Here is a 57,671-nt window from a genome sequence, read left to right on the forward strand (position 1 = left end):
CTTAAGCGGCGCGACAAGCTGCCTCCGTTTCGTGTAACGGGTAGCTAACCAGTTACAACTTCAAGATACAAGCGGCGCGATTTATCGCGCGGGTTTTTCCTGCACAGCGCACGAAATTGCGCGATAAATCGCGCCGCTACGCCCATTAAATATCCTGCACTGACCAGATCGCCGGGTTGCCAATTCGGGCGCGCAAGGCATCAAGAAACAGGGTGACGCGGGCCGGGGGATGACGTAACGCGCGTAGCGCGTAGATCCCGGTTGCCGCCTGCGGCTGTGCCGACCACTCAGGAAAAATCTGCTGCAAAACCCCGGCCTTGATATCCTCCCCCACCACCCAGTCGGGGAGATAAGCGATCCCTAGTCCCTCCACCGCCGCCAGCCGCATCCCTTCAAAATCATCACAGCCAAAAACCGGTGCGGTGTTGGATGCCCGTGTCGGATGCCCCAGCACCGCAGACCAACACAACAGATCGGAGCCATGCAATTTGTCGATCAGCCGATGCGTGTTCAGATCGGCCAGTGAGGCAGGCATGCCCTGCTGCGCCAGATACGCCGGACTGGCGCACAGCACGCGGGTCTGGACAGCAATGCGGCTGCCAATCAGGGTACTGTCCGCCATATCCCCGATGCGGATCACCAGATCCAGACGTTCCGCTACCGGGTCGGCCAGACGTTCGGTCAGATCCAGCTCCAGCCGTAAATCCGGGTGCTGACGGGCCAGTTCCCCCATCACCGGCAGCACGTAGCGCTTGCCAAAGGTCGGGTAGCAGGCCACGCGCAAAATCCCGGTGACTTCCCCTTTCATCGACGCCAGCTCCTGCTGCGCATCCACCAGCGAATCCAGAATCTGTCTGGCACGGATCAACAAGGCTTCACCGGCATCCGTCAGGGTGAGATGGCGGGTGGAGCGCAGAAACAACGGCGTATCAAGATGCGCTTCCAGTGCATCAATCTGACGACCAATCGACGAGGGGGTGCGGCCACGCCGCCGACCAGCAGCGGAAAAACTACTCTCGCGTGCGACGTCAACGAAGACGCCAAGGAACTCGGCAAATTTCTCTGATTGCATCTGTGCATTTCTTGCATAGCTGTTGTGGGGAAAGGCCATCTTATCAGCGAAGCTCGCCGGGCTTAACCTTCTTCTCAACGCAAATCAACAACATCATCCATCTGAGGAAGAAGACCATGCAAAACCCAACTTATGATTCACTTTACCTGTTCATCAATGGCAAGTGGCTGAACGCCGACGACCGCGATACCGCCGCCGTGGTAAACCCGGCGACTGGCAACGTACTTGGCCGCCTGCCGCTGGCGACCGAAGCTGACCTGGCGCTGGCGCTGGATGTTGCGCGTGACAGCTTTGACGTCTGGCGTCACACCGTCCCCGCTGAACGGGCGCGCATTATGAAGCGTGCAGCGGAACTGATGCGTGAACGCGCTGAGCATATCGCCACGCAGATGACCCTCGAAGAGGGCAAGCCGCTGACCGAGAGCCGTGATGAAGTGCTGCGCGCCGCCGAATACTTCGAATGGTTCGCCGAAGAAGCCCGCCGTATTCATGGCCGCGTGGTGCCCGCCAATCGTCCCGGCGTGCAGCAACTGGTGAAACGTCAGGCCATTGGCCCGGTCGCCGCCTTCACCCCGTGGAACTTCCCGGCTATCACCCCGGCACGCAAGTTGTCTGCCGCGCTGGCTGCGGGATGCAGCGTGATTCTGAAACCCGGTGAGGAAAGCCCGGCAACGGCACTGGCGCTGGCGCGCTGTCTCGACGAGGCCGGCCTGCCAAAAGGGGTGCTGCAAATTGTCTTTGGCGTACCGGATAAAGTCTCTTCTCAGCTCATCGCCTCACCGATCATTCGTAAGGTGGCCTTCACCGGTTCGGTTCCGGTCGGTCGTCTGCTGTCAGAACGTGCTGCCGCCGGGGTAAAACCCATCACGCTGGAGCTGGGGGGACACGGTCCGGTGTTGGTGTTTGCCGATGCCGATATCGATGCCGCCGCAACCGGGGGCGCCGCTAACCGCTTCCGTGGCACCGGCCAAATCTGTATCTCTTCCACCCGCTTTCTGATCCAGCGTCCGGTATATGAACGCTTTGTCGCGGCCTTTGTCGCCGCAACCGAGAAGCTGGTAATTGGTGACGGTATGGCGGCAGGAACGCAGGTTGGCCCGCTGGCGAATCAACGTCAGCTGGAGAAGATGGAATTGCTGGTGGCGGATGCCGTCGCCCAGGGGGCAAAAGTACTGATCGGCGGCAAACGTATTGCGGGTCCCGGTTATTTCTTCCAACCCACCGTGCTGGCGGATGTGCCGATGAGCGCCCGCATCATGCATGAAGAACCGTTTGGCCCGATTGCCGTGATGCGCCCCTTCGACGCGCTGGAAGACGGCCTGGCAGAAGCCAATCGCCTGCCCTACGCACTGTCTGCCTATGCCTTTACCCGTGATGCCCGTACCGCCATTGATGTCGGCGATGGCCTCGAAGCCGGGATGATCGGCATCAATCAGTACCGCATCATTGCGACCGAGTTGCCGTTCGGCGGAATGAAGGAGAGCGGCCACGGCTCTGAAGGCGGTACCGAAGGCATTGAACATTACCTGACCAATAAATTTATCAGCCAGATTTAAGGAGATGACCATGAAACCGATTGATTTCACCAGCCCGCGCGCTGCCGCTCGTCCGTTTACCCCGAAACTGGCGGACTTTGTTGAACAGCCGCTGTATTCAGACGTCTGGAAAGATGCGGATCTGGCCCCGCGCGACCGCAGCCTGATCACCATCGCCTGTCTGATTGCACTGAACCACGCCAATGAGCTGCCCGCGCATTTACGCCGTGGTATCGAAAATGGCCTGACCCAAACCGAGTTAAGTGCCGTGATTACCCATATGGCGTTTTATGCCGGTTTCCCGGCCGCCATTACCGCGTCAGCCTATGCCAACGCCACCTTTGCCGATGACCAGAGCAATTGATAATTAAGGAAAAGACCATGAAAGCCATTACATTTGATCAGTTTGGACCGGCCGAGGTGTTAACCCTGACCGAGGTTGCAGAACCGGTTCTGCGCCCACAGGATTTACTGGTGCGCACCCGCGCCGCCGGGGTTAACCGGGCCGATCTCACCCATCGTCGTGGCGGCTATGGCCGCCCTGACTTCGGGGATTCCACCCTGATGGGGCTGGAAATCGCCGGTGATGTGATTGCCGTCGGTGCCGAAGTTTCCGGTTACAAGGTCGGTGACCGCGTAATGGGTATCGTTGGCGGTGGGGCTTACGCCGAAGTGGCGCGCATTGATTACCGCATGGCGATGCCGATCCCTGACAGCCTGAACTACGTCCAGGCGGCAGCCATCACCGAAGTGTTTGTCACCGCCAATGAAGCGCTGGTGAATCTCGGTAAATTGCAGGCAGGCGAGACGGTGTTAATCCATGCAGGGGCGGGTGGCGTAGGCGGTGCGGCGGTACAACTGGCGCATGCCATCGGGGCAACGGTGATCACCACCGCCCAGGCCAGCGCTCATCAGTTGGTACGTCGTATGGGGGCAGATTATGTTATCGATTATGTGCATGAGGATTTCGCCACGGTGGTCGACAGCCTGACGGAGAAACGCGGCGTCGATTTGATCCTCGACTTTATCGGTGCGCCCTACTTCGAACGTAACGTTAATGCGCTCAACTTCGGCGGTCGCCTGGTGCAGATCGGTATTATGGGCGGCATCGAAAATGCCAAAATTCCACTGGATCGGCTGCTGTATCGCCACCTGCAAATTTTCGGCACGGTGATGAAATCGCGCAGTCAGGAGGTAAAACACGCGATGTCACAACGCTTCCGTGAACGCTGGTTATCCGAATTTGGCAAGGAGGGACTGGCACCGATTATCGACAGTGTCTATCCCCTTGCTGAAGCAGCGGCGGCCCATCAGCGCATGGAAGAGGGCCTTAACGTCGGGAAAATCGTGTTGACGGCATAGAAGGTTAATTATCCATTGATGCGCGACTGCACCCCTGGCAGGCGCATCAGTCTTTGCCAGCCCGCTTCGACCGCATCCGGGACATCAACATGACCGAAGAACCCTTTGCCGCGCGGGCCATAGCCGTTTTCATCATCACGCAGACGCTGCACTTCCCCCATCAGCAACGACAGAAAACGTTCCATTGACCATAATCCCTGCGGTGGCGCGCCGATAATACGCAGCATACCGGCATCCATCATCACCTGCGGGGTAAACACCGGCCAGCTGATAAACTCAGGCGCATCGTCACGATCGCGCCACTGCCAGCGGAAGGTTTCCCAGGTACGACGCTGCATCAGCGGATCCTGCACCAGAATCACCCGCTGCGGCTGCCACGCCAGTTTGTCCAATAACTGCTGGCTGAAGGCCGCATTTTCGCCACAGTTGCGCGATTTCTCTTCCAGCAACAGTTGGTCGTCCGGCAACGCGGCAAACAGACGCGCCATATCGCCCAGCATCTCTGCTTCGCTTTTACCCTGAGTCGCGATTTGCCGGTACAACGGATGCGCCGCCATCATTTGCGCCAGCAGTGGCGTGGAGTGACCGATACCCCCGCTGATGAGCAAAGGGAGCTGATATTTTTTGGCCAGTGCGACCACACCTTCAATATTCGGCAGCACCGCATGTCCGGCCAGGATGGCTAAATCGGCCTCCAGCGTCCCCTCCTGCGGAATATGATCCAGCGCCAGCCATGCCGCCAGCGTATTGATATCCTGAATATGTTCACCATTAAGCTTCATGCTGTTCTCCTTAGGTTTTCATCCTGGCTTAAGACCTCGCCGAAGGGAAAAAATTTGCTACACTCGCAGCTTCATCTTCAGGAGAGATCAATGACTTCGCGCTCCGTAACCCTCGATGACGTTGCCCAACTGGCGGGGGTTTCTTACCAGACTGTCTCCCGCGTGCTTAACCGCGCCGCACAGGTTTCTCCCCGCACCCGCGCCAAAGTGGAAGCGGCGATGCAGCAACTCAACTATGTGCCGAACCGGGTGGCGCAGCAACTGGCAGGTAAAGCTACGCGCACGCTGGGGCTGGCAACCAGCGATCTGGCGCTGATGGCGCCGGCGCAGATTGCCTCCGCCATCCAGCAACGCGCGACGGCGCTCGGTTACCATCTGGTGATTGCAATGACCGCAGGCAATGCGCAGGACACGGTTAATGAGCTGCTGGCCCAGCGGGTCGATGCGCTGCTGATCAACCTGCCGCTGGATGCGGCTGAAGCGGAGCAAATCCAGCAGCAGTGTGGCACAAAACCCGCGCTGTTTCTTGATGTGGAACGCCATGCCGGGGTAGCGCAATGTCAGTTCCTGAGCGAGTCCGGTGCGCGCCAGGCGGTGGATCATCTGGTGGCGCTCGGCCATCGCCAGATTGGCGTATTGAATGGCCCGACGAGTTCCGCCTCGGCACGCAGCCGCTTTCTGGCCTGGCAACAGGCGCTGGCATCGCATCAACTGGAAGCCTGTTGCGTGCTGGAGGGGGACTGGAGCGCGGCATCGGGTTATCAGGCCTTACTCAGTTTGTTGCCTCACACGCTGCCGCAGGCGCTGTTGGTGGCGAACGACCAGATGGCGCTGGGCGCGATGCGCGCGCTGCACCAACATGGCGTACGGATTCCCGGCGAAATATCGTTGATTGGCTATGATGACACCGCAGAGAGCGCCTGGTACCAGCCGCCCCTCACCACGGTGCGTCAGGATTTACAGCAGTTGGGCGCGGAAAGTGTGGATCACCTGCTGGCACGGCTCAATGACGTCAGCGCTGAAATGCCATCGCTGGAAACCCAATTGGTGATCCGGGAAACCACCGCTGCACCGCAGCAAAACGGGTTGGATGCGGCAGAGGTGGCGCAGCAGTTGCAGGCGCTGGCCCGGCGGCTAATGCGCAACTAACCCTCACCCCGGCCCTCTCCCGCAAGACGGGAGAGGGAGATGTGCAATATGTTAGTGAGTGCAGTATCGGCAAAAAATTCAGGGGCCAAATGGCCCCTGAATCTTATTGCGGTTTGGGTTCGCCCATCGCTTTGAGCTTTTTCGACAGCTCGCGACGCTCTTTAGAGAGGTCGGCATTTTTGATGATGTATTCGTCAACGCGATCTTCATAATCCACGCGCATGCTGGCGATAATTTCCTGAATCGCCTCAACGCTCATGCCCGGTTTGATGTATTCGCTCAGGTTGTCCAGCAGCAACACACGTTTCTGGTTATCACGGATTTTCTTTTCGTTATCCGTAATTTCGCGCTGTAGTTTGTTTTTACGACGAAACATACGCACAAACTCCAGAACGTCCTGAAATGATTGCTTGGCATTTTCCATGTTGGCACCTTTCTTAGGGCCTGCTTGAGCAGGCGAGATAGTCATAACCTTTAGCTTAGCGGCTTGCCAGCCCTGTAAGCAATTCTCACATCTAAAATCGGACTGGCACTTATCTTAGCGCAAAGAAAGGGCGATTCACATTAAGTCATTGCCCCGGAAAACTATTTACGTAACGCCAGCCTCACCAGGTCGGTCATACGCTCCAGTTGGCGCGCCTGTTCCAGACTCAGCCAGACGTAGCCATAGATCGAGGTGGTTTCCAGTTGCTTGCTGCCAGTGGCAATCAACTGCTCCAGCTCCTGCATGATGCTGCCCAGCTCGTGGCTGTTGGCCGTCACCTGCTCCGTCTCCCCTTTCACCATTAACGCCGCCAGCGCGTTCAGGGTGTTTTCCGTCATTTGCTGCGTGCGGCGCAGGGTCGGTGCGTTGAGCAGCAAATAGTGGCTTTCGCGTGACGCCCACCACGCATCAATTTGCATCTGCATGGTGTTAACCATATTACGGTTAATGGTCTGAATGGCTTCAAACACCGATTTGGGAATGCGTGTCTCTTTACTGGCGGGTTCCAACAAGGCACGCATCTTGATCACATTGGTGAGTAGCTTCTGGAACGGTTTGTTCAGGCGCGGCTTATCCACCAGGTTAGCTGAGAAGCCGGTATGATGAATTTTCGCCATGCTGATAAAGGCGTCCGACAACTGGATGCGCCAGTGGGTATAAGCGCGCTGCGCCCAGATAGCAGTAAACAGCAGCGCCATCAGCGATCCGAGAATCACATCGCCACCACGCCATAACGCGACGGTGAAATCCCCTGCCGGTGCGCCCACCACGACGCTGAGGGTGATACCAATTAACAGCGCCATATACGGATGTTTGCCGAGGGTGAGATAACCACAAATCACCATCACCGCAAAACACCACACCAGCATCACGGGCAAGGATATCAACTCCAGCTTCAGCGCGATCAATCCGGAGATCGCCCCGGCAAAGGTGCCAATGATGCGCTGTACTACGCGCGGAAAGACATTACCCCAGGTCGAGATTGGCCCCATCACCACCACCAGCGTAATCAGTGGCCAGGTGCCTTCCGGAATGTCAGTCAGACGGACAAACAAAAAGCTCAGGACAAAAGCGATAGCGATACGCACGCCGTGTACGGCGCGATAGTGGCGGTAGAACCAGAACTCAATCGACGAAATGGGCTTGTCAGCGCGTAACATGATTATCCGGGTGCGGGAAAATTTTGCGCGCTATGTTAACCTGGCGAAACCAGATCCCTTAACACCTGACACGCGTTTTTCCTGACTTTTTGACCACTGCTTACAAAAATCAACATCAACGCAACATCAAATTTCCCCAATAGAAACATAGATGTAACGCCAGCCCCTTTTTTAGCGGGGCCGAACCGGGATGTACATGTTCAGTAGCCAGTTACCACTTTGCGATCCATCCGAAAGATAGTGTTCATAACAGGGACGATTATCCACCTGCCAGTCACTGCGCGCCTGCAATTGTGCAAAAAATTCATTCCAGGCAGCGAAGAAATCGTTGTTCAGCACTTCCGTGCAGGTGTGGAAATAATGGCCGCCGGCCAGAGTGCCATGCTGAATATCGCCACCCGCTGCCAGCGCATAATCGGCCGGGACGGTCAGCACCGTTTCTACCCTGAGTTCTTCCGGGGGCAGCTCCTGCGGATTGCCATAATAAATGGCCATCCACTCGCCTGACAGGCCGTGACGCGCGGCCCAGACTTTAAGCTGAGCAAAGCCCTGTGGCACCGTCTCCTGCCACGGACCTTGCAGATGATAACCGACCCAGTGTTGCGCCGGACGTTCAACGACAGATGTTTTCATGATTGACCTCGATATCAGCGACACTCTACGGCACTGATACCGAAGTTAGTTCATGCTTACAGTTTTTGCTTCAGGTAATCTTCAATGCGCGTCACGATACCCGCTTTATTGACCGCGTTGAGCGCGTAAAGCGGATAGCTCGCCAGCTGTTTATCTTTGTCCATCACCTGAATCTCGCCGATCTGTTCATTGGCCTTTAACGGCGCTTCCAGATCCTTACGATCGATAACGTATTTGGCTTTAACGTTTTGCACTTCGCCGCGCGGCAGTGACAGGTAGATATCCTGGGTGGTACCTACATCAACCTGATGCGGATTGCCGTACCAGACGTTTTCCGTGCCGATTTTCTTCCCGGCATGGAACAACTGGACGGTGTCGAAGTTATTTTGTCCCCAGACCAGCAGCTTACGCGCCTGTTCTTCACGCCCTTTGGAGCTTTTGCCGCCCATGATCACCGCAATCAGCCGATGCTGACCAACGATGTTTGACGCGATGATGTTAAAACCGGCGGTTTCGGTGTGGCCGGTTTTCAGGCCATCGACGTGCAGGCTGTTATCCCACAGTAATCCGTTGCGGTTGTTCTGCGTAATACCGTTCCAGGTGAGGGTTTTCTCGCTGTACATGGCATAGAAATCGGGTTCGCCACTGATGATGGCGCGTGACAGTACCGCCAGGTCGCGCGCGGTGGTGTGCTGACCGGGTGCATCCAGACCGTGGACGGTTTCAAAATGGGTATGGGTCAGGCCGAGCTTTTGCACGTAGCTGTTCATCATGGTGACGAAGTTTTGTTGGCTGCCCGCGACGTAGTCGGCCAGCGCCACACAGGCATCGTTACCGGAATCGATGATCACGCCACGGCTCAGATCACGTACCGTGACCTTATCGCCGGGTTTGAGAAACATCAGCGAGGAACCTTTAAATACCGGGTTGCCGGCCGCCCAGGCATCTTTACCCACCGTCACCACATCGTCACGGCTGATTTTGTGTTGGTCGATGGCACGATCCACCACATAGCCAGTCATTAGCTTGGTGAGGCTGGCCGGATTACGCTCCTCATCGGGATTCCCGGCGGTGAGAATCTGTCCGGTTGTGGCGTCCATCAGTACCCAGGAAGCCGCATCAATCGCCGGAGGCGTCAGGGGGAACGGCATGCTGTCGTCAGCCTGCGCCAGCGATGCCCAAACAATCATTCCAGAAACAGTAACCAGCAGACGCCTTTTCAACACTTCTTCCTCAAAAAATGAATTTACCGCCGCACGTTTTACGGCAAATGGCTTTAAGAGGTTTGAATAAATTGAAAAAAAGTATGAACTGAGGACAAATTCTGCGCGCTGGCACGCAGACCCCGGGAGGAAGGTTGTACTGTGTCAGCCGGGCGACTATCCTGTGCGTTGATTTTTCCATTGCCAGGATAACGCCGTGCCCGCCTCCGACTTCACCTTTTTGTTTCACGATTACGAGACTTTCGGCAAAAGCCCGTCACTCGACCGACCGGCGCAGTTTGCCGGGCTGCGTACTGATAAAGATTTCAATGCCACAGGTGAACCGCAGGTGTTTTATTGCCAGCCAGCGGATGATTATTTGCCGCAACCGGAGGCGGTGATGATCACCGGCATTACGCCGCAAACCGCGCAGGCGCGTGGCGTCACGGAAGCGGCCTTTGCCGAACGTATCCACAGCCTGTTTAGCGAGCCACAGACCTGCGTGGTGGGTTACAACAACGTGCGTTTTGATGACGAAGTCACCCGCAACATTTTCTATCGTAATTTCTTCGATCCTTATGGCTGGAGCTGGCAGAACGGCAATTCTCGCTGGGATCTGCTTGATGTGATGCGTGCCTGCTATGCATTGCGCCCGGAAGGCATTGTCTGGCCGGAAAATGATGACGGCTTCCCCAGCTTTAAGCTGGAACATCTGACCAAAGCCAATGGCGTGGCACACGAGCAGGCGCATGATGCGATGTCTGACGTTTACGCCACATTAGCGATGGCGAAGCTGGTCAAAGAGAAACAACCGAAATTGTTTGAGTTCCTGTTTACTCATCGTAATAAACAGAAACTGATGACGCTGATCGATATTCCGCAAATGAAGCCGCTGGTGCACGTTTCGGGAATGTTTGGTGCGGCACGCGGCAATACCAGTTGGGTCGTGCCGCTGGCGTGGCATCCGGATAACCGTAACGCGCTGATTGTGGCCGATTTGGCGGGGGACATGAGCCCGCTGTTGACGTTGTCGCCAGATGAATTACGTGAGCGGCTGTATACCCGCCACACCGAGCTGGGCGACCTCGCGGCGGTGCCCATCAAACTGGTGCATATCAACAAATGCCCGGTGCTGGCCCCGGCGAATACCCTGCGCCCGGAAGATGCGGAACGCCTGAATATCGATCGTCAGCACTGCCTCGCCAACCTCGCCCTGCTGCGCCAGCATGCGGAAGTGCGCGAAAAAGTGGTGACGTTGTTTGCCGAAGCCGAGCCTTTTACCCCCTCGGATGATGTGGATGCACAGCTCTACAACGGATTCTTCAGCGATGCCGATCGTGCAGCGATGAATATCGTGCGCCAGACACCGCCGCAGAATTTACCCGCGCTGGACTTAACCTTTGATGACAAGCGTATCGCGAAGTTGTTGTTTCGCTATCGGGCGCGCAATTTCCCCGGCACGCTGGATGACGCCGAGCAGCAACGCTGGTTACAGCATCGTCGCGAAGCGCTGAATGCTGAACGCGTGCAGGCGTTTCTGCTGGAGCTGGAGTCGTTGGCGAGTTTGCATGAAGGGAATGCGGAGAAGCTGGGTTTGTTGAAAGCGCTGTATTTGTACGCGCAGGAGCTGGTTTCTTAATCAAGAGCGGGCGGATGCCCGCTCTCACCTCAGTTAGATCAACGCCCACACCAGCCAGGTCAGTGCAAAACCGCTCAGCCCCATCAATGTGGTCAGGACTGTCCAGGTCTTCAGGCCATCGGCGACTGACAGCCCCAGATAACGGGTCACTACCCAGAATCCGGCATCATTCACATGTGACAAGCCGAGGCCACCAAAACAGGCTGCCAGCGTCACCAGCACACGCTGCATATCGGTGACATCACCGACCGCCTGACTCAGCAGACCGCTGGTGGTGAGAATTGCCACGGTGGCAGAACCCTGCGACGCACGCAGCGCCAGCGACAGAATGAATGCGGCCGGAACCAATGGCAGGTGGAGTGTCTCCAGCGTTACCGCCAGCGCTTTGCCCACGCCTGACTCGACCAGCACTTTACCAAAAGCGCCACCCGCGCCGGCGACCAGAATGACACTGGCGGAACTGGGGATCGCGCGGCCGGTCAAATCTTCCAGTTTGTCCTTGCTCCAGCCACGACGCACGCCGAGCAACCATGCTGCCAACGCCAGGGCAATCAACAGCGCAATCGGTGGAGTGCCGATGACAGTCATAATTGACCGTAAAACACTGCCCTCAGCCAGCATGGAGTGTGACAGGGTACCCAGTACAATTAATACAATCGGCACCACGATCAAACCAGCAATGGTCAACGCGCCCGGAGGGGTTTCCTGGGTGCTGGTCGTCCCTTCTGGTTTTGCCAGTTGCAATTGTTCCAGTACATCAACGGACAGATGGTACTGACGGCGATTCATCATTTTCGCCACGTAGTAACCAACAATGCCGACCGGGATGGAGATCAGAATGCCGAGCATCATCAGCCAGCCCATATCGGTATGCAGTATGCCCGCCGCTGCCGCCGCCCCTGGATGGGTTGGCAATGCCACATGCACCGTCAACATCACACCGGCCATCGGCAGACCAAACTTCACGGGCGAGACGCGTGCCACTTTGGTGAAACCGTAAATAAGCGGGATAACGATGATAAAGCCCACTTCGAAAAATACCGGAATACCGAGGATAAATGCCGCCATTGTCAACGCAGCGACGGTACGTTTCATACCCAGCGTTTTACTGAAACGCTGGGCCAGCGACTCCGCGCCGCCAGAGGCTTCAATCACTGCGCCGAGCATCGCCCCCAGCACGATAATAATGGTGATATGTCCCAGCAGGCTGCCCATGCCGCTATAAATGGTCTCCATGATTTTTTCCGCCGGGATTCCGGTAGCAATCGCCACCAGCAGGCTGACAATCAACAGAGCGACAAACGGATGAACTCTGGCTTTAATCACCAGCAGCAGCAGGATCACAATGCTGGCGACAGCGATGGTTAACAACAACGCGGTTGACATGATAGTCCTCTGATTTAATTAGTATATTCGGGTACAGATTTCTCTGGTTCAGGCAAAACAAAGGTTACAAAAGCCCCACGGGGCAACGTGTGTCCTGTGTGGGGCGGTAAAACTCAGGGTTATTGTGCGTAAGGTGCGAACCAGCCCAGACCCGCTTCCGTGGTGGTGCGAGGAAAATATTCACAGCCAACCCAACCGTCGTAACCCACCTCATCCAGCAGGTTGAACAGCCACGGATAGTTGATTTCACCTTCATCCGGCTCATGGCGATGCGGTGCAGAAGCAATCTGGATATGACGATAGCGACCCGCATAGGTCTTAATCAGGTGACTGAGATTGCCATCCACCAACTGCGCGTGGAACAGATCCAATTGGGTGAAAACATTCGATCTGTCGATGCGCTCCATCATCGCCAGCGTCTGGTACTGACTGGCGTAGAGGTAATGCGGTTTGGTTACCGGATTCAGCGCTTCCAACAGCAGGCGAATCCCATGCGGGGCAAAACGTTCAGCTGCGTAGTGCATGTTGCTGACAAACGTTGCTTCATACGCCGTACGGTCAGCCCCTGGCGCGACGGTCGCCGCCATCACATGTACCTGCGGGCAGTTGAGCGCCAGTGCATACTCCAGCGCACGATCGATATCCGCGTGCGCCTCCGCTTCGCGGCCCGGAATGGCTGAAACACCCCACTCCCCTGCGGCAACATTGCCTGCGGCGGTATTGAACAGCACCAGTTCCAGTTGATATTTCTCCAGTTCGGCTTTCAGCACCTCTGCCGGGTAGTCATAAGGAAACAGGAATTCAACGGCGCGAAACCCCGCGTTGGCTGCCGCAGCGAAACGTTCCAGAAACGGCACTTCATTGAATTGTGTAGATAAATTAGCAGCAAACTTTGGCATCAGTAATTCCTCAACTCTGCCACTTCGTCATCACTCAGATAACGAATGGCACGATCGCCCAGCGTGAACATCAGGCGTGCCGTTTCTTCCAACTCTTCGGTGTTATCCGCCGCTTCGCGTAACGTTTTCCCGACCACCACCGGCCCGTGGTTTGCCAGTAAAAAAGCGCGATAACGTGACGCCAGTTGTGCCAGGTCTTCCGCCAGGCGCTGATCGCCTGGCTTGTAATACGGCACCACCGGCACATCCCCCACGCGCATCACCACATAAGGCGTAAATGGACGGATGCAGTTTTCTGTGTCCAGCCCCTGCAAGCAGGAGAGCGCCGTCAGGTAATGACTGTGCAGATGAACCACCGCTTTGCATTGTGGGTTGTTCAGATAGAGTGCGCGGTGAAAAGCGATCTCTTTTGACGGCTTATCACCGGAAATCCATTCACCCTGCATCGTCACTTTCGACAGACGGTCGGCCTGTAACTCGCCAAGGCAGGAACCGGTTGGCGTCGCCAACAGGTTGCCATCTTCCAGTAACAGCGACAGGTTTCCTGCCGAGCCGGTCGCGTAACCACGCTGAAAAAACGAGGCGCCGAGTTGCACCATCTCCAGGCGGGCTTGTTGTTCGGTCATGCAGAGAACTCCGTTTGTGCGCGGGCGAAAAATTGCTCATCGCCAAAGTTGCCTGATTTCAGGGCCAGCGACAGCGGTTGATGAATATCACGCACCCAGGGTACGCCGGGTGAAATCGTCGGACCAATGTGGAAGGCGGTCACACCGAGGGTTTGTGCCACCACTCCCGAGGTCTCACCACCGGCCACAATAAACCGCTGCCAGCCGCGTGCCTTCAACTCACGGGTAACAGCGGCAAACAGCTGCTCAACCGCTTCACTGCTGCGTGCGGCACCGTACTGCTGCTGAATCGCCTGCAACTGCTGTGCGTCGGCAGTGGCGTAAAGCAGCGGAGCCAGAGCCTGCTGGCTGTTCGCCGCCACCCAGTCGCACAATTCATCGGCATAGCTGGCCGCATCTTCGAGACAGCGCTCAACCTGCACCTCGAATGAGGGCGCGATTTGGCGATAGGCGTTGACCTGGCGGTTGGTCATTTGTGAGCAGGAACCTGAGATGACAATCGCACGCTGGCCCTGTGGCCGCCCGGCCCACTCCGCTTCGGCCGCATTCTGTTGCGCCGTTGACCAGGCGCGAGCAATACCGATTGCCAGCCCGGAACCGCCGGTCACCAGGCGCATCTCTTTTAAGGCCTCACCCTGGGTCAGCAGATGTTGCTCATGCAGCGCATCCAGCACCACATAGTTGATACCCTGGGTTTTCAATGTTGCCAGTTGGTCACGCACCGCATCTGCGCCTTTATCCAGTTGGCTGGCATTGATCACGGCAGCCTTACCCTGCGCCTGACGCGTCATCAGACGTACCAGGTTGCTATCCGTCATCGGTGTCACCGGATGATGGCGCATGCCGGATTCCGACAGCAGTTGATCAGCGACGAACAGGTAACCCTGATAGACGGTACGGCCATTGACGGGTAAAGAAGGTGAAATCACCGTCTGGCTTTCACCTAATTCAGCCAGCAGTGCATCCGTCACCGGACCGATATTGCCCTGTGCGGTGCTGTCAAAGGTGGAGCAATATTTAAAGTAGAAACGATCGCAGCCCTGCTGCTGCAACCAGCGCAGCGCCGCCAGCGACTGATCAATCGCCAGCTGGGGTGGGCACGAGCGTGACTTCAGGCTGATAACTATCGCCCGTGCACTCAGGCTATCCACACTCTCCGGCACGCCGTTGTACTGAATTGTCGGCAGGCCGTTTTGCACCAGAAAACTGGCGATATCAGTCGCGCCGGTAAAGTCGTCAGCAATGACACCTAAACGCATGGTTACTTCCCCTTCGGCTGGGGCAGCGTGATGCCACTGAAGATTTTGATCACCGCACTGTCGTCTTCACGCCCGTAACCCGCGTTGCTGGCTTCGGTAAACATGTTGAGTGCAGTCGAGGCCAGTGGTAGCGGGAAATGCAGGGATTTGGCGGTGTCGGCCACCAGGTTGAGGTCTTTGACGAAGATATCGACCGCGGATTTCGGTGAATAGTCGCCATCCACCACATGACGCATGCGGTTTTCAAACATCCAGGAGTTTCCTGCCGCATTGGTCACAACGTCATACATGGTTTCCAGCGGGATGCCTGCTCGCGCAGCCAGTGCCATCGCTTCTGCGCCAACGGCGATATGCACGCCTGCCAGTAACTGATGAACGATTTTCACTGTCGAGCCAAGACCGATTTCGCTACCCACGCGGTAGACTTTCGCGGCAACCGCGTCCAGTACCGGTTGCAGGCGAGCAAAGGCTTCCTCGCTACCGGACGCCATCACCGTCATGTCGCCGGTTGCTGCTTTCGCTGCGCCGCCGGATACCGGCGCATCCAACATCACCAGTTGATGCTGCGCCAGTTGTTGTTCAATGGACTGCGCGTCCTGGGCTGAGATGGTGGAGGACACCATGACCAGGGTACCGGGTTTGAGTTGTGCCGCCAGACTGTTGTCGCCGAACAGAATCGCTTTAACCTGCGCGGCATTGACCACCAGCAGTAACACCGCATCCAGTTCCTGAGCGAACGCAGCAGCGGAGGTCTGTGCGTCACGCGCGCCGGCCTGACGCAGGGTTTCCAGCGCCTGGGGATTGAGATCAACCCCCCAGGTGTTTAAACCGGCACGAATACAGGACTGCGCCGCGCCCATACCCATCGAACCCAAACCTACTACACAGATATTATTGACGGTTGCTGACACAGCGAACCTCCATTGTTAATTTAAGTGATTATTTGTTCATTGCTGTTAATTCTGCCGCAGACACTGGCGGATAAATGTGCGGAGAATCACAAAAATTAACTTCGACGCATCTCTCATAACAACATTTCACACAGCCACGACGTGGCTTATCCGCAGACTTTTGGCGATTTTTGCTTACATTCCACAGGGATAATATCTACTGCATGTAAAGAGGCGATGCTCTACAATGTGAAAAAATGATAATTTCATGGAGGCGATTGTGATTCCGGTTGAACGTCATCAACAGATTTTAGCGCTGGTTGCCGAGCGTGGCGTGGTCAGTATCGCCGAGCTAACCGAGCGGCTGGGGGTATCCCATATGACCATCCGCCGTGATGTGCAGAAGCTGGAGGAACAAGGCGCGGTGCTCTCGGTATCAGGCGGCGTGCGGTCGGCAGACAGACTGGCGGCAGAACCGTCTCATCTGGCAAAAACCAGCATGTACAGCAACGAGAAGATGGCGATTGGCCAGTTGGCGGCGCGTCATATTCCGCGTAACAGTTGCATATACCTTGATGCCGGCACCACCACGCTGGCCCTCGCGCGGGAACTGCTCGACCGGGAGGATTTACTGGTGGTCACCAATGATTTTGTCATCGCGCGTCTGTTGATGGAAAGCAGCAACTGTAAGCTGATCCATACCGGGGGAACCGTTTGTCGGGAAAACCGTTCCAGCATTGGTGCCGCTGCGGCGCGCAGTTTGCGCCAACTGGCGATTGATATCGCGTTCATATCCGCCTCGTGCTGGGGACCGCGCGGATTATTTACCCCTGATGAAGAGAAAGTGCCGGTAAAACAGGCAGCGAGCGATGTCAGTAGCAAGCGGATATTGTTAAGCGACAGTTCCAAGTACAACAAGATTGCCACGCATCTGGCATTGCCGCTGGAACGGATTGATACGCTGATTACGGATAACGAATTGAGTAAAGCGGCGCGCGAGACGTTAAGTTTGGGGAGTTGGGAATTACAGATTGCCGGTTAACGGATGAACGCGATGTCGATGACAAAGGCGCGGTGACCCGCGCCTTTACGGAAGGTGCGCATTAGCGCGCACCTTGCCGACTTACACTTCTTCGCTGTACTGCGGCACCGGGTTACGGAAGGTGCGCGTAACCACTGCGAGGTAAATAATCCCCACTGCAGCCCAGACCAGACCCAATACCATTGAAGTCTCTTCCAGGTTAATCCACAGCGCGCCAACAGTCATCGCACCCAACACCGGCAGCACCAGATAGTGAATGTGATCTTTCAGCGTTTTGTTGCGCTTCTCACGCACCCAGAACTGGGCAATCACCGACAGGTTCACAAAGGTAAACGCCACCAGCGCACCGAAGTTGATCAGCGCGGTTGCAGTAACCAGGTCAAAGTTGATCGCCAGCAGCGCAATGGCACCGACCAGCAGCACGTTCAATGACGGGGTACGCCATTTCGGATGGATATAACCGAAGAAACGCTCCGGGAATACACCATCACGGCCCATCACATACATCAGACGGGAAACACCGGCGTGCGCCGCCATGCCAGATGCCAGCACCGTGACCACCGAGAAGATCAGGATACCAACCTGCAAGGCTTTACCCGCCACAAACAGCATGATTTCCGGCTGTGATGAGTCCGGATTCTGGAAGCGTGAGATATCCGGGAAGTAGAGTTGCAGGAAGTAAGACACCGCAATAAAGATCACGCCACCAATCAACGCGGTGAGGAAAATCGCGCGCGGAATGGTACGTTCAGCGTCTTTGGTCTCTTCCGACAGCGAACTGATGCCGTCAAAGCCGAGGAACGAGAAACACAAAATGGTCGCACCGGTGATCATCGGTACCACATGGGCATCCTGTGACCAGAACGGTTTGCTGCTGGTCAACGTACCTGCGCCAACACCGTGGACAACACCGTAAATCACCATGCCGGTAATCACGATCATCACCAACACCTGCAACACCACAATCACGCTGTTGAAGTTGGCTACGGTTTTGATGCCGCGCAGGTTGGAGAGCGTCATAAAGCCCACCAGCAGCACGACAAAAATCCACGACGGGATCCCCGGCACCAGCGTTTCAAAATAGCTTTTCGCCAGCAGGATGTTGATCATCGGCATGAACAGATAGTCCAGCAGAGATGACCAGCCCACCATAAAGCCGACGTGTGGGCTAATGGCCTTCTGTGCATAGGTATAAGCGGAGCCCGCAGATGGGAAGCGGCGTACCAGCTTACCGTAGCTAATAGCAGTGAACAGAATGGCGATCAGCGCGAACGCATACGCAGTGGCGACGTGGCCGTCGGTCAGACCCGATACGATGCCGAAAGTATCAAACAGGGTCATTGGCTGCATATAGGCCAGGCCCATCATGACCACCGGGATCAGAGTCAGGGATTTTTTCAGATGTGCACGCTGTGGTGCGCTAGAGGTATTAAGCGACATCGTTCAGCCCCCCTACAGCAACAACCTGACTGGGTTGTACCACAGGGAAACTGCGCAAATTGCGACAGGAGGTGGGTTGATAAGCAAGAGTGCTCATCACAGCGCCGTAGTCATCACGAAAGCGAGAACCAGCCAGCGCTGGTGCAGTTGAAAACATCCCCATCTTTTTTCCTCAAAATCTCACGCACAACGCGTGTTTGTAGTGTCTATCTATCCGGATGCGTGTCCGGCCTCGGTTGAAGTAGAGTGAAATCACTATGCAAAAAATAACCGACGCGATAAGCGTCGGTTATGTTGGTATTTTGCAGGGCGCATATTTTGCCTTAATTACTGGCATCAATACAAGATGTTGCGCTAAATCTCCCTGCTTCAGGCGTTCTTCAGCATCCAGTCAATCTCGGTGGCGGTGATAAGTCGCTCAAACTGCATCAGTTCATACTGTTTGCAGCTGTGCCACACCGCGCTGAAACGCTCGCCCAGCAGCTTCTGTAGCGGATAGCTGTTCTCAAATTCGTACAGCGCATCGCTCTGACGAATCGGTAGCGCCAGTCCTTCCGCTTCATGGCCGTTGCCTTTCACCGGATGCGGCAACGGCAATTGATTGTCCAGTCCGTGTACAATACCGGCAAGAATGGTTGACACCACCAGGTAAGGATTCGCATCGGCCCCCGCCACACGGTATTCCACGCGATGATTATCGACATCGCCACAGGGAATGCGCAGCGCCACGGTACGGTTGTTGTGCCCCCATGAGGCCTGAAGGGGAACAAAAGCATCCGGCAGAAAACGACGATAGGCGTTCACGTTGGGAGCCAGCAGTGCCATTGATGCCGGCATTAAATCGATCATGCCTGCCAGCGCACGTTTCAGCAGCGGCGAATCGCTACCGTCATCAAGGGAAAAGGCGTTGTGGTCGGCGGCATCCAGCATACTGATATGCACATGCATGCCGCTACCGGCGTACTCTTCATAGGGTTTCGCCATGAAAGTCGCCGTCATGCCGTGATTTTCTGCGACCTGACGAACCAGACGCTTGAGTTGAATTGCGTGATCGCAGGCTTTCAATACATCGCGCGTATGGTGCAGATTGATCTCGAACTGTCCCGGTGAGGCCTCCGCCAGGGCACCATCGGCCGGTATCCCCTGCTGCTTCGCCAGGGAATCAATATCCCGTAACACATCGGCAAAGTGATCAAGGTTATCCACCGAATAGACCTGGCTTTGCATGTTGCGCTCATCGCTACCGGGTGCACACGGCGGTTGGATATAGCCTTCCGCATCGCGTTTTTTATCGACCAGATAGAACTCCAGCTCTACCGCTACCACCGGAAATAATCCCCGATTGCGCAGTTGTTGCCACAATTGATTGAGGACATTACGGGGTTCAACGTCAAAGGGAGTGCCATCTTGGTTGCACATGGTCAGCATCAGTTGCGCGACACGTTGCGGGTCGGCGGCGGAAGGCATTAAAGAACCGGGAACAGGAAAGCAGATATTGTCAGGTTCGCCGAGTGCCTGTCCCAGTCCAGCTTCTTCGACGGTATTACCCAAAATATCCATAGCGAAAACCGAAGCCGGGAAGTAACACCCTTTTTCCAGTTTTGCCAGCGCTGAGACGGGAATGCGCTTACCGCGAAATACCCCATTCAGATCGTTCAGAAGAATATCGACATATTGCGTTTCAGGATGGCGTTCCAGCCAGGTTTTCACCTCCAGCTGGAACGCGCTGGTTCGCTTCTCTTCACTATGTCGCGTGAAGTCTTCTACTTCTACGAGGTTCGTCATGATCCCACCCGCCCTTTACCGTTTGTCAGGTTTGCGCAATGCTCAAAATAACAGCCACAAATCTAAGATAGCTCCTGGAGAAAAAGTGTGCAAATGTAACAAATCTGTTTGAAGATTAGCCAGACGGTTGCTAGATTGACATTATATTGCACACTTTTACGTCAGGTGCGCTTTATCGGCGAAAATATTGAACAGCGACGCGGAGACGTAATGGGCATTATTTTTGACAAACCCTTGATTGGCGTAGTGATGTGTCAGAACAACATCGGTAGCCATCCTGGGCAGACCGTCCATAACAAGTATCTTGATGCCATCGTGCTCGCCGGTGGCCTGCCCCTCCCTTTGCCGCATCAACTGATGCAAGCCCCTCATCTATTAGAAAACAGTATGACGTTGCTGGATGGCATTTTGCTGACAGGCAGCCCGAGCAACATCGAACCCTGGCATTATGGCGAGGAAGGTGTGGAGCCTCATGCCGATCCGGCCCGCGACCGTCTCGCATTCGGCCTGATTACCCATGCGGTGGGAAAAAAGATGCCGATATTGGGTATTTGTCGGGGATTGCAGGAGATGGTGGTGGCAAATGGAGGGTCGTTGCATCGCTATCTTCACCTCACTCATCAATTCCAGGAGCATCGTGAGGATGACACGCTGCCGCTGGAACAACAGTATGCCCCTGTGCATGAGGTAAAACCGGAAGCCGATGGTCTGCTCAGCCACATACTTGGTAGCGATGCCGCTTTTAGAGTGAATTCGCTCCATCAACAGGGGGTCCGTGAACCCGGCCCCCAACTGCGCATCGAGGCGCGCGCGGCCGATGGCCTGCCAGAAGCGGTCAGTTTACGTCAGCACCCGTTTGCTCTGGCGGTACAGTGGCATCCGGAGTGGCATTCAACCGACGATCCGGTTTCGCGCCAGTTGTTCGAGGCATTTATTCACGCCGCTGTTCGTTATCACAAGGAAAAACGACCATGAACGACGCCACTCTGGCGCCCGGACGACGTTTATCGCAAATCCGGCAGGAGTTGGGATTGTCTCAGCGTCGCGTCGCTGAGTTGTCAGGTTTGACCCATAGCGCCATCAGCACCATCGAGCAGGATAAAGTCAGCCCGGCGGTGAGTACCCTACAAAAACTGCTGAAGGTGTACGGGCTATCGCTATCAGAATTTTTTTCCGAGCCGAAGCAGGACTACACACCACGCGTGATTGTTCGCCCCGATGATCGGGTGGAGATTGGCAGCCTGGGGGTGTCGTTACAGCTGATTGATAATGGGGCATCGCAGCGAGCGCTGGCGATGCTGTTGGAGCATTACGCGCCAGGTTCCAGTACCGGTGAAAAACTCCGCCATCCCGGCGAAGAGACTGGCACCGTACTGGAGGGCGAAATTACGCTGGTAGTGAATGGTCAGAGCTATCACCTGTACGCCGGAGAAAGCTACGTCATCGATACCGGTTTACCGCATAGCTTTACCAATATGTCCGATCAGCCGTGCCGAATTGTGAGCGCCCATTCGCCGGCAAATTTCTGAGGCCACGCGCAGAAGGAGGTTGTGATGCAACATGTGGAGAGTTATTACGCCGCAACAGCGAATGCGCATGAACCCTGGCCAGAATTGCAGGAGAGCATTCGATGTGACGTCTGCATTATCGGTGGCGGCTTTACCGGCCTGTCATCGGCGCTGTATCTCACTGAAGCGGGTTACGATGTGGTGCTGTTGGAGGCGGCGAAAATCGGCTTTGGTGCCAGTGGACGTAATGGCGGCCAGGTGGTCAATTCTTACAGCCGCGACGTTGATGTGATTGAACAACGTTATGGCAAAGACACCGCTAAGATGCTTGGCAGCATGATGTTCGAAGGTGCGGACATTATTCGCGACCGTATCGATCGCTATGCCATCGCCTGTGACTATCGCCCCGGTGGAATTTTTGCCGCGTTAAATAATCGCCAGATGGGCCATCTGCGCAACCAGAAAGCCAGTTGGGCGCGCTATGGCAACCATGAGCTGGAATTGCTGGATGAGCGTGGTATCCGCCGTGAAGTGGCAACCGACCGTTACGTTGGGGGATTGCTGGACAAACGCGGCGGGCATCTGCACCCATTGAATCTGGCGCTGGGCGAAGCCGAGGCCATCCGGCGGCATGGCGGGCGTATCTATGAACAATCTGCCGCGTTGAAAGTGGAGTATGGCACACCGCATCGGGTAAAAACGGCACGCGGCGATGTTAGCGCCACCTTTGTCATTTTCGCTGGCAACGCCTATCTCCCGACGCAACTGGAACCACGTCTGGGCCGTAAAAGCATGCCTTGCGGCTCACAAATCGTTACCACCGAACCGCTGAGTCGCGATTTGGCGCTCAGTCTGCTGCCGAATAATCATTGCGTAGAAGACTGTAATTATCTGCTCGACTATTTCCGCCTCACCGCAGACAACCGCCTGTTATACGGCGGCGGTGTGGTGTATGGCGCACGCGAGCCGGAGGATATTGATGCATTGATTCGCCCCAAGCTGCTGCGCACCTTCCCGCAGTTGCGCGATGTGAAGCTCAGCTATCGCTGGAGCGGAAATTTCCTGCTGACGCTGTCACGGATGCCGCAGTTTGGCCAACTGGAGAAGAATGTTTACTTTATGCAGGGTGACAGTGGGCATGGCGTGACCTGTACCCACTTATCCGGCAAGCTGATCGCGGAAGTCCTGCGCGGCCAGGCGGAACGGTTTGATGCCTTTGCCCGATTGCCACATCTGCCCTTCCCTGGCGGAAGGCGCTTTAAAGTGCCGCTCACGGCAATGGGTGCGGTGTGGTATGCGCTGCGGGATCGATTGGGGGTGTAAAAAGACGCAGGACTGCTTGTTTTTGATCAATGCCAGACTGCCTTACGATTAAATAACGTCAACCTTACCAAAACTTGCCATATCCCTGATCTGGTGACAAGATCGGGTTCGTTTTTGATAATGGGTGACAAAATGTTCAAACGCTTCACCAGATATGCCTCGATTGGCGTCGTGAACACCATGATTCATTGGGTGATTTTTGGCGCAATGTACAATCTTGGTTTTAAGCAGTCGGTATCTAACTTCATTGCATTTTGCGCTGCTGTCACCTTTTCATTTTTTGCCAATGCGCGTTGGACCTTCAACGCCCAGGCGACAACTTCACGTTATCTCTTCTACACCGTTTTTATGGGGGCGATGGCGCTTGCCGTAGGATGGGCAGCCGACCATGCCCATATCAATCCCTTCTTCACCTTGATTCTGTTCTCAGTTGTCAGCCTTGTTTGTGGGTTCGCTTATTCAAAATTATTTGTCTTCAGGGAGAGTAAATGAAGATCTCATTGATAGTACCTGTTCTTAACGAAGAGGAGGCACTGCCGGTCTTTTATAATGCTGTTCGCGATTACAATGGATTTGGCGATGACGACGTTGAAATTGTCTTTATAAACGATGGCAGCAGTGATGGCACCGAGCAGATCCTGCAAGATATTGAACTCAGGGATCCGCTGGTTAAACATGTCTGCTTTACCCGCAACTTTGGTAAAGAACCCGCTCTGTTTGCCGGACTTGAAGCCGCCACGGGAGATGTAGTCATCCCGATTGATGTTGATTTGCAGGACCCTATCAACATCATCCCACAACTTATCGAGAAATGGCGTAACGGTGCGGATGTGGTACTTGCTAAACGTATCGACAGATCATCGGACAGTCATCTGAAGCGCAAAAGTGCTGAATGGTTCTACCATTTGCACAATAAAATAAGCAAACCGCAGATTGAAGAAAATGTCGGTGATTTCCGCCTGATGTCGCGTGAGATTGTCGAGAACATCAAACTAATGCCGGAAAGAAACCTGTTTATGAAAGGGGTTCTTAGCTGGGTGGGCGGTAACACCGAAGTCATTGAATATACCCGAGCTGAACGAGTTGCTGGCTCAACCAAGTTCAACGGTTGGAAACTCTGGAACCTGGCACTGGAAGGTATCACCTCCTTTTCCACCTTTCCTCTACGTATGTGGACCTATATTGGCCTGTTTGTTGCCGGGTTATCCTTTATTTATGGCACCTATATGGTGATGAACACCCTTATTTTCGGTAACCCGGTACGTGGTTATCCTTCTATATTGGTTTCAATCCTTTTCCTCGGTGGCATTCAGCTTATCGGGATTGGTGTGCTTGGAGAGTATATTGGAAGAATTTATATTGAGACTAAAAAAAGACCACGCTATATAGTAAAAAAACAATGTAGATAACGACCTGGTTTAGGGTAGTCCACATGCAGTTCATTCATAAGCGCCATCATGCATGGGGTATATAGGGACACCCCTCTACACGCCACACTACAATTAAAAAATTCATGGAACAGAGAGAATGCAGCTATCAAAAATTAGTTTAAACGATCCAAAGGTACATATACTCATCCTTGCTTTTTTTTCTGCCTTCACCTCATATCTTGTTGTATATGGCTTTGAGCTTACACATTTTACTTTATCGATTGATGAGGAGCCATTTGATAATTTCTTCCAGACATTGTCAGCGGGCAGGTGGGGGCATGCGCTACTGCGTCATTACATTTTGCCTGAGCCTTACCTCCCTTTCTTCACGCTGCTTTTGAGTCTTATCTTTCTTTCGTGCTCAGCTGCATTGGCTTCAATTTATCTCAAATTAAACAAAATACATGCTGTAGCGTTTACTGTCATGCTGGCAGCTCTGCCACAAATGGCTTATCAATTTGAGTTTAGCAATCAGTCCGATACTATCAGCTTGTCGATACTTCTCTCTACGGCCTCTCTTTTTATGTTGGAGAAGGTGAGTGCATGGCGTCTGTTAATTTTTGTCATTCTGACCATTGTATCTTTATCTGTTTATCAATCAGTCTTTCTTTATTCCGCATCATTGCTTTGTATTTCATTAACATTGAAGTCAATTAATGAGAAATTAACTTACACTGATGCTGCTAAAAAAATAGTGCTATTTGGTGTAATGGCTGGCATTGCACTTATTATAAACTCCATCCTGTCTAAGATGGTTGCCGGTCATTACGGAGTTCAAATCTCGGGTTATCTCTCAGCCATGATTGGCTGGGGAAAGCATGGGACGTATGACGTAATAAAATCCGTGGCTCATTTTATCAGAGACTATATTCGATTCCGTGCAGCTTACGGTATGAATAGCTTTGCTTTTTGCTTAATCTGGATTGTAACGATCTGCGTTGCAGTTGTCAGAAAAAAGAGTAATGTCTCCTTAACCATAATTCTGAGCGTAGCAACATTCCTCTCCATGTTCCTTCTGAATATAGCCATTGGTTCAGGTATGCCTCCACGGGCCATGACGCAGGCGTCTGTTGTTTTTGCTGGCCTTTTTATCTGTGCGATATCTATTACTCAGCTTAAAACATCCTCAGTTTTGATTGCTCTGGTGTTCCTTGGTGTTGGCGCATCATCTTCCACACGATTATTTTACAGTGATTATATGGCACGAGAGGCAGACAGAAACCTTTCGGAGCAAATCATTAACACTATATACAATAAATATCCTCAATTTGATGCCACTAAAACTCCCATTTTCTTTTACGGGAGTTACAGCCCCTTAAATTCATGGAGAGTTCCAGGCGCAGACGTTTTTGGCGCATCCTTTTATGAGTGGGATGGCGGCAACAATCAGAGGATGTATAAATATCTTTATACCAGCAACATGCTGAATGTAAAAATACCTGATGCTGACCAGGTGGAAAGATCCAGAGTTAATGGAAAATCGATGCCATCATGGCCAGATAGAAACGCAGTCAGAATGATGGATGGTGTTGTCATTGTGAAACTTTCTGACCAGTTAAGCGATTACAACAGATAAATGCAATAGCCCACCCGTCAGGTGGGCTATTGTTATACTGCTAAAATGCAGCCTTAAAAATTACGTTATTCCAACGGCATCTTTATCGGGTCATCATAACTGTACTCAAACCCCAGTTCATTACATATTTTTCCACCATCAATAACCTTGCCTGCATCACGCAAGCTTTCCGCGATAAATTGAGGGGGTGTTAAACCTAATTGTTTGGTCACGCCAGGATAGAAAGTGTCACGCGTCGGATGTTTCGGCGCACACAGGTTATATATATGCCCACCTTTCGGCGTCTGCAACAACAGCACAATTGCATCCACCACATCATCCAGATGCACCAGATTCACCACATGTGCGCCATCGCGTAAATCCGTTTTCCCGGCAAGGAAACGTCCGGGATGACGATTGGGTCCCACCAGCCCGGCGAGACGAACAATATCCACTGAGGTTCCCGGCAAATCGTGCAACCAGTTCTCCAGCGCCACCAGCGTTTTACCCGCCACGGTTTCAGGTTGCAACGGACTGTGCTCCTTCATCACTCCCGGACCAGGACCATACACTGAAGTGGAACTGGTGAAGATAATCCGCGGGACCTTAAAGGCTAATGCGGTATCCACCACATTTTGTACCGCCTGCATATAATCTTCACCGCCCTGCACCGTACGACTGGCGGGTAAGGTCACCACCAGCGCATCCACCGAGATCAGCGCTTCCAGATCTTCTGCCTCACACTCCAGCTCAGGTGTCAGCACCAGTTGAAACGCCTCAATGCCACAACGACGAGCCGCATCTACCCCATCTGGCGAGGTTTTGCTGCCCGTCACCTGCCAGCCGCGTGTCGCCAGCGCCATCGCCAGCGGCATGCCCAGCCATCCCAGCCCCACAATCGCGACCTTTTTCATATCGACTCCCGGCTTCGCTGCTCAAAGACACTTCATCTTAGTGCTGTCGTGGGTGTCAAACCAGCGCTAACTGTTGCGGGAGATTCCAGAAATTGACGTTAAAAAAGGCTTGCCACACGGCGCTATCTTCGCTAGGTTAATCAGCACGCAAATGAATACCCATTCAGCAACGGAATTTTTTATGACACGCGTTCAGTTCAACCACCATCATCACCATCATCCTGACTAGTCTTTCAGGCGATGTGTGCTGGAAGACGTTTAGGATCTTCCAGTGGTGTGAGCGCAAAGAGAGCCCCCGGAAGATCATCTTCCGGGGGTTTTTTTATGGGCTGACGCAACCCAACTGAGTTCAGACAGGAATGAATAAGAGGACAGGAACCATGTTAGATAACACCCGTTTACGCATAGCTATGCAGAAATCTGGCCGTTTAAGTGATGAATCACGCGAACTGCTGGCACGCTGTGGCATTAAAATTAACCTTCAGCAGCAGCGTCTGATTGCGTTTGCGGAAAACATGCCAATCGACATCCTGCGCGTGCGCGATGACGATATTCCCGGACTGGTGATGGATGGCGTGGTGGATCTTGGCATCGTGGGCGAAAACGTGCTGGAAGAGGAGCTGTTAACGCGCCGCGCCCAGGGTGAGGATCCGCGTTACTTTACTCTGCGTCGTCTCGATTTTGGCGGTTGCCGCCTGTCGCTGGCAATGCCGGTTGACGCGGAGTACACCGGTCCGCAATGCCTTGATAAATCCCGCATTGCCACCTCTTACCCTCACCTGCTGAAAAAGTATCTCGATAAACAAGGCGTTGCTTTTAAATCCTGTCTGCTGAATGGTTCAGTTGAAGTGGCACCCCGTGCCGGTCTGGCCGACGCGATTTGCGACCTGGTGTCCACCGGCGCCACGCTGGAGGCCAATGGCCTGCGCGAAGTTGAAGTCATTTATCGCTCCAAAGCGGTATTGATCCAACGTGACGGTGAGCTGTCCGGGGCCAAACAAGAGCTGGTCGACAAACTGATGACGCGTATTCAGGGTGTCATCAAAGCGCGTGAGTCCAAATACATCATGCTGCACGCGCCGAGCGAGCGTCTGGAAGAAGTGATTGCCCTGCTGCCGGGTGCGGAGCGTCCTACCGTCCTGCCGCTGGCCGGTGAAGTCAGCCGTGTGGCGATGCACATGGTGAGCAGCGAAACGCTGTTCTGGGAAACCATGGAAAAACTGAAAGCCCTTGGTGCCAGCTCAATTCTGGTGCTGCCAATTGAAAAAATGCTGGAGTGACCGAATGAGCGCCCTGATGACCCCGATTGACTGGCAGCAATGCAGCACCGAGCAGCAACAGGCGTTACTGATGCGTCCGGCGATTTCCGCCTCCGACAGCATCAGCCAGGTGGTGCGTGATGTTCTGGCACAGGTAAAAGAGAATGGTGACAATGCGCTGCGTGAATTCAGCGCGCGTTTTGATAAAGCACAGGTGGATAACCTGCGTGTGACGGCCGAGCAGATGCAAGCCGCCAGTGACCGCCTGAGCGACAGATTGAAGCAGGCAATGGCTGTGGCCGTGGGCAATATCGAAACTTTCCACAACGCACAGATTCTGGCGACAGTGGATGTGGAGACACAACCCGGCGTGCGCTGCCAACAGATTACGCGCCCGGTGCAATCGGTTGGCCTGTACATTCCAGGCGGTTCTGCGCCGCTGTTTTCCACCGTATTGATGCTGGCAACCCCGGCACGCATCGCCGGTTGTGGCCGTGTGGTGCTGTGCTCACCACCGCCGATTGCCGACGAGATCCTCTATGCCGCTCAGCTGTGTGGCGTGCAGGAAGTGTTTCAGGTTGGTGGTGCGCAGGCGATTGCCGCCCTCGCTTTCGGCACCGACACCGTGCCAAAAGTGGACAAGATCTTTGGTCCGGGCAACGCGTATGTCACCGAGGCCAAGCGTCAGGTGAGCCAGCGTCTGGATGGTGCAGCGATAGATATGCCTGCCGGTCCGTCTGAAGTGTTGGTGATTGCCGATGCTGGCGCAACACCGGCCTTTGTGGCTTCTGATTTGTTGTCCCAGGCCGAACATGGCCCGGATTCGCAGGTGATTCTGCTGACGCCATCACTGGAACTGGCAAACGGCGTCGCCGCCGCAGTTGACGAGCAACTGGCGCAGTTGCCGCGTGCCGCCACCGCGCGTCAGGCGTTAGCCAGCAGCCGCCTGATTGTGGCGCAAGATCTGGCGCAGTGCGTCGCCATCTCGAACCAATACGGCCCTGAGCACCTGATTATTCAGACGCGTACTCCGCGTGACCTGGTCGATAGCATCACCAGCGCCGGTTCGGTGTTCCTGGGTGACTGGTCGCCTGAATCAGCCGGTGATTATGCCTCCGGCACTAACCATGTACTGCCGACCTATGGCTACACCGCCACCTGCTCGAGCCTCGGTCTGGCGGATTTTCAGAAGCGTATGACCGTGCAGGAACTGACGCCACAGGGTTTCCTTAACCTCGCGGCCACCATCGAAACCCTGGCCGCCGCTGAGCAGCTGGAAGCCCACAAAAACGCCGTTACCCTGCGTGTTGCGGCCCTGAAGGAGCAAGCATGAGCCTGAATGTTGAAGATTTGGCCCGCGCCAATGTGCGCGCGCTGACGCCGTATCAATCAGCCCGTCGCCTGGGGGGGAACGGTGATGTGTGGCTGAACGCCAACGAATTCCCGCTGCCGGTGCCGTTTGAGTTGTCGCAGCAGACGCTGAACCGTTACCCGGAATGCCAGCCGAAGTTAGTGATCGAGCGTTATGCCGGTTATGCCGGCGTCAGCCCGGAGCAGGTACTGGTGAGCCGTGGCGCGGATGAAGGCATTGAACTGGTGATGCGTGCTTTCTGTGAACCGGGCAAAGACGCGATTCTGTTCTGCCCGCCGACGTATGGCATGTACAGCGTCAGCGCTGAAACCATCGGTATCGAATACCGCACCGTGGCAGCGCTGGACGACTGGCAATTGAATCTGCCGGCCATTGCTGACCAGCTCGACGGGGTGAAAGTGGTGTATATGTGCAGTCCGAACAACCCGACCGGCAACCTGATCAACCCGGACGATATCCGCGCCCTGCTGGATATGACCGCCGGAAAAGCGCTGGTGGTGGCGGATGAAGCCTATATCGAATTTTGCCCGCAAGCGACGCTGGCTGGCTGGTTGAAAGATTATCCGCATCTGGTGATTCTGCGTACCCTGTCGAAAGCCTTTGCGCTGGCTGGCCTGCGCTGCGGCTTTACGCTGGCGAACAAGCCAGTGATCGACCTGCTGCTGAAAGTGATTGCACCTTACCCGCTCGCCACCCCGGTAGCGGATGTGGCGGCTCAGGCGCTGAGCGATCAGGGGCTGGCGCTGATGCGCGAACACGCGCTGCAACTGAATGCCAACCGTAGCTGGCTGCTGGAACAGCTGCCGCAGATCGCTTGTGTGGAAGCGGTATTCCCAAGCGAGACAAACTATATTCTGGCGCGTTTCACCGATTCTCCGAAAGTGTTTAAAACCCTGTGGGATGAAGGCATTATCCTGCGTGACCAGAATAAAAACCCCGGCCTGGCGGGATGCCTGCGCATCTCAATCGGCACCCGTGAAGAGTGCGAGCGCTTAATCGCCGCGCTGCAAGCCTTACCTGTGGAGCAAGCATGAGTCAGAAGACCCTTTTTATCGACCGCGACGGCACCATCATCTCTGAACCCCCGGTGGATTTTCAGGTGGATCGCATGGACAAGCTGGCCTTCGAGCCAAACGTGATCCCTGCCCTGCTGGCGCTGCAAAGCGCCGGTTACCAGCTGGTGATGATCACCAATCAGGATGGTTTGGGTACCGACAGCTTCCCGCAGGCCGATTTTGATGGGCCGCACAACCTGATGATGCAGATCCTGACGTCGCAGGGTATCCGTTTCAGTGACATCCTGATCTGCCCGCATAAGCCGGAAGACAACTGCGATTGCCGTAAGCCAAAAACCAAAATGGTTGAAGCCTGGCTGGCAGAAGGCGCGCTGGATGTGGCGAACAGCTATGTGATCGGCGATCGTCACACCGATATCCAGCTGGCGCAAAATATGGGTATTCAGGGCCTGCGTTACGGTGCAGAAGGTGAAGACTGGAACGCGATCCAGCAACGTCTGACCAAGCGCGATCGCTATGCGCTGGTTAACCGCAACACCAAAGAGACGCAGATTAAAGTTGAAGTGTGGCTCGACCGTGAAGGCGGCAGCAAGATCAACACCGGCGTCGGCTTCTTTGACCACATGCTGGACCAGATTGCGGTACACGGTGGCTTACGCATGAATATTGATGTGAAAGGCGACCTGTATATCGACGACCACCACACGGTAGAAGATACCGGCCTGGCGCTGGGCGAAGCCCTGCTGAAAGCGCTGGGGGATAAACGTGGTATTGGCCGTTTCGGCTTCGTGTTGCCGATGGACGAATGTCTGGCGCGTTGTGCGTTGGATATCTCCGGTCGCCCGCACCTAGAATACAAAGCGGAGTTCAGCTATCAGCGCGTGGGCGACCTCAGCACTGAGATGGTCGAGCATTTCTTCAGCTCCCTCTCCTACGCCATGATGAGCACCCTGCACCTGAAAACCAAAGGCCGCAACGATCACCATCGCGTGGAAAGCCTGTTTAAAGCCTTTGGCCGCACTCTGCGCCAGGCGATCCGCGTGGACGGTAACACCCTGCCGAGCTCGAAAGGAGTGCTGTGATGAACGTGGTGATTCTCGACACCGGCTGCGCCAACCTGTCGTCGGTAAAGTGGGCGGTTGAGCGCCTCGGATATACCCCGGAAGTGAGCCGTGATCCTGATGTGGTGCTGCGCGCAGATAAACTGTTTCTGCCGGGTGTCGGCACGGCTCAGGCGGCCATGAACCAGTTACAGGAACGCGATCTGATCGAGCTGGTAAAAGCCTGTACGCAGCCAGTACTGGGGATTTGCCTCGGTATGCAGCTGCTGGGACGCGGCAGTGATGAGAATGGCGGCGTCACCACGCTCGGCATCCTTGATGAGCCGGTAACGCTGATGGATACCAAAGGTTTACCTCTGCCGCATATGGGCTGGAATCAGATCACCTCGCAGGCCGGAAACCACCTGTTTCGCGGTATCGACGACGGTAGCTATTTCTACTTCGTGCACAGCTACGCCATGCCGGTCAACGCCAATACCATTGCTCAGTGCGAGTACGGCTTGCCGTTCACTGCCGGCTTGCAAAAAGATAACTTCTTCGGCGTGCAGTTCCACCCGGAGCGTTCCGGTAAAGCGGGTGCGCAGCTGCTGAAAAATTTCCTGGAGATGTAATGATTATTCCCGCTTTAGATTTAATCGACGGCAAAGTGGTGCGTCTGCATCAGGGCGATTATGGCCAGCAGCGTGACTACGGTAGCGATCCGCTGCCACGCTTGCAGGACTACGAACGCCAGGGGGCACAGGTGCTGCATCTGGTGGATTTGACCGGTGCCAAAGATCCGGCCAAACGTCAGATCCCGTTACTGCAAACTCTGCTGCTCGGCGTCAGCGTTCCGGTGCAAGTCGGTGGCGGTATCCGCAATCGTGAAGATGTCGCGGCGTTGCTGGCGGCAGGTGCCAGTCGCGTGGTGGTGGGTTCCACTGCCGTGAAACAACCGGAAGAGGTGAAAAGCTGGTTCCGGGAGTTTGGCGCAGATGCCATCGTGCTGGCGCTGGATGTGCGTATCGACGCCGACAATCGCAAAGATGTGGCGATCAGCGGCTGGCAGGAAGCAGCAGGCGTAACGCTGGAAGAGGTCATTGGCTGGTATCAGCCGGTTGGTCTGAAGCATGTGCTGTGCACCGATATCTCGCGTGATGGCACGCTGAGCGGTTCCAATGTCGCCCTGTATCAGGAAGTGTCTGATGCGTTCCCGGATATCGCGTTTCAGTCATCCGGCGGCATTGGTTCGCTGGACGATATCGCCGCCCTGCGCGGCAGCGGTGCGCAGGGCGTGATTGTCGGTCGCGCACTGCTGGAAGATAAATTTACGGTTTCGGAGGCCATTGCATGCTGGCAAAACGGATAATTCCCTGTCTCGATGTTCGCGACGGACAGGTGGTGAAAGGGGTTCAGTTCCGCAATCACGAAATCATTGGCGATATCGTTCCGCTGGCGCAGCGTTATGCACAGGAAGGGGCCGATGAACTGGTGTTCTACGATATCACCGCCTCGTCTGATGGCCGTGTGGTGGATAAGAGCTGGGTATCGCGGGTAGCGGAAGTGATTGATATTCCATTCTGTGTGGCAGGTGGCATCAAGAGCGAAGCGGATGCCGCGCGCATTCTGGAGTTCGGTGCCGATAAGATTTCTATCAACTCGCCCGCGCTGGCTGACCCGTCACTGATTACCCGCCTGGCCGATCGCTTTGGCGTGCAATGTATTGTGGTGGGTATCGATACCTGGTTTGACGAAGCAACTGGTAAATATCACGTTAACCAGTATACCGGTGATGAGTCCCGCACCCGCGTTACCCAATGGGAGACGCTGGATTGGGTGCAGGAAGTGCAGAAGCTGGGTGCCGGCGAGATCGTGCTCAACATGATGAACCAGGACGGCGTGCGCAATGGTTACGACCTGGTACAACTGAAGAAAGTACGTGATGTGTGCAAGGTGCCGTTGATTGCTTCCGGTGGTGCGGGCACCATGGCACACTTTCTCGAAGCGTTTGAGCAAGCCAATGTTGATGGCGCGCTGGCAGCTTCGGTGTTTCACAAACAGATTATTAATATCGGTGAGCTGAAAAGCTTCCTGATTGACAACGGTGTGGAGATTCGCGCGTGTTAACTGCAGAACAACTGACCCGTCTGGATTGGGTCAAAACCGCGGGCATGATGCCCGTTATCGTCCAGCACAGCGTCTCTGGCGAAGTGCTGATGCACGGGTATATGAACGAGGAAGCGTTGCAGAAAACCCTCGCGGAGGGCAACGTCACCTTCTTCTCGCGCACCAAAAATCGTCTGTGGACCAAAGGCGAAACCTCGGGTCATTTCCTGCAAGTGGTCAGCATTACACCAGATTGCGACAACGATACGCTGCTGGTGCTGGCAAACCCGATAGGCCCTACCTGTCATCTCGGTACTTCCAGCTGTTTCTCTCCGGCAGCACCGGACTGGACTTTCCTGTATCAACTGGAGCAACTGCTGGCAGAGCGCAAACATGCTGACCCGGCCAGCTCCTATACCGCGAAGCTGTACGCCAGCGGTACCAAGCGCATTGCACAGAAGGTAGGTGAAGAAGGCGTAGAAACCGCGCTGGCTGCAACGGTCAATGATCGTCACGAGCTGACCAATGAAGCGTCCGATTTAATCTACCATCTGTTGGTGTTGTTGCAGGATCAGGAGCTTGATCTGAGCACCATTATCAACAATCTGCGTGCGCGTCATAAGTAAGCGATTGTGCACGATACTGCTCAAAATCGACGAGTCTGGATAATTTTGAGCAGTATACTTCTCATAAATAACAAAGTTGGCTAAAATTGAGCAATATACTGCTCAACCAAGGCGCAGCATGTTAACCCTTCAATTGCATGTCGATGGACGCTGGCAAGATGCCGCACTACTGGACGTGAAAGAGTCACGTAAAGGACGTCAAAGCGCAGCGTTGCTCGCATACGAGTTCGACTATGCCAGTCAATATCTTGATCGTGATGACCATGCCAGTTGCAGTATCAACTATTCCGTGATGCTTATTGGCAGCCATTTTTCCCAACCCTGGTTTAGCTTTCTCGACGATATCATGCCTGCTGGTGCCAGCCGACGCTATTGGGTTGCACTGCTTGGCTTACAAACCAAATCGCCTGCTGAGCAGGATTATGCTTTATTGCAAGCGGGTACTATCGCGCCTGTCGGCAATCTGCGGGTTAAAGAGTCCTTACCACGCCTGCCTGCGGAAAGTCAGCTGAAGACCAGGCGCTTTCCTGCGGAATGGGCCGTTGAACGTGATACCGATTTTCTGGAATACGCCCAACAAATGGGTGCAGCCAGCGGCGGGGCTACGGGAGCCGGTGGCGAGGCACCAAAACTGCTATTGAGACGTAATAATAACTGTGAGGTGTGGATTGATACCTGGCAGGATGATATGCAGAACCAGGATGCACATTATCTGGTGAAATATCCACGCGGCGCGCGCAGTGCGATAGATTGCGACATTTTGCGTGCTGAGTACCATTTCTATCATGAATTACATGCTCTCGGCATCGATACGATAAGTACCGATAATATGTTGTTATGTGAAGGTGAACGCTATCCATCATTGTGGCTGCCTCGTTTTGATGTAGATTTTGTCGGCGAGAGCAAAGTGCTATATGGTTTGGAATCCGTCTATTCCATTATGAAAAAGCCACCAGGTAGTTACCTTAACCACTTCGATGTCATCAATGCACTGGTTGAAAAGCTAAGTCTGACGGATACCGGGCGTAAGCAGCTGGTTATTGAATGGGTGAAACGCGATATGCTTAATATCGCCTTCGGCAATTCTGATAATCATGGCCGTAATAGTGCCGTACTGAAAAAACCAGAGGGTATGTGGCTGGCGCCAATTTACGACTTTGCCCCAATGAAAGCCGATCCGGAAGGTATCATTCGCACTACGCAATGGGGGGCTCCCTATGAAGAAGGTGGGCTGTTCCAGTGGCATTTGATAGCAACACGACTGGACGAATTTGTCCCCCAATCTGAACTGCTCAATGCGTTGAAAAAATTGGCAGAGAGTCTACTCGGCTTAAAATCTCGTCTGGCAGCACGCGGTGTTCCCTCTTCTATTCTGGAAATGCCTGGGATGGGTTTTAACTTTCTCGATCAACGTATCGCGGGATGGAAACTATGACAAAGAAGCTCTCGCCATTTGAACGTGAAGCGATGCTTCTTGAGCTGTTGCAACAATTTATGAAAGAACAGTTAACTCAGGGAGAATTGCTGATGCAACTACGCAAAAAAGTTCTGGGCTTCTCGCAGGAGCGCTACGCCACACTGGCAGGTATCAGCAGACGCACACTTTCTGACATTGAACTCGATAAAGAGAGCATCACACTCACCACGTTGAACCGTGCATTAAAGCCATTAGGGTTGAAGACAGGCGTTTTACCACGCCAGCCACATATGATGCAGACACTGTTAACGCAACTCGCGCAATCCGGAGACCACCATGACCACCCATGAAAAACTGCTTACCCTGCTTGATCAACATCAGGCGCGTTATCGTCTGATGTCGCATGAAGCAACAGGTAAGTGTGAAGCGGTGGCCGCTATTCGTGGCACCGAAGTTGGTCAGGGGGCAAAAGCGCTGGTGTGTCATGTCAAGGGCAACGGTATCAAGCAACATGTGCTGGCGGTGCTACCTGCCGATCAGCAGGCAGATTTAAGCAAAGTCGCGGAAGCCGTGGGGGGGCGTCGCGCTTCACTCGCCAGCCCGGCAGAAGTTGATGTGCTCACCGGTTGTGTGTTTGGCGCTATTCCGCCCTTCAGTTTTCATGCCGACTTAATGCTGGTGGTAGACCCCTTACTGTTTGAACGCTACGACGAAATTGCCTTTAATGCCGGGGTGTTGGAGAAGTCAGTGGTGTTGAATACCGAGGATTACAAAGCGATACACAATGGTAACGTGATGAAAATAATCCAGTAATTGCTATAACTTTCTCTGGACGGTACTCTGCGTGATTCCACATCACGATAAAAGAAGACCGCTTTATGGCAAGTTCACGTTTTACCGCCCGTCTGCGTCAGACGCTGACAATGGCTGTGCTGGCAAGCTGCGCGTTCGGCGCACAGGCAAAAATTGACCAGGTTCGTTTCGCCGTTGATCCCACCTACCCTCCTTTTGAATCCAAAACGCCGCAGGGTAAATTGGTCGGTTTTGACATCGATCTTGGCAATGCGCTTTGCGAACAGATGAAAACCAAATGCGTGTGGGTAGAAAGTCAGTTTGACGGCATGATCCCGGCCCTGAAAGCACGCAAATTTGATGCAATTCTTTCTGATATGGGCGTGACTGAAGAACGTCTGAAACAGATCGATTTCACCGTGCCGCTTTACGACACCAAAACTCAGCTGATCGCACGTAAAGGTTCCGGCCTGTTACCCACTGCTGAATCGCTGAAAGGCAAAACTGTCGGTGTTGAGCAAGGCACGGTACAGGAACGCTATGCGCGTGCGAAATGGCAACCTTATGGTGTTAACGTTGTCCCTTATGGCGACCAGGCTCAGGTAGAGAGCGATCTGGTTTCTGGCCGTCTTGATGCGGTGTTTACCGATGCTGCGCAAGCCGCTATCGGCTTCCTGAAGCAGCCACAAGGCAAAGATTTTGAACTGGCAGGACCGACGGTCCAAGACCCGATTATCGGTCCGGGAACGGCGATTGGTCTGCGCAAAGGTGATACCGAGCTGAAAACTGCACTGGATGATGCCTTTGCTGAAATCAAAAAGAACGGCACCTTCGACAAGATCCAGAAAAAATACTTCGCGACAGATATCTCCATTCAGCAGTAAATCTGGGGCGGCATTAGCCGCCCTTCTTTTCAGTCGCACTATAATAATTGCCATTCGAAACACCAATGTCTGCGTGTAGCTCGCGCGCGGCAGCAAACAGGACATCATTAACGCCATGCAACAACAACATCACCCTCTTTTAAGCGCTTCGCTGGGTACGCAGCGTGAAATCTATAGTTTTCACTTCAGCGGCGGCGACACACACAAACGTGTCTATATTCAGGCTGCTTTACATGGTGATGAATTGCCAGGCATGGCGGTGGCCTGGTATCTGAAACAAAAATTGCTGGAGCTGGAGTCCACCGGGCAGCTAAAAGCTTCATTTACGTTGGTGCCGGTAGCCAATCCGCTGGCTTTGGGGCAGCACTGGCATGGTACTCATCTGGGGCGGTTTCATACCCTCTCCGGGCAGGACTTTAACCGTCGCTTTCCGGCATTGGGTGAGACATTAGTTGCGGAGCTGGCCGGTTCACTGACACAAAGTGAGTACGAAAACAAGCGGCTGATTCGGGATGCTATTGACCGCCACTACCGTGACACCATCGCCAAAACCGAGCTGGACGCACAACGTTTCACACTGATGCGGATGGCCAGTCAGGCCGATTTAATGATTGACCTGCATTGCGACTGGGATGCGGTCCCTCATCTTTACACCACCCCTCATGCGTGGCCGGATATAGAGCCACTGGCTCGCTGGTTGGGCAGTGAAGTTCAGTTGCTGGCGCAAGTGTCCGGTGGAGAACCCTTTGATGAAGCCTGTTGCGAACCGTGGCTGACACTGGCGAAACGTTATGGTGACGAGTATCCAATGCCGCGTGGATTACTGCCCGTGACGCTCGAACTACGAGGTGTGGCTGATGTTTCACCTGAGCAGGCAGAGAAAGATGCAGATGCGATTATTAATGCGTTGATTGAAGGTGGCTATATTGCGGGTGAGGTAGGTGAGTCCCCTGCCCTGATTAATCCTGCGACAGAGCTGGCGGGCTGTGAGTATATCTTTGCACCCCATTCGGGCTTGATACTTAATCGTCGTAAGATTGGGGAGAGGATTGCAGCCGGTGAGGTTGTAGCGGAGATAATTGATCCCATTACCGATCAGGTGACACCACTGCTGGCTGAATATGGCGGCATCTTGTACGCACGCAATCTGATGAAATTTGCGACCGCAGGGATGTTGATGGTGCGGCTGGCCGGGGAAAATGCCGGACGTGAGGGCGATTTATTGGTGGGGTAAAAAAAGGCTTCCCGTAGGAAGCCTTATTATTATCAGTCCAGCCACTCGGTGTGGAACACACCGTCTTTATCGGTACGCTTATAAGTATGCGCACCGAAGTAGTCACGCTGAGCCTGAATCAGGTTAGCCGGCAGCACTTCTGAACGGTAGCTGTCGTAGTATGCAATAGCCGCTGAGAAGGTCGGAGTTGGGATACCGTTCTGTACAGCGTAAGCAACGACATCACGCAGCGCCTGCTGATATTCATCAGCGATATTTTTGAAGTATGGAGCCAGCAGCAGGTTAGCGATGTTCGCGTTTTCTGCGTAAGCATCAGTGATTTTCTGCAAGAACTGAGCACGGATGATACAGCCCGCACGGAAGATCTTCGCAATCTCACCATAATGCAGATCCCAGTTGTACTGCTCAGAAGCAGCACGCAGCTGAGAGAAGCCCTGCGCGTAAGAGACGATTTTACCCAGGTACAGTGCGCGACGGACTTTCTCAACGAATTCCGCTTTATCACCGGTGAAGGCTTTCGCCTGCGGGCCGCTCAGTACTTTAGACGCGGCAACACGCTGCGTTTTCAGAGAAGAGAGGTAACGCGCAAACACGGACTCAGTGATCAGTGACAGCGGTTCGCCCAGGTCGAGCGAGCTTTGGCTGGTCCACTTACCAGTACCTTTGTTCGCGGCTTCGTCCAGAATCACATCAACCAGGTATTTACCGTCTTCATCTTTCTTGGTGAAGATATCTTTGGTGATGTCGATCAGGTAGCTGCTCAGTTCACCATTGTTCCAGTCGGTGAAAGTTTTTGCTAACTCTTCGTTGGTCAAGCCCAGTGCGCCTTTCAGCAGTGCATAGGCTTCTGCAATCAGCTGCATATCACCGTATTCAATGCCGTTGTGCACCATTTTAACGTAATGACCAGCGCCATCCGGACCAATGTAAGTCACGCAAGCTTCACCATCTTCGGCACGCGCAGCAATTTTATCCAGGATTGGTGCAACCAGTTCGTACGCTTCTTTCTGGCCGCCAGGCATGATTGATGGGCCTTTCAATGCGCCCTCTTCACCACCTGAAACACCGGTGCCGATGAAGTTAAAGCCCTGATCAGACAGTTCTTTATTACGACGGATGGTGTCTTTATAGAAGGTGTTACCGCCATCGATAAGAATGTCCCCCTTGTCCAGGTGAGGAGTCAGAGAAGCGATGGTCTTATCTGTCGCTTCACCAGCCTGTACCATCAGCAGGATGCGGCGAGGTTTTTCCAGTGATTCAACGAACTCTTCGATGGTGTAATAAGGCGCGAGTTTCTTGCCCGGGTTCTCAGCGACGACTTCATCAGTCTTTTCACGAGAACGGTTGAAGATAGATACAGTGTAGCCGCGGCTCTCAATATTGAGGGCCAGATTACGCCCCATCACTGCCATACCTACAACGCCGATTTGTTGCTTGGACATCATCTACTCCTGTCTGAAGTTACCATCACAAAGCCAGGTTTGTGAGCAAAGTGGCAAATATGTTAACTCATCTGATACCCGATGAGGTAGTGAATGGTGCGATAACATAACGCCATAAAATGCATGGCTAATTATGTATTGGTTAGCAAATCACCTGTCTTAATATTCGATTTGAAGTACAGCGGAAGAATATCTTCAGGTTTGCCATCCATTTTTACCGTACCGTGCTCAAGCCACAAAATGCGTGTGCACGTTTTGCGCAATAAATCATTGCTGTGGCTAGCCAGGATCAAAATCTTTGTAGCATTAATGATCTTGGTTAATCGAGCTTCAGCTTTTTCTTTGAAGCCTTCGTCTCCGACCGATAACCATTCATCCATTAATAGAATCTCAGGTGAAAATATTGTACTGACACTGAAACCTAATCGCATTTGCATCCCCGAAGAATATGTGCGAACAGGCATGTCAATAAAATCACCGAGATCGGTAAAATCAATAATCTCTTCAATTTTGGCATCAATCTCTTTTTTCTTCAGACCGAGTAATGCACCTCGGATATAGATATTCTCTCTACCCGTAAATTCTGCATTAATACCCAGGGAAATTGAGATCAGAGAACCGATATCACCTTCAATAATTGCCGAACCGCTTGTTGGGTGGTAAACCTTGCTGAACATCCGCAATAGTGTGGTTTTACCTGCACCGTTGTGTCCGATTAATCCAACTTTTTCACCATCGTTGATTTCAAAGTTAAGATTATTAAGTGCAGAGATTACAACCTTGCCATCATGCTGACCCACTTTGCCACCGGTGGCAAAGTTGATAAAGTTCTTTTTAATCGATCTTGCTTGGGCATTGAATATAGGAAAATCAATACCAACATTTTCAAATTTGATTAGTGCCATTTTTCCTACACCCAATAAGGAACTCGGTATTTATACTTGCTAGTCATGAAAATCGAGAATGCCAGGCCCACTACCGCCATAACAGCTGCAATGATATAGCTACTCGTCATTGGCACAGTTCCCAACAGGGGGCTGCGGACAAGATCAATCAGGTGATAAAGCGGATTAAGATTCAGCAACATCAATGCTGCGCTATGCGATAGTAATTTCGGCATCCAGATTACTGGTGTGAGATAAAAAATCACCTGCATGATGCTCAATACGATTTGTGTCATATCGCGAAAACGAGCACAAATCATCGACAGGACCATCAAAAGCCATGTCAGGTTAAGCATAAGTAACAGGAAACCGGGGATGGCAAGTAACACTGTCCAGCTGATCCCTTTTTGCACAGCCAACAGCACCAAAGGAAAAATAACAATATTATGTAAGAAAATAATGAAATTTTTCCAAATAACTCGCATGACATGAACATGCAATGGCACTGGCAACTGTTTAATAATCCCTTCGGAAGAGATCAGTGCATCACAGCCTTCCGATACTGAGCTGAGAATAAAGCTCCAGGTGATCAGTCCCAACGTAAGATAAGGCAGAAACTCTTTAACATTGGTCTTGAAAAGATTACCGAACACCAAGCCCATGGTGGTAATCATAACGGCCATACTGATGGTGATCCAAAAAGGCCCCATCTTCGACCGCTTGTATCTCATGCGGATATCTTGCCCGCCCATCACTTTGACTATATGAAAGTTTTTGATGGCGGATGTGAAATCATCCCACCCTACCGACTTAACTTTATTTGACATTACAAAATTCCAAACTGATATGCGAGACGGTTCAATCCTACGAGGAATTTATCACCGCACAGGCGCGCCAGTATCAGCGTCATAAATTCTTCTCTTTGTGACTCATCAAGTTGATCTCTGAGCTTGATAATATCATTCATGCTGCAAACGCACCTGAACATGAGATCAAGTTTTATGATCGGTAAACCACATTTATGCAGTGCAAGGCAGTTGATATGAATCTGGGAACCAAGCGTAAATTCATCAAGGTAGAGAGAAATCAGCCTTTGCTTAAAATGATCATTTAACAAAGGTTTCTCGTTATGGTAGCTCTCGAAGAAGTTAACTACATCCAGATAGTCGACTTGATTCTTTTCAACCTGCGACTCACGATTTTTGCTTTTTGAGGCTTTCGCCGCTTCACTTCTGACAATCGTGGCTTCTTCAGGTTTTCCATGTTCAAGCAGGTACTGATAATAATAAGACGAAATGATCTCATCATTGGCCAGTAGTTGCGTAATGGATTTGTTCGCCCAGGAACGCTCACCTTCGCGGCGATAATAGTAATAACTTTTATAGAACTCCTCATCCGTACTGAGTTTTCTTTCCATAAAAGAGACGTTAAACAATGATTTGAAATGTTGCTCTGAACTTACCAGTGATTTGAGTAATTTACTCAGACCAAACTCACCTCTTTTGATCACTAACGGACGGACATTCGAGGATTTGTAGTCATACCAAAAATCTTTGAATCTTTTGTTTCGGGTAATTTTTCCAGCAATCGAAATACAAAATGATCCCAAGTGATGCGAGTGTTGACTGTTTTCAGTGGCACCGAGAACTTCGATATTAGTCTCAAATAAGTTACGTACAAATTCTGGAAGTGTATTTTTAGAGAAAAATACGCTGTCGTTGATGATCAACAGTCTTTCACACTTCTCCTGAAAGTTAGACTCAAAAAAGTATTTCATGCCAGCTTTATAGCTACCGAAATCGCGTCCGTAATTATCACGCTCAATATAAACATCAATTAAGTCCCGTGGATAATTATCTTCTTCCAGTCTTAATGTATTTACACCGATGATAAAAATATTGTTACGTCTGGCTTCTTTGAGTAACTCAAGCGTATCGCTCCTGAGAGCATGCTTTTCATACAAAGCCAGGAGCATTACCTTGCCTCCGATAAACTCCTTTTTTACTTTAACATCTGTATATTTTTTTGTTTTGATATCATCGCGTATAGACAAAACGCCATAGTACATATAAATAACGATTTTCAGAAAAAACCTGATCGTCATCAAAACAATTCTTTTCATATTTACACCATCGATGGTTAGACCAACTTCCTAAATAAATTCATCACAAAAAAAGCACATGTTTCCAGAAAGCTTTGTCGATAAAAACTTCCCTGAAAAAAACTTCTTATGCGTTTTAAAAAGTCATCATTTAAATTAAGGTAATGAGTATAACTTATCTTATTATCACCGGGCATCCTCTCCTTAATTAAATCAAGAGCGAGACAATTAATTGCACTCCATGCTTTAAATTCCCCAGCGAAGAGTCGGCGAAAACGTGTTACTTTTGATAAGAAACCGATATTACTCCCTACCAAATTCTGATCATGTTGGCGGTAGAGGATCCTGGGGTTTTTATCATAGATCACCACACCATTCAGTGCGCTACAAATGATATAAAGAATCCAGTCATGGGATACGATAGTTAAATCAGGAGGGAAGTCTTCAAAAACTTCTTTAAGAGCACGATTGAAAACCATCGTGTTGCCACCAGCATAACTTTGCAGAAGTGCGTTCTGAAATTTAAAAGTTTTTTCGAAGCATGGTGACATACCTATCACATCACCCTCTGAATTTATCAGAGTAGTACGTGAACCATAGAGTTGCGGTTCATTTTGTGTTTGTGGATGAGAAGATAATTTTCCTATAGCAACTTCAAGTTTATCATCACACCAAATATCATCCTGATCACAAAAAGCATAATAATCTGAAATGATATTGGAATTTCTAAGTAAGTATAGAAAATTAGCGGCAAATCCTTGAGCCGGTCCTTTCAATAATATAACTTTATTATCAGTACATTGCTGAGAAAAGGCTTCAACTATATCACATGTACGGTCTGTTGAACCATCATCTGAAACAATTAACGTCCAGTTTTTATAGGTCTGAGAAGCAATAGATTGCAATTGGCTCTCTAAAAATTTCTCGCCATTATAAGTACCCATTAAGATACTTATATTTCCTTTATCGCTCATCGTCATTAGCTATACACAGAAAAGGATGAGAAAATTCTCACCCTTAATTTATCGGATTAATCAAATTTTACAGCTTCAGAGAAAGGCGTCCCCATCGCGTCTTTGGCAGACAGAGAGGGTGGATTGTCTGAATTGTTGGGCCAGTTGATATTTAATTCACTGTCATTCCACAGCAAAGAATGCTCGTGCTGCGGATTGTAATAATCCGTGCATTTATAAACAAATTCAGCACTGTCTGAAGTGACATAGAAACCGTGAGCAAAACCTTCTGGCACCCACAGCTGGCGTTTATTTTCGGCCGAGAGATAAACGCCAACCCATTTGCCAAACGTTGGTGATGATTTGCGCATATCAACTGCCACATCAAAAACCTCACCGGCTACGACGCGTACCAGTTTTCCCTGCGTATTGACGGTCTGATAATGCAAACCGCGCAGAATACCCTTTGAAGATTTAGAATGGTTATCCTGAACGAACGTGCGTGGACAGACTAACTCTTCAAATTTCTTCTGTTGCCAGGTTTCCATAAAAAAACCGCGCTCATCACCAAAGACCGCTGGCTCGATGATCTTTACATCTGGGATTTCAGTCTCAATAATTTTCATTAGAGCTTCCCTTCATATAAAGCCATCAGATATTTTCCATAATCATTTTTCATCATGGGCTGAGCTAATTCTTTTAATTTCTCAGCACCAATGAAACCCATACGATAGGCAATCTCTTCCGGGCAAGCGACCTTCAATCCCTGACGAGTTTCAATGGTCTGGATGAAGTTATTGGCTTCAATCAAGCTTTGATGCGTCCCGGTATCCAGCCAGGCATGCCCGCGTCCCATGATTGAAACCTGAAGTTCACCTTTTTCAAGATAGAGATTGTTGATATCCGTAATCTCCAGTTCACCACGCGGTGATGGTTTGAGATTTTTGGCCATTTCAACAACACTATTGTCATAGAAATACAGACCGGTTACAGCATAATTGCTTTTTGGCTCTTTAGGCTTCTCAACTAATGAGATTGCTTTGCCACTTTTATCAAACTCAACAACACCGTAACGCTCTGGATCATGGACATGGTAAGCAAATACGGTCGCGCCTTTCTCTTTATTCGAAGCTTCTTCAAGCTGCTTATAAAGGTCATGTCCATAAAAAATATTGTCGCCCAGAATCAATGCGCAATTATCTTCACCCACAAAATCCTCGCCAAGGATAAAGGCTTGAGCAAGGCCATCCGGACTTTCCTGAACTTTGTATTGCAGGTTCAGACCCCATTGGGAACCATCGCCAAGAAGACTTTCGAAACGAGGAGTATCTTGCGGAGTACTGATAATTAAAATATCGCGAATGCCCGCTAGCATCAGAGTACTTAGCGGATAATAGATCATCGGCTTATCATAAATTGGCAGCAGCTGTTTACTTACAGCCATTGTCACAGGATAAAGGCGTGTTCCTGATCCACCAGCAAGAATTATTCCTTTTTTACTTTTCACAACGTTTACCCTTCATTTGTTATCTGACTTCACTCGTCTCAATTGTAGAGCTCATCAAGCATACGTTTAACACCAAGTTTCCAATCCGGCAGATTAAGCTTAAAGGCGGAGGTGAACTTTTCAGTGTTGAGTCTTGAGTTTAATGGTCGTTTAGCGGGGGTCGGGAAGGCTGAGGTTTCAACCTTGTTCACGACTTCAACTTTTAACGGCAGACCCTTTTGCTTCACATAGTCAATCACTGTTTCAGCATAGGCGTGCCAGGTTGTGATACCCGAAGCAATAAGGTTATAAATTCCCGACTTTTCAGGATCTGTTAACGTGAGTCGAATGGCATGAGCTGTGCAATCCGCAATTAACTCAGCACCCGTTGGGGCACCATATTGATCATCAATAACAGATAATGCTTCTCTCTCCTGAGCGAGCCGAATCATGGTTTTCGCGAAGTTGTTGCCTTTCGCTGCATATACCCAGCTGGTGCGGAAGATAAGATATTTGGCAGCAGCAGCAATAATCGCCTCTTCACCTTCGCGCTTGGTCAATCCATATGCATTCAAAGGTGCGGTGCTATCCGTTTCCTTCCAGGGGGTCGTGCCACCACCATCAAAGACATAATCGGTTGAGTAGTGAACCACTAAGGCATCAATTTTATTAGCCGCTTCTGCCATTGCTTTCACGCTGGTCGCATTAACCAGACGCGCTTTTTCAACTTCACTCTCTGCTTTATCTACAGCGGTATAGGCTGTCGCATTGACGATCACATCAGGCTTAATTTTCAGAATACTTTCTGCAATACCTGTTGGATTCTCAAAATCGCCGCAATAATCAACAGAATGACGGTCAAGTACCATGACATTACCCAGGGGCGATAACGCACGTTGCAGTTCCCAGCCAACCTGGCCATTTCTACCAAATAGCAAAATATTCATTATTTGCGATTCTCATAGTTTTCTTTTAACCAGTTCTGGTAAGAACCGCTTTTGACATGCTCTACCCAGGTTTGATTGTTCAGATACCACTCAACCGTTTTTCTCAAACCACTCTCAAAAGTTTCCTGAGGCGACCATCCCAGCTCTTTCTTGATCTTATCGGCATCGATCGCATAACGACGATCATGGCCCGGGCGATCCTGAACATAGACAATCTGTTCCGCATAGGCCGTATCTTTTGGACGCAACTCATCAAGCAGCTCACACACCTTCAATACCACATCGAGATTTTTCTTTTCGTTATGTCCACCGATGTTGTAGGTAGTGCCTGTCGCCGCTTTGGTCACTACGGTATAGAGCGCGCGGGCGTGGTCTTCAACATACAGCCAGTCGCGAATCTGGTCACCCTTGCCATAAATCGGCAACGGTTTGCCTTCCAGCGCATTGCTGATAATCAGGGGAATCAATTTTTCCGGGAAATGATAAGGACCATAGTTGTTTGAGCAGTTGGTGACGACTACCGGCAAACCATAAGTACGGCCCCAGGCACGCACTAAATGATCGCTGGCGGCTTTGGTCGATGAGTATGGGCTGCTTGGTGCATAAGGGGTGGTTTCGGTGAAGAGCGGCAGTTCACCCGCCATTTCATCCGGGTGCGGCAGGTCGCCATAAACTTCGTCAGTCGAAATATGATGGAAGCGGAAGGCGGCTTTCTTTTCGGCAGGTAAAGCAGACCAGTATTGACGGCTGGCTTCCAGTAACGCATATGTCCCGACGACATTGGTCTGGACGAATTCCGCCGGTCCGGTAATTGAGCGGTCGACATGACTCTCGGCCGCCAGATGCATCACCGCATCCGGTGCAAATTCGTTAAATACCGCCTGTAGCGCAACGCCATCACATATATCAACTTTTCTAAAGTTATAGCGCTCGCTCTGGCTGACTGCATCAAGAGATTCGAGATTGCCGGCATAGGTTAATTTATCAACGTTAATCACTTCATCATTCGTATTGTCGATAATGTGGCGAACCACAGCTGAACCGATAAACCCTGCACCACCTGTAATTAAGATTTTCATAATGTCTCGTTTATCCCGACTTACTCAGTAAGACTAACACCAATTGAAATGGAAAATACCTGTGCAACAGGCACGCTACCGCCCCTGGGTTTACAGCTCCCACGTAGCTGAGACAGAGTCAAAATGTCGAGACGGCGCTTCAAACTTATTCAAAGCTATCTTTCTGAATAATCGCTCATTTATCAATGAAATTAATAAAGGAGGATTATCATTAAACCGTTATGAATTCTACCACCCACGCAGATCAATGACGAATGAATTGCAATTTTCAACGGGTAGTTAGTGTAAATATTGACCGTCGCACAGGGAGCAAGATGGTTACTGAGTCACAAAACCAACTCAATCAGATTTTGATGAAAGAGGGATGAAGACACGGCGGGGAAAATGGGAAATGGGCGGGCTAAACAGCCCGCCAACAGATGAAAATTACTTAAACCCATTCGGGTTCTTTGACTGCCAGTTCCAGGTATCGCGCATCATCTCATCGATACCCCGAGTCACGCGCCAGTCCAGCTCGCTATTCGCCAGCGAAGCATCCGCCCAGAATGCAGGCAGATCGCCGTCGCGACGCGGCTTAAACTCAAACGGAATCTGCTTACCGGAAGCCTTTTCAAACGCGTTGATCATCTCCAGCACCGAGAAACCTTTTCCGCCGCCGAGATTGTAGGCTTTATAGCCGGTCACTTTTGGCAGATGGTCGAGCGCTTTCAGATGGCCTTCGGCCAAATCCACAACATGGATGTAATCACGCAGGCAGGTGCCGTCAGGCGTATCGTAGTCATCGCCAAACACGCCCAGTTTGTCGAGACGACCGATGGCGACCTGAGCAATGTACGGTAACAAATTATTCGGAATGCCGGTTGGATCTTCACCAATCTCACCCGATTCGTGCGCACCTACCGGGTTGAAATAACGCAGCGCAATCGCATTGAAGCGGTTATCCGCTTTGGCGAAGTCGCGCATCACCAGTTCAATCATCAGCTTTGATGTGCCATAGGGGCTGGTGGTGCCGCCAATCGGGGTGGTTTCCACATAAGGAACCGGTGCATCAGCGCCATAGACCGTCGCTGAAGAGCTGAAGATAAAGTTCCATACACCCGCGCTGCGCATCTCTTCCAGCAACACGACGGTGCCTGCCACGTTATTCTCATAGTATTCCAGCGGCATGCGGGTCGACTCCCCCACCGCCTTTAACGCAGCAAAGTGGATGACAGCCGTAATTTCATTGGCGGCGAACAGATCGCGCAAGCACGCACGATCGCGAATATCACCTTCAACAAACACCGCCTTTTTGCCCGCCAGCTTTTCTACGCGGTTAATCGCTTCGCGCGAGGCATTGCAAAGGTTATCAAGGACTACAACGTCGTCACCGCGCTGCAACAGCGCCAGCACCGTGTGAGAGCCAATGTACCCCGCCCCACCCGTTACCAAAATAGCCATGCGTACTCCTTTAAGCCGCGCAACCGCGCGGCACATGATGAAAAGGGTTATTTCGCCAGGATTTTCTGAATAGCAGCGCGGAAGTCACGGCCCTGGCTGTTGTTACGCAGGCCGTAAGAGACGAATGCCTGCATGTAGCCTAGTTTACGGCCACAGTCGAAGCTGGTGCCAGTGAGCAGCGTCGCATCTACCGGTTTTTTCTTGCCGAGGGCGGCAATGGCGTCAGTCAGCTGGATACGTCCCCAGGCACCCGGTTCGGTGCGCTCCAGTTCAGTCCAGATATCGGCAGAGAGGACATAGCGACCTACCGCTGCGAGGTCAGAATCCAGTGTGTTAGCCTCTTCCGGCTTCTCAACAAAATTGGTGATAGTGCTGACGTCACCTGGGTTATCCAGCGGCTGTTCAGTGGTGATCACGGAGTATTCAGAAAGATCGGCACCCGGCATATGTTTTGCCAGTACCTGGCTGCGACCGGTTTCCTCAAAGCGTGCCACCATTGCGGCAAGGTTATAACGCAGGTGATCGGCGGTGGAGTCGTCCAGCAGAACATCCGGCAATACCACTACAAACGGGTTGTCGCCAATCATCGGGCGAGCACACAGAACCGAGTGGCCTAACCCCAGTGGGTTTGCCTGACGCACGTTCATGATGGTTACGCCCGGAGGACAAATCGATTGCACTTCGCTCAGCAGCTGACGTTTAACACGCGCTTCAAGTAACGCTTCCAGCTCATAAGTGGTGTCAAAGTGGTTTTCCACTGCATTTTTGGAAGCATGAGTGACCAGCACAATCTCCTTGATGCCTGCAGCCACGCACTCATCAACGATATATTGGATCATCGGTTTGTCGACGACAGGCAGCATCTCTTTCGGAATGGCTTTCGTCGCAGGGAGCATATGCATACCGAGACCCGCAACCGGGATTACAGCTTTAAGCTTGGTCATATTTATTCCATTTCATGAAGTGAATACGTGGGGTCGATTATGCAGGATCGGCCGGAACAGCAAGTATAATCTTTATCTGAAAAACCGGCACTAACTCTCTGTCACAGCATAAAAAATCGCTTTTTTCGGCACCCACCGATGCGCCAGTTGGCAGGAAAATTAAATCGCTAAACCACTGTAAAACAGCAGAAGGGATCAGAGAAAGTCAGATTTAATAAGACCAGTCATTTTCAGACAGATCGTGAGGTCGCGGCGCGAAAAATCGCGCCGCCAGATTACAGCCAGCCCGCAAACCATTCCGGCATCACGAACAGGTTGAAATGGTTAACCAGCAACATCAGGCCGACAAATACCACCGAGACAGAGACCCACTGACGGGCATAAGGCATAAAGCGGATGCCAATCACCGGCTTGATGAAGAACGGATGGGCAAAAGCCGAGATCAACACCTGAGAAATCGATAACGTCAGCGCCACATAGATGACGTTCGGCCAGATCAAGGTGGTCGCCAGCACGGCCACCACCACCAGGCTGGCAACGATATTCCAGTAGAACTCGACGTTGGTCCGTCCATTGGCCTGAGAAATTGCGCCGGTCAGGCCGCCCATCGGACGTAGCATGCCAAACAGCAACATCAGCGGGATCAGATGGTAAACCTGCTCATGGGAAGAGCCGTACAACACCCGGACAATCACCGGTGACAGAATGCCAATCGCCAGGTACATCACACTGCTGAACAGCATGATGACGAAGGTGCCTTTCAGGAACAGTTTTTTCAACTGCTCAGGATCGTGCTGCTTCTCGGCAAAGCGCGGCAACGCCAGACGGTTGATTACCGGTGAAACCAGCTTCAGCGGTTGCAGAATCAGCTCTTTAGCCAGCGAGTAAATCCCCAGCATATCGGCCCCCATCACCTTACCCACAATCAGCGCATCTGCCTGAGTACGCAGTTGGTTGATGGTTTGCGATCCCAGTTGATAGATACCGTAGCGCACCGCCGCAATGAAGGTTGCCCGGTCGAATTCCCAGGTTGGCCGCCAGGATTTTTCACCGAAGTAAATCATGCAGAGAATACGCGTGAAGGCGGCGATGAACAGACCGAGGATCGCCGCGGCCACCGTCAGCGTGGTGAAATACAACATCGCCACGGTACACAGGAAGGCAAACAACTTGGTGACCATCTCAATCTTCGCCAGCGTCACCATGCGTTTGGTTTTGACAAAATGCGCCTGATATTGCGACAGATGCCCCAACACGAGGAAGTTCAGGCTGGTGAGCATAATCAGCCCGGTCAACTCCGGCAGATGGTAGAACCAGGAAACCGGCCAGGCAATCATCAACATAATCAAACCGGTACATAAACTGAGCGAGACGTTAACCCAGTAGATGGTGCTCTGCTCACGGCGTGTAATGTCCTGACGGTGCACGAGGTAACTGCTCATGCCCATGTCCTGCAACACCGAGGCAACCGCCAGAATGGCGTTAATGATCGCCAGTAATCCCAGCTCATGCGCCTCCAGCTTACGCGCCAGGACGCTGAGTTGTAACACCTGCAACACCGCAGCAAAACCGGTGCTGCCGAGTAACCAAATAGCTTGCGACTTTAATCCGCTCACACTATGCGCTCCAGAATCTTGGCCAGCTCGCCATAGGCGATATGTTGATTAAACTCGGTTTCCACTTTATGGCGCGCAGCGGCAATTACCGGTGCAACGTCCACATCCCCGCGCGACAGGCGTAATAACGTTTGCGCCAGCTCATCGGGATTGTTCTCAGAAACCAGCCAGCCGCTTACGTTGTTCTGTATCAGCTCTGGGATACCACTATGGAAGGTGGAGACAACCGGCAAACCTACCGCCATCGCCTCCATCAGCGCCACCGGAATTCCCTCCATATCGCCATCCGCCGCCGTTTTAGACGGCAGCAAAAAGATGTCTGCTTCGTTCAGCGCCTGGCGAATCTCGTCCTGTGGTTTAAAGCCCGGCATGCTGACGCAATCTTCCAGGCCTGCGCGCGCAATATGCTCACGCATCATGCCGTCCTGCTCACCGTTACCGATAATGGTGAACTGGAACTGACCGCCCTGATCACGCAGGATTTCACTGGCTTTCACCGCCACATCCAGCCCTTTTTTCTCGGTCAGACGTGCCACGGAGACAATGCGCAACGGCGAATGAAAAGCGGCACGCGGGCGGAAATTAAACTTTTCTGGCTCAATGCCCATGCGCGTAACATGAATTTTCTCCGCCGGGCAGCCCATCTCAATTAGCTTGTTCTCCCACAGATGGCTGATAGGTAGCATCAGTTCGCTCTGGCGGAACAGATTGACGTAATCCAGCTTGTGTTCCTCGAGGATATGACGACGTGAGATGTCGGCACCGTGGAACACCGTAGCCTGCTTGCCTTTCAGTACGCCAAGTTCACGCAATTTATTCGCCAGCGCCCCGGCATAGCCGAAATGCACCAGGAAGACATCGGCGACAAAGGGTTCTTTGGTATTGGCGACAATCGCCGGCAGCAGCAGTTTGCTGGACTGTGCGCCATAGCGGCGCACATTGAGGGATTTGATCAGCGAGGGCTTGGCAATTTTCGGCAGCATCAATCCGATACGCTGCGTAAGCTTATCGAGATTCGATACTTTCTCCTCCGGCAACAGATAATGTGTTTTCGCCGCCAGATTGTAATCATCGAACGCGGCATGACGGTTAATCATGTCGCCCGGAAACACGGAGATCACCTCCACGTCATAACCGGCATCAATAAAATGCGTCACCTGATTGAGGACAAACGTCTCAGAGGCAACCGGGAAACGCATGGTGAAAAAGGTCAGCTTCATCACTTCACCCTAAGACGTTAAGAATTTCTTCAGTGATTCGGTTACCAATCTCACGTTCCTGTGCCACTGCTGCGTCAACTTTCTGTTTCACGTTGTCGTAATCCGCCAGTACGGTATGTACCTTATCGATGAGTGAGCCATCCATCAGGCTTTTCACATCGGTCGCCATTTGCGGCAGGCCAAGCTGGTTCATCACACCCAGCGACTTGTGCTCATAATTGATGGCGACGGCAGGGGTACCGAAATTCATCGAGATAATGGCGGAATGCAGGCGAGTGCCGATCGTCAGATGGCAATGACTTAATAATATGCCGAGTTCGAGGTCGTTAAATTCGTCCATAATCACATGATAATGCTCAGGATGATCGACGCGATCGCGCAACTGTAGCGCCACCATGCGGTCATCTTTGGCATAACTGTCGATGCCGGTACAGGTCGAGAAAGCCACCACCTGATAACCCTCGGCGATCATCGCGTTAATCACCCGACCAAACGCGGCTTCATACTCTTTCTGCGTCACGCCAAGACGTTTGTCGAACGGTGCCAACTCACGCACGGTGATGGCTATCGTTTTGCGCGCGCTGATAATCTCTTTCCAGTGCAACAGGTTATGACTGGGGTTCGCCACTGCGCGGGCCTTAACCAGAAAGGCGGTGTCGACGCCCTTTTTCACCCTGCTAGTGGTCACGCCATCTTGCTTCAGGCGATCGAGGCTCACCTCTTCACGCAGCACAAGGCTATCGACACGGTCAAATACGAAGTTCGCCAACGCATTCACACGCGGATTTTCAAACGGCCCGACCGAATGGCCGATCATATGTAGCGGTTTTTTTGCCATCAGCGCACACAGCGCATGATCGAACTGCGTCACCCCATACAGATCGACAAAGAAAGAACCACCAACCTGAATAACGGCGTCATAAGAGGCAAGACTTTTGGTGAATTCAGCCAGATGCGGCGGCACGGAGAACGATTTATACAGCCCACCTTTGCCGAGGTGCGCCATCATAATCTCCGGCATCAGTCGGTTTGCGACTTTACGCTTGACGCTGCCCACCAATCCTTTTGCTGATTGGCTGTTGTGCAGAAACAGGGAATCCTGCTGAATCTCATGCTGCAACAAATATCCGGAGCTGGTTGGATAACGACTGATAACGTCAATATCCAGATCACTACGCGCAGACTGAAGCGAATCGATCAGTCCACGTAAAATCGCGCCATCCCCACGATTTCCACAGGTATGGTTACCCACCAATAAAATCTTCATAAAAACTCCAGATAAATTTTTGTAATTCTACAAACCGCCATTTCCTGAACTGGCAAAGTGAACTCTGTAAAAAAGACTGCAATAGAGGCGAAACGCCCGGAAAAGACCTGCTGCTGGCATGTCGGCCGCATCCCGGTGCGGCCGGTTTAATCATCATGACTTGATAGCGAAATACGGCAGTGCGCACGGCTCCCCATTAATCACCACGGAGACATACCCCTTTGGCTCGCGCGTATCGACCTGCTCGGGTTTGAGCGGGCGTGACGCCATCAATAAATCGCCCTGTTCATTGCCGCCAATTCCGGCTTTACCGTTATGCAGACTGAAACGCTGCGGAGCTGGTTTGCTGCCGCTGGACGGTTTGCCCTGCGTCATGCTGGCATCCACCCTGGCGCAACGACCGGCGAGGAAGCGATCCTTGCCGGTGCTTTTGATCAGCACGGCGGTGGTCGGCGTCCAGCCCGCCAGTTTGACGAACACTTTGGTGTCGGTGTCGGTGCGTGGTTCAAAGCGCACCTCTACCACGGGTGAACTGCCTTCAGCCGACCAACTGGCTTCAGCCTTATTGGTCTTGCGTTGCAGATGGATCACCGCCCTGCCGCCGGTCCCTTTACCGTCGATTGGGTTCATCAGCGGCTGATTGTCGGTGCCATTGCTAAACTGCGACTGACCAAAGACTTCAATTTCCCAACTGTCGCCCACCGTCGGCGAGTAGAAGTTGCCCAGCTCAAACCAGGTTTCCTGATTGGTGTTGTTGGTCAGTCGAAAGCGTGAGGTGATGTAGTTGTATTTCAGGCTGCCGTCGATGGCGACGCCGTAAGACTCAACCCGCGTGGAACCCATCTCCCAGATATTCAGCCAGCGTTCGCCTTCGAGCGAGTTGTCGATCCAGCTTCCGGCCTGCAAATTGGTCTGACGCATATTCAGCCGCGAGTTATGGGCGATCAGCGGGTTCTTACAATCCTCAAGACTCAACGCATCAATGATCCATTGCCCGTTGGAAATATCACCCGGATGTTCGGTGTGCTCGATCCAGCCGTTGTGAATAATCGACTGGCTGCAACGCGGCAGATTCAACACCATGCCACCTTTACAGTGCTGAGCATTAAAGTTGGAAAGCTCAATGGCAGTGCTGTGATCCCAGTTACCGGCTTTCTGCCCGGACCAGCTGGCTTTGATCACATCGCCGGTACAGGCGTTGGCATACCACTGGTCAATTTTGCAATCCAGTGTATCGAGCAGACTCAGCGAGACGCCACCCACCTGGTTAAAGCGCAGACAGGCACCACGGAAGAACTGCCCCCCCGGACAGGTGTTGCGGAAAAGTCCCTGCTTGTTCGGGCGTTTGTCAGTGTTGCCGTTAAAAATCAGGTTAGAGATTTCGGTCCAGCGCGCATTCACCTGGAACAGGAAATCGGAATGTCCGTCAGATACCAGCGTGGTGGCCGGGAAGTAGCCAAAGTTGACCATCGCACCGGAGATGCGGAAGAAACGCTGCTGCTGGTCGCCGAAATCACAGCCAGAAACAAAGAACGTGCCCGCCGGGAACTGCACGCATATCGGTTGATTCGCATCCTGCGACCATTGATACATCGCTTTGATGGCGGGCGCAGTATCGGTTTTGCCGTCGGCTATCGCGCCGAAATCAAACAGCGTCAGGCGATTAAAATCGTCCACCACACGACGCCAGGTAAAACCCTCACCGGCAAATATCACGCCGCTATCGTCTTTACCCGCGCCAAACGCACCAACAAACTCACCGCCACCCACTTCCAGCCCTTCATGCCAGCTTTTCAGCTTGATTTTGGCACCGGCAAACAGTGGGCGGGTTTTGCGCAGCTCCTCCACCGACGGGATTTCGCCAATCAGCTGATAACCGTTCGGCTGCGCCAGACGCTGGCTGAAATTGCTTTGGTTCGGGCGGCTAACGTCATCAATGGAGAACAACGTATTGCCATTGCTGTCCTCCACCGCCATTGAATGCGCAGGATCGGCAATCAATGCGGCATTATCGTGAATAAATTGCGCAAATTTGCCCTTATTCAACGCAATCGGCTGACTAATTTGGGACACTTTTCCGCTGGCGTCGCGCAGATAAACCGGGATTTGATTCCCCGCTTTACTGGCATCGCTGCCCGCTTTACCAATCCACAATTTGCCCTCGAAGTTCTGCCAGAACTGCGGCGGCATGGTGTAAACATTTTCCGGGGTGAGAATCGGTACATCCCCCTGCGGTACGCTGGAGGGATCCACCGTTTTCAGCGCCGGCTGGCCACTTTTTGCTGCGTAGCTGGAAAACGCACTCACCGAGAGTGCGGCAACAATGGAGGAGGCTGCGGTTTGCAAGACTTCTCTTCTTTTCATGCGTCAAATTCCGTGGTCAATGGGCGGTGAAAGTATCCCCGAGGCACGACAATCGTTACGGCTTGCTAAACAAGCGCCAGCCAGCTTTGTTTGATCTGTTTACCGTCAAACTTCAGCGCAGTGTCTTTGGTTTTTTCGCTCATGGCGTAGAACAGGGCATCGTTGCTGGCGAGCTGATCCATGCGTGCCAGGAAGGTGGCTTTATCGTCCATCGGCACCAGGAAACCATCTTCGCCCTGATTGATGATCTCCTGCGGTCCGGTCGGGCAGTCATACGCCACCACCGGTAACGACCAGGATTTGGCTTCCAGCAGCACCAGCGGCAGCCCTTCATAGCGCGAGGTCATCAACGCCATGTCACTGTCACGGTAGTAATCGTTGATGTTGCTGACTCGGCCGACAAAATTGACGCTATCGTTAAGACCCAGCTGTGTCGCCTGCTCCTGTAACGACTGGCGCAGTTCACCGTCGCCAGCAATCACCAGCTTCCACTCCGGGTGGGTTTTGCTGAAATCGGCCCAGATATCCAGCAGCAAATCGAAGCCTTTCTGGTGTTCAAGACGGCCAATGGCCAGCGCCTGCCGACTGCGTGCATTACGCTGGAATGATTTGTACACCACCGGATTCGGGATCTGCTGGCTGGGAATGTTCCAGCGGCTGAACACCTGATGATCTTTGTCGGTCAACACAATCACCTGGTCATAGAAGCGCAACAGCAGCCATTTCAGCAGTTTGATCGGTTTACTGAATGAGTTGATGGCGATGTGTTCACAGGCATAGGCCTTGAAGCGTTTTTTCTTCATCGACATCAGATTCCAGAAGGCAAACATCACGCTGAGACGCCCCATGCTGATCAGGAAAACGCTGTCGAATCCCTCCTGCTGGATACGCGCCACCGCACTTTTAATCGGGTTTTTATGCCCGGCGAAACTGACGATCTCTTTCGCATGGGTGAATGGATAGAACGGCTTACCACTGCCCTCCAGCGAATACACGGTGACATCATGCTGCTCGCCGAGACACTCGGACATAAAGTTGCAGATGTTTTCCGTCCCCGCGTACGAATAGGCATCCTTAATCACCAGAACAATCTTTTTCATGAAACGC

The 57,671-nt window shown here is 52.5% G+C and carries 57 protein-coding genes and 1 other annotated feature; of the genes, 26 read left to right on the forward strand and 31 right to left on the reverse strand.

What is annotated here, in order from left to right; genetic code table 11:
* Positions 1–145: 145 nt before the first annotated feature.
* Positions 146–1,072 (reverse strand): LysR family transcriptional regulator, encoded by a 927-nt coding sequence (locus L579_RS19700; protein ID WP_036627619.1) that lies wholly within the window; start codon positions 1,070–1,072, stop codon positions 146–148.
* A 116-nt stretch (positions 1,073–1,188) separates the two neighbouring features.
* Between L579_RS19700 and L579_RS19705 the strand changes: the two genes are divergently transcribed.
* From L579_RS19705 to L579_RS19715, 3 genes are read left to right on the forward strand one after another with little or no spacing between them, the layout of a single operon-like run.
* The gene (locus tag L579_RS19705; protein ID WP_036627622.1) at positions 1,189–2,628 is read left to right on the forward strand and encodes an NAD-dependent succinate-semialdehyde dehydrogenase; all 1,440 of its coding nucleotides are present in this window, start codon (positions 1,189–1,191) and stop codon (positions 2,626–2,628) included.
* Between the two features lie 10 nt (positions 2,629–2,638).
* Positions 2,639–2,971: a carboxymuconolactone decarboxylase family protein gene (locus tag L579_RS19710; RefSeq protein ID WP_021185921.1), complete on the forward strand. Its 333-nt coding sequence runs from the start codon at positions 2,639–2,641 to the stop codon at positions 2,969–2,971.
* Between the two features lie 17 nt (positions 2,972–2,988).
* On the forward strand, positions 2,989–3,969 hold the full coding sequence (locus L579_RS19715) for an NAD(P)H-quinone oxidoreductase (protein WP_021185922.1): 981 nt from the start codon (positions 2,989–2,991) through the stop codon (positions 3,967–3,969).
* An 8-nt stretch (positions 3,970–3,977) separates the two neighbouring features.
* Here L579_RS19715 and L579_RS19720 read toward each other — a convergent pair whose 3' ends face one another.
* Positions 3,978–4,751 (reverse strand): YdcF family protein, encoded by a 774-nt coding sequence (locus tag L579_RS19720; RefSeq protein ID WP_021185923.1) that lies wholly within the window; start codon positions 4,749–4,751, stop codon positions 3,978–3,980.
* Between the two features lie 90 nt (positions 4,752–4,841).
* Between L579_RS19720 and L579_RS19725 the strand changes: the two genes are divergently transcribed.
* A complete protein-coding gene (locus L579_RS19725) occupies positions 4,842–5,900 on the forward strand; it encodes a LacI family DNA-binding transcriptional regulator (RefSeq protein WP_021185924.1) in 1,059 nt (352 codons plus the stop codon).
* A gap of 103 nt (positions 5,901–6,003) precedes the next feature.
* On the opposite strand, the gene tmaR is transcribed toward L579_RS19725, so the two are convergent.
* From tmaR to dacD, 4 genes are all read right to left on the reverse strand, one after another.
* Positions 6,004–6,324 (reverse strand): PTS system regulator TmaR, encoded by a 321-nt coding sequence (gene tmaR / locus L579_RS19730; RefSeq protein ID WP_013509702.1) that lies wholly within the window; start codon positions 6,322–6,324, stop codon positions 6,004–6,006.
* A gap of 161 nt (positions 6,325–6,485) precedes the next feature.
* Positions 6,486–7,544, reverse strand: a complete 1,059-nt coding sequence (locus L579_RS19735; protein ID WP_021185925.1) for an FUSC family protein — start codon at positions 7,542–7,544, stop codon at positions 6,486–6,488.
* A 171-nt stretch (positions 7,545–7,715) separates the two neighbouring features.
* Positions 7,716–8,177, reverse strand: a complete 462-nt coding sequence (locus L579_RS19740) for a GyrI-like domain-containing protein (protein ID WP_021185927.1) — start codon at positions 8,175–8,177, stop codon at positions 7,716–7,718.
* Between the two features lie 56 nt (positions 8,178–8,233).
* Entirely contained in the window at positions 8,234–9,400 is a 1,167-nt protein-coding gene (gene dacD, locus L579_RS19745; protein WP_021185928.1) for a serine-type D-Ala-D-Ala carboxypeptidase DacD, read from the reverse strand.
* A gap of 196 nt (positions 9,401–9,596) precedes the next feature.
* Between dacD and sbcB the strand changes: the two genes are divergently transcribed.
* The gene (sbcB, locus tag L579_RS19750) at positions 9,597–11,018 is read left to right on the forward strand and encodes an exodeoxyribonuclease I (protein WP_021185929.1); all 1,422 of its coding nucleotides are present in this window, start codon (positions 9,597–9,599) and stop codon (positions 11,016–11,018) included.
* 33 nt (positions 11,019–11,051) lie between these two features.
* Here sbcB and L579_RS19755 read toward each other — a convergent pair whose 3' ends face one another.
* The 5 genes from L579_RS19755 to ltnD all read right to left on the reverse strand — a co-directional run bounded on the left by L579_RS19755 (position 11,052) and on the right by ltnD (position 16,099).
* A complete protein-coding gene (locus tag L579_RS19755; RefSeq protein WP_021185930.1) occupies positions 11,052–12,404 on the reverse strand; it encodes a GntP family transporter in 1,353 nt (450 codons plus the stop codon).
* A gap of 119 nt (positions 12,405–12,523) precedes the next feature.
* The gene (locus L579_RS19760) at positions 12,524–13,303 is read right to left on the reverse strand and encodes an HPr family phosphocarrier protein (RefSeq protein WP_021185931.1); all 780 of its coding nucleotides are present in this window, start codon (positions 13,301–13,303) and stop codon (positions 12,524–12,526) included.
* Complete coding sequence (locus tag L579_RS19765) at positions 13,303–13,929, reverse strand: 3-oxo-tetronate 4-phosphate decarboxylase (protein ID WP_021185932.1); 627 nt, start codon at positions 13,927–13,929, stop codon at positions 13,303–13,305. The genes L579_RS19760 and L579_RS19765 overlap by 1 nt, the downstream gene beginning before the upstream one ends.
* Positions 13,926–15,188 carry a 3-oxo-tetronate kinase gene (otnK, locus tag L579_RS19770; RefSeq protein ID WP_021185933.1) on the reverse strand — a complete coding sequence of 421 codons (1,263 nt, stop codon included), beginning with the start codon at positions 15,186–15,188 and terminating at the stop codon, positions 13,926–13,928. Before otnK ends, L579_RS19765 begins: the two co-directional genes overlap by 4 nt.
* Positions 15,189–15,190: 2 nt before the next feature.
* A complete protein-coding gene (gene ltnD, locus L579_RS19775; RefSeq protein ID WP_021185934.1) occupies positions 15,191–16,099 on the reverse strand; it encodes an L-threonate dehydrogenase in 909 nt (302 codons plus the stop codon).
* A 259-nt stretch (positions 16,100–16,358) separates the two neighbouring features.
* On the opposite strand from ltnD, the gene ygbI reads away from it, so the two are divergent.
* Positions 16,359–17,120, forward strand: a complete 762-nt coding sequence (gene ygbI / locus L579_RS19780) for a DNA-binding transcriptional repressor YgbI (protein ID WP_036627653.1) — start codon at positions 16,359–16,361, stop codon at positions 17,118–17,120.
* Positions 17,121–17,201: 81 nt separating this feature from the next.
* Here the strand turns inward: ygbI and L579_RS19785 are convergent, their stop codons facing one another.
* The 3 genes from L579_RS19785 to L579_RS19790 all read right to left on the reverse strand — a co-directional run bounded on the left by L579_RS19785 (position 17,202) and on the right by L579_RS19790 (position 20,348).
* Positions 17,202–18,560: an APC family permease gene (locus L579_RS19785; RefSeq protein ID WP_021185936.1), complete on the reverse strand. Its 1,359-nt coding sequence runs from the start codon at positions 18,558–18,560 to the stop codon at positions 17,202–17,204.
* Positions 18,550–18,723 (reverse strand): hypothetical protein, encoded by a 174-nt coding sequence (locus L579_RS24075; protein WP_021185937.1) that lies wholly within the window; start codon positions 18,721–18,723, stop codon positions 18,550–18,552. Before L579_RS24075 ends, L579_RS19785 begins: the two co-directional genes overlap by 11 nt.
* Positions 18,724–18,929: 206 nt before the next feature.
* Positions 18,930–20,348, reverse strand: coding sequence for a glutamine synthetase family protein (locus L579_RS19790; RefSeq protein WP_200864685.1), 1,419 nt, complete (start codon positions 20,346–20,348; stop codon positions 18,930–18,932).
* A 207-nt stretch (positions 20,349–20,555) separates the two neighbouring features.
* On the opposite strand from L579_RS19790, the gene puuD reads away from it, so the two are divergent.
* From puuD to L579_RS19820, 6 genes are all read left to right on the forward strand, one after another.
* A complete protein-coding gene (puuD, locus tag L579_RS19795) occupies positions 20,556–21,320 on the forward strand; it encodes a gamma-glutamyl-gamma-aminobutyrate hydrolase (protein ID WP_021185939.1) in 765 nt (254 codons plus the stop codon).
* A complete protein-coding gene (gene puuR, locus L579_RS19800) occupies positions 21,317–21,874 on the forward strand; it encodes an HTH-type transcriptional regulator PuuR (protein ID WP_021185940.1) in 558 nt (185 codons plus the stop codon). Before puuD ends, puuR begins: the two co-directional genes overlap by 4 nt.
* A gap of 24 nt (positions 21,875–21,898) precedes the next feature.
* Entirely contained in the window at positions 21,899–23,176 is a 1,278-nt protein-coding gene (locus L579_RS19805; RefSeq protein WP_021185941.1) for an NAD(P)/FAD-dependent oxidoreductase, read from the forward strand.
* A 132-nt stretch (positions 23,177–23,308) separates the two neighbouring features.
* A complete protein-coding gene (locus tag L579_RS19810) occupies positions 23,309–23,668 on the forward strand; it encodes a GtrA family protein (RefSeq protein ID WP_036627657.1) in 360 nt (119 codons plus the stop codon).
* A complete protein-coding gene (locus L579_RS19815) occupies positions 23,665–24,585 on the forward strand; it encodes a glycosyltransferase family 2 protein (RefSeq protein WP_021185943.1) in 921 nt (306 codons plus the stop codon). Before L579_RS19810 ends, L579_RS19815 begins: the two co-directional genes overlap by 4 nt.
* A 118-nt stretch (positions 24,586–24,703) precedes the next feature.
* The gene (locus L579_RS19820; RefSeq protein ID WP_021185944.1) at positions 24,704–26,182 is read left to right on the forward strand and encodes a glucosyltransferase domain-containing protein; all 1,479 of its coding nucleotides are present in this window, start codon (positions 24,704–24,706) and stop codon (positions 26,180–26,182) included.
* A 65-nt stretch (positions 26,183–26,247) separates the two neighbouring features.
* Here L579_RS19820 and L579_RS19825 read toward each other — a convergent pair whose 3' ends face one another.
* Positions 26,248–27,075: an SDR family oxidoreductase gene (locus L579_RS19825; RefSeq protein ID WP_021185945.1), complete on the reverse strand. Its 828-nt coding sequence runs from the start codon at positions 27,073–27,075 to the stop codon at positions 26,248–26,250.
* A 181-nt stretch (positions 27,076–27,256) separates the two neighbouring features.
* Here L579_RS19825 and hisL point away from each other — a divergent pair, with 181 nt between their 5' ends.
* The 14 genes from hisL to L579_RS19890 all read left to right on the forward strand — a co-directional run bounded on the left by hisL (position 27,257) and on the right by L579_RS19890 (position 38,821).
* Positions 27,257–27,304 carry a his operon leader peptide gene (gene hisL / locus L579_RS23865; protein ID WP_100396937.1) on the forward strand — a complete coding sequence of 16 codons (48 nt, stop codon included), beginning with the start codon at positions 27,257–27,259 and terminating at the stop codon, positions 27,302–27,304.
* Positions 27,280–27,401: a sequence feature (His leader region), on the forward strand. Its footprint overlaps the gene before it by 25 nt.
* A 54-nt stretch (positions 27,402–27,455) precedes the next feature.
* Positions 27,456–28,355: an ATP phosphoribosyltransferase gene (gene hisG, locus L579_RS19830; RefSeq protein WP_013509717.1), complete on the forward strand. Its 900-nt coding sequence runs from the start codon at positions 27,456–27,458 to the stop codon at positions 28,353–28,355.
* Between the two features lie 4 nt (positions 28,356–28,359).
* On the forward strand, positions 28,360–29,667 hold the full coding sequence (gene hisD / locus L579_RS19835) for a histidinol dehydrogenase (RefSeq protein ID WP_021185946.1): 1,308 nt from the start codon (positions 28,360–28,362) through the stop codon (positions 29,665–29,667).
* Positions 29,664–30,740, forward strand: coding sequence for a histidinol-phosphate transaminase (gene hisC, locus L579_RS19840; RefSeq protein ID WP_021185947.1), 1,077 nt, complete (start codon positions 29,664–29,666; stop codon positions 30,738–30,740). Before hisD ends, hisC begins: the two co-directional genes overlap by 4 nt.
* Complete coding sequence (gene hisB / locus L579_RS19845) at positions 30,737–31,804, forward strand: bifunctional histidinol-phosphatase/imidazoleglycerol-phosphate dehydratase HisB (protein WP_021185948.1); 1,068 nt, start codon at positions 30,737–30,739, stop codon at positions 31,802–31,804. Before hisC ends, hisB begins: the two co-directional genes overlap by 4 nt.
* On the forward strand, positions 31,804–32,394 hold the full coding sequence (gene hisH / locus L579_RS19850; protein WP_021185949.1) for an imidazole glycerol phosphate synthase subunit HisH: 591 nt from the start codon (positions 31,804–31,806) through the stop codon (positions 32,392–32,394). The genes hisB and hisH overlap by 1 nt, the downstream gene beginning before the upstream one ends.
* Positions 32,394–33,131, forward strand: a complete 738-nt coding sequence (hisA, locus tag L579_RS19855; RefSeq protein WP_021185950.1) for a 1-(5-phosphoribosyl)-5-[(5-phosphoribosylamino)methylideneamino]imidazole-4-carboxamide isomerase — start codon at positions 32,394–32,396, stop codon at positions 33,129–33,131. Before hisH ends, hisA begins: the two co-directional genes overlap by 1 nt.
* A complete protein-coding gene (gene hisF, locus L579_RS19860; RefSeq protein ID WP_021185951.1) occupies positions 33,113–33,889 on the forward strand; it encodes an imidazole glycerol phosphate synthase subunit HisF in 777 nt (258 codons plus the stop codon). The genes hisA and hisF overlap by 19 nt, the downstream gene beginning before the upstream one ends.
* A complete protein-coding gene (gene hisIE, locus L579_RS19865) occupies positions 33,883–34,494 on the forward strand; it encodes a bifunctional phosphoribosyl-AMP cyclohydrolase/phosphoribosyl-ATP diphosphatase HisIE (RefSeq protein WP_021185952.1) in 612 nt (203 codons plus the stop codon). The genes hisF and hisIE overlap by 7 nt, the downstream gene beginning before the upstream one ends.
* Positions 34,495–34,612: 118 nt before the next feature.
* Positions 34,613–35,929: a type II toxin-antitoxin system HipA family toxin gene (locus L579_RS19870; RefSeq protein WP_021185953.1), complete on the forward strand. Its 1,317-nt coding sequence runs from the start codon at positions 34,613–34,615 to the stop codon at positions 35,927–35,929.
* On the forward strand, positions 35,926–36,261 hold the full coding sequence (locus L579_RS19875) for a helix-turn-helix domain-containing protein (protein ID WP_021185954.1): 336 nt from the start codon (positions 35,926–35,928) through the stop codon (positions 36,259–36,261). Before L579_RS19870 ends, L579_RS19875 begins: the two co-directional genes overlap by 4 nt.
* A complete protein-coding gene (locus tag L579_RS19880) occupies positions 36,248–36,724 on the forward strand; it encodes a YbaK/prolyl-tRNA synthetase associated domain-containing protein (protein ID WP_021185955.1) in 477 nt (158 codons plus the stop codon). Before L579_RS19875 ends, L579_RS19880 begins: the two co-directional genes overlap by 14 nt.
* 65 nt (positions 36,725–36,789) lie before the next feature.
* Positions 36,790–37,587 carry an ABC transporter substrate-binding protein gene (locus L579_RS19885; protein ID WP_021185956.1) on the forward strand — a complete coding sequence of 266 codons (798 nt, stop codon included), beginning with the start codon at positions 36,790–36,792 and terminating at the stop codon, positions 37,585–37,587.
* Between the two features lie 115 nt (positions 37,588–37,702).
* Positions 37,703–38,821 (forward strand): succinylglutamate desuccinylase/aspartoacylase family protein, encoded by a 1,119-nt coding sequence (locus L579_RS19890; RefSeq protein ID WP_021185958.1) that lies wholly within the window; start codon positions 37,703–37,705, stop codon positions 38,819–38,821.
* Between the two features lie 32 nt (positions 38,822–38,853).
* Here the strand turns inward: L579_RS19890 and gndA are convergent, their stop codons facing one another.
* The 16 genes from gndA to L579_RS19970 form a co-directional block, all read right to left on the reverse strand.
* A complete protein-coding gene (gene gndA, locus L579_RS19895) occupies positions 38,854–40,263 on the reverse strand; it encodes an NADP-dependent phosphogluconate dehydrogenase (protein ID WP_021185959.1) in 1,410 nt (469 codons plus the stop codon).
* 131 nt (positions 40,264–40,394) lie between these two features.
* Positions 40,395–41,168, reverse strand: coding sequence for an ABC transporter ATP-binding protein (locus L579_RS19900; RefSeq protein ID WP_021185960.1), 774 nt, complete (start codon positions 41,166–41,168; stop codon positions 40,395–40,397).
* Positions 41,169–41,173: 5 nt separating this feature from the next.
* On the reverse strand, positions 41,174–41,974 hold the full coding sequence (locus tag L579_RS19905; protein WP_021185961.1) for an ABC transporter permease: 801 nt from the start codon (positions 41,972–41,974) through the stop codon (positions 41,174–41,176).
* Positions 41,974–43,269, reverse strand: a complete 1,296-nt coding sequence (locus tag L579_RS19910) for a rhamnan synthesis F family protein (protein WP_021185962.1) — start codon at positions 43,267–43,269, stop codon at positions 41,974–41,976. The genes L579_RS19905 and L579_RS19910 overlap by 1 nt, the downstream gene beginning before the upstream one ends.
* Before the next feature lie 17 nt (positions 43,270–43,286).
* Complete coding sequence (locus tag L579_RS19915) at positions 43,287–44,228, reverse strand: glycosyltransferase family 2 protein (protein WP_081692798.1); 942 nt, start codon at positions 44,226–44,228, stop codon at positions 43,287–43,289.
* Between the two features lie 50 nt (positions 44,229–44,278).
* Entirely contained in the window at positions 44,279–44,827 is a 549-nt protein-coding gene (gene rfbC, locus L579_RS19920; protein ID WP_021185964.1) for a dTDP-4-dehydrorhamnose 3,5-epimerase, read from the reverse strand.
* Complete coding sequence (rfbA, locus tag L579_RS19925; protein ID WP_036627636.1) at positions 44,827–45,708, reverse strand: glucose-1-phosphate thymidylyltransferase RfbA; 882 nt, start codon at positions 45,706–45,708, stop codon at positions 44,827–44,829. The genes rfbC and rfbA overlap by 1 nt, the downstream gene beginning before the upstream one ends.
* A 38-nt stretch (positions 45,709–45,746) precedes the next feature.
* On the reverse strand, positions 45,747–46,634 hold the full coding sequence (gene rfbD / locus L579_RS19930; protein WP_021185966.1) for a dTDP-4-dehydrorhamnose reductase: 888 nt from the start codon (positions 46,632–46,634) through the stop codon (positions 45,747–45,749).
* A complete protein-coding gene (gene rfbB / locus L579_RS19935) occupies positions 46,634–47,713 on the reverse strand; it encodes a dTDP-glucose 4,6-dehydratase (RefSeq protein ID WP_021185967.1) in 1,080 nt (359 codons plus the stop codon). Before rfbB ends, rfbD begins: the two co-directional genes overlap by 1 nt.
* Positions 47,714–48,139: 426 nt before the next feature.
* Entirely contained in the window at positions 48,140–49,153 is a 1,014-nt protein-coding gene (galE, locus tag L579_RS19940; RefSeq protein WP_021185968.1) for a UDP-glucose 4-epimerase GalE, read from the reverse strand.
* 47 nt (positions 49,154–49,200) lie between these two features.
* Entirely contained in the window at positions 49,201–50,097 is an 897-nt protein-coding gene (gene galF, locus L579_RS19945; protein WP_021185969.1) for a UTP--glucose-1-phosphate uridylyltransferase GalF, read from the reverse strand.
* A gap of 275 nt (positions 50,098–50,372) precedes the next feature.
* A complete protein-coding gene (locus tag L579_RS19950) occupies positions 50,373–51,713 on the reverse strand; it encodes a lipopolysaccharide biosynthesis protein (RefSeq protein WP_021185970.1) in 1,341 nt (446 codons plus the stop codon).
* Positions 51,710–52,933 carry a glycosyltransferase gene (locus L579_RS19955; RefSeq protein ID WP_021185971.1) on the reverse strand — a complete coding sequence of 408 codons (1,224 nt, stop codon included), beginning with the start codon at positions 52,931–52,933 and terminating at the stop codon, positions 51,710–51,712. Before L579_RS19955 ends, L579_RS19950 begins: the two co-directional genes overlap by 4 nt.
* A gap of 4 nt (positions 52,934–52,937) precedes the next feature.
* Positions 52,938–54,200: a colanic acid biosynthesis pyruvyl transferase WcaK gene (gene wcaK / locus L579_RS19960; RefSeq protein WP_021185972.1), complete on the reverse strand. Its 1,263-nt coding sequence runs from the start codon at positions 54,198–54,200 to the stop codon at positions 52,938–52,940.
* Between the two features lie 153 nt (positions 54,201–54,353).
* The gene (locus L579_RS19965; RefSeq protein ID WP_021185973.1) at positions 54,354–56,564 is read right to left on the reverse strand and encodes a phage tailspike protein; all 2,211 of its coding nucleotides are present in this window, start codon (positions 56,562–56,564) and stop codon (positions 54,354–54,356) included.
* Positions 56,565–56,629: 65 nt separating this feature from the next.
* Positions 56,630–57,664, reverse strand: coding sequence for a glycosyltransferase family 4 protein (locus L579_RS19970; RefSeq protein WP_021185974.1), 1,035 nt, complete (start codon positions 57,662–57,664; stop codon positions 56,630–56,632).
* Positions 57,665–57,671: the final 7 nt, after the last annotated feature.

Origin of the sequence: Pantoea sp. AS-PWVM4 (genome assembly GCF_000468095.1) — a bacterium.
Lineage (GTDB): Bacteria > Pseudomonadota > Gammaproteobacteria > Enterobacterales > Enterobacteriaceae > Pantoea > Pantoea phytobeneficialis.

Excerpts from the sequence above, each read along its gene's own strand:
- L579_RS19700 (WP_036627619.1), bottom strand. The coding sequence starts at position 1,072 with ATGCAATCAGAGAAATTTGCCGAGTTCCTTGGCGTCTTCGTTGACGTC.
- L579_RS19705 (WP_036627622.1), top strand. The coding sequence starts at position 1,189 with ATGCAAAACCCAACTTATGATTCACTTTACCTGTTCATCAATGGCAAG.
- L579_RS19710 (WP_021185921.1), top strand. The coding sequence starts at position 2,639 with ATGAAACCGATTGATTTCACCAGCCCGCGCGCTGCCGCTCGTCCGTTT.
- L579_RS19715 (WP_021185922.1), top strand. The coding sequence starts at position 2,989 with ATGAAAGCCATTACATTTGATCAGTTTGGACCGGCCGAGGTGTTAACC.
- L579_RS19720 (WP_021185923.1), bottom strand. The coding sequence starts at position 4,751 with ATGAAGCTTAATGGTGAACATATTCAGGATATCAATACGCTGGCGGCA.
- L579_RS19725 (WP_021185924.1), top strand. The coding sequence starts at position 4,842 with ATGACTTCGCGCTCCGTAACCCTCGATGACGTTGCCCAACTGGCGGGG.
- tmaR (WP_013509702.1), bottom strand. The coding sequence starts at position 6,324 with ATGGAAAATGCCAAGCAATCATTTCAGGACGTTCTGGAGTTTGTGCGT.
- L579_RS19735 (WP_021185925.1), bottom strand. The coding sequence starts at position 7,544 with ATGTTACGCGCTGACAAGCCCATTTCGTCGATTGAGTTCTGGTTCTAC.
- L579_RS19740 (WP_021185927.1), bottom strand. The coding sequence starts at position 8,177 with ATGAAAACATCTGTCGTTGAACGTCCGGCGCAACACTGGGTCGGTTAT.
- L579_RS19755 (WP_021185930.1), bottom strand. The coding sequence starts at position 12,404 with ATGTCAACCGCGTTGTTGTTAACCATCGCTGTCGCCAGCATTGTGATC.
- L579_RS19760 (WP_021185931.1), bottom strand. The coding sequence starts at position 13,303 with ATGCCAAAGTTTGCTGCTAATTTATCTACACAATTCAATGAAGTGCCG.
- L579_RS19765 (WP_021185932.1), bottom strand. The coding sequence starts at position 13,929 with ATGACCGAACAACAAGCCCGCCTGGAGATGGTGCAACTCGGCGCCTCG.
- otnK (WP_021185933.1), bottom strand. The coding sequence starts at position 15,188 with ATGCGTTTAGGTGTCATTGCTGACGACTTTACCGGCGCGACTGATATC.
- L579_RS19785 (WP_021185936.1), bottom strand. The coding sequence starts at position 18,560 with ATGTCGCTTAATACCTCTAGCGCACCACAGCGTGCACATCTGAAAAAA.
- L579_RS24075 (WP_021185937.1), bottom strand. The coding sequence starts at position 18,723 with ATGGGGATGTTTTCAACTGCACCAGCGCTGGCTGGTTCTCGCTTTCGT.
- puuD (WP_021185939.1), top strand. The coding sequence starts at position 20,556 with ATGGGCATTATTTTTGACAAACCCTTGATTGGCGTAGTGATGTGTCAG.
- puuR (WP_021185940.1), top strand. The coding sequence starts at position 21,317 with ATGAACGACGCCACTCTGGCGCCCGGACGACGTTTATCGCAAATCCGG.
- L579_RS19805 (WP_021185941.1), top strand. The coding sequence starts at position 21,899 with ATGCAACATGTGGAGAGTTATTACGCCGCAACAGCGAATGCGCATGAA.
- L579_RS19810 (WP_036627657.1), top strand. The coding sequence starts at position 23,309 with ATGTTCAAACGCTTCACCAGATATGCCTCGATTGGCGTCGTGAACACC.
- L579_RS19815 (WP_021185943.1), top strand. The coding sequence starts at position 23,665 with ATGAAGATCTCATTGATAGTACCTGTTCTTAACGAAGAGGAGGCACTG.
- L579_RS19820 (WP_021185944.1), top strand. The coding sequence starts at position 24,704 with ATGCAGCTATCAAAAATTAGTTTAAACGATCCAAAGGTACATATACTC.
- L579_RS19825 (WP_021185945.1), bottom strand. The coding sequence starts at position 27,075 with ATGAAAAAGGTCGCGATTGTGGGGCTGGGATGGCTGGGCATGCCGCTG.
- hisG (WP_013509717.1), top strand. The coding sequence starts at position 27,456 with ATGTTAGATAACACCCGTTTACGCATAGCTATGCAGAAATCTGGCCGT.
- hisD (WP_021185946.1), top strand. The coding sequence starts at position 28,360 with ATGAGCGCCCTGATGACCCCGATTGACTGGCAGCAATGCAGCACCGAG.
- hisC (WP_021185947.1), top strand. The coding sequence starts at position 29,664 with ATGAGCCTGAATGTTGAAGATTTGGCCCGCGCCAATGTGCGCGCGCTG.
- hisB (WP_021185948.1), top strand. The coding sequence starts at position 30,737 with ATGAGTCAGAAGACCCTTTTTATCGACCGCGACGGCACCATCATCTCT.
- hisH (WP_021185949.1), top strand. The coding sequence starts at position 31,804 with ATGAACGTGGTGATTCTCGACACCGGCTGCGCCAACCTGTCGTCGGTA.
- hisA (WP_021185950.1), top strand. The coding sequence starts at position 32,394 with ATGATTATTCCCGCTTTAGATTTAATCGACGGCAAAGTGGTGCGTCTG.
- hisF (WP_021185951.1), top strand. The coding sequence starts at position 33,113 with ATGCTGGCAAAACGGATAATTCCCTGTCTCGATGTTCGCGACGGACAG.
- L579_RS19870 (WP_021185953.1), top strand. The coding sequence starts at position 34,613 with ATGTTAACCCTTCAATTGCATGTCGATGGACGCTGGCAAGATGCCGCA.
- L579_RS19875 (WP_021185954.1), top strand. The coding sequence starts at position 35,926 with ATGACAAAGAAGCTCTCGCCATTTGAACGTGAAGCGATGCTTCTTGAG.
- L579_RS19880 (WP_021185955.1), top strand. The coding sequence starts at position 36,248 with ATGACCACCCATGAAAAACTGCTTACCCTGCTTGATCAACATCAGGCG.
- L579_RS19885 (WP_021185956.1), top strand. The coding sequence starts at position 36,790 with ATGGCAAGTTCACGTTTTACCGCCCGTCTGCGTCAGACGCTGACAATG.
- L579_RS19890 (WP_021185958.1), top strand. The coding sequence starts at position 37,703 with ATGCAACAACAACATCACCCTCTTTTAAGCGCTTCGCTGGGTACGCAG.
- gndA (WP_021185959.1), bottom strand. The coding sequence starts at position 40,263 with ATGTCCAAGCAACAAATCGGCGTTGTAGGTATGGCAGTGATGGGGCGT.
- L579_RS19900 (WP_021185960.1), bottom strand. The coding sequence starts at position 41,168 with ATGGCACTAATCAAATTTGAAAATGTTGGTATTGATTTTCCTATATTC.
- L579_RS19905 (WP_021185961.1), bottom strand. The coding sequence starts at position 41,974 with ATGTCAAATAAAGTTAAGTCGGTAGGGTGGGATGATTTCACATCCGCC.
- L579_RS19910 (WP_021185962.1), bottom strand. The coding sequence starts at position 43,269 with ATGAAAAGAATTGTTTTGATGACGATCAGGTTTTTTCTGAAAATCGTT.
- L579_RS19915 (WP_081692798.1), bottom strand. The coding sequence starts at position 44,228 with ATGACGATGAGCGATAAAGGAAATATAAGTATCTTAATGGGTACTTAT.
- rfbC (WP_021185964.1), bottom strand. The coding sequence starts at position 44,827 with ATGAAAATTATTGAGACTGAAATCCCAGATGTAAAGATCATCGAGCCA.
- rfbD (WP_021185966.1), bottom strand. The coding sequence starts at position 46,634 with ATGAATATTTTGCTATTTGGTAGAAATGGCCAGGTTGGCTGGGAACTG.
- rfbB (WP_021185967.1), bottom strand. The coding sequence starts at position 47,713 with ATGAAAATCTTAATTACAGGTGGTGCAGGGTTTATCGGTTCAGCTGTG.
- galE (WP_021185968.1), bottom strand. The coding sequence starts at position 49,153 with ATGGCTATTTTGGTAACGGGTGGGGCGGGGTACATTGGCTCTCACACG.
- galF (WP_021185969.1), bottom strand. The coding sequence starts at position 50,097 with ATGACCAAGCTTAAAGCTGTAATCCCGGTTGCGGGTCTCGGTATGCAT.
- L579_RS19955 (WP_021185971.1), bottom strand. The coding sequence starts at position 52,933 with ATGAAGCTGACCTTTTTCACCATGCGTTTCCCGGTTGCCTCTGAGACG.
- wcaK (WP_021185972.1), bottom strand. The coding sequence starts at position 54,200 with ATGAAGATTTTATTGGTGGGTAACCATACCTGTGGAAATCGTGGGGAT.
- L579_RS19965 (WP_021185973.1), bottom strand. The coding sequence starts at position 56,564 with ATGAAAAGAAGAGAAGTCTTGCAAACCGCAGCCTCCTCCATTGTTGCC.
- L579_RS19970 (WP_021185974.1), bottom strand. The coding sequence starts at position 57,664 with ATGAAAAAGATTGTTCTGGTGATTAAGGATGCCTATTCGTACGCGGGG.